Source organism: Mesorhizobium sp. 1M-11 (genome assembly GCF_001303895.1).
In the GTDB taxonomy this organism is placed as follows: Bacteria; Pseudomonadota; Alphaproteobacteria; order Rhizobiales; family Rhizobiaceae; genus Mesorhizobium.
The window spans coordinates 1-56,683 of record NZ_LJSD01000065.1 but is presented as its reverse complement, the minus strand read 5'-3'; the positions used below and the strand labels follow the sequence as shown (position 1 = coordinate 56,683).

The 56,683-nt window shown below is 62.9% G+C and carries 52 protein-coding genes, 1 tRNA gene and 1 pseudogene (1 of these 54 cut by a window edge); 27 read left to right on the top strand and 27 right to left on the bottom strand.

Annotated features, from left to right (window positions below):
• Window positions 1–638 carry the 3' portion of an IS21-like element helper ATPase IstB gene (istB, locus tag AO692_RS27310; protein WP_054308547.1) on the top strand. 91 nt of this gene lie to the left of the window's left edge, so the window shows 638 of its 729 coding nt (coding positions 92–729); its start codon lies off the left edge, out of view; its stop codon occupies window positions 636–638.
• Window positions 639–1,038: 400 nt separating this feature from the next.
• On the opposite strand, the gene AO692_RS27305 is transcribed toward istB, so the two are convergent.
• Window positions 1,039–1,530: a hypothetical protein gene (locus tag AO692_RS27305; protein WP_054313208.1), complete on the bottom strand. Its 492-nt coding sequence runs from the start codon at window positions 1,528–1,530 to the stop codon at window positions 1,039–1,041.
• Window positions 1,531–1,533: 3 nt separating this feature from the next.
• Window positions 1,534–1,986 (bottom strand): carbon monoxide dehydrogenase subunit G, encoded by a 453-nt coding sequence (locus AO692_RS27300; protein WP_054313207.1) that lies wholly within the window; start codon window positions 1,984–1,986, stop codon window positions 1,534–1,536.
• Window positions 1,987–2,140: 154 nt separating this feature from the next.
• Between AO692_RS27300 and AO692_RS27295 the strand changes: the two genes are divergently transcribed.
• A complete protein-coding gene (locus AO692_RS27295; RefSeq protein ID WP_054313206.1) occupies window positions 2,141–3,946 on the top strand; it encodes an IlvD/Edd family dehydratase in 1,806 nt (601 codons plus the stop codon).
• 49 nt (window positions 3,947–3,995) lie between these two features.
• On the opposite strand, the gene AO692_RS33445 is transcribed toward AO692_RS27295, so the two are convergent.
• The 5 genes from AO692_RS33445 to AO692_RS27275 all read right to left on the bottom strand — a co-directional run bounded on the left by AO692_RS33445 (window position 3,996) and on the right by AO692_RS27275 (window position 6,437).
• Window positions 3,996–4,145 carry a hypothetical protein gene (locus AO692_RS33445; protein WP_097575905.1) on the bottom strand — a complete coding sequence of 50 codons (150 nt, stop codon included), beginning with the start codon at window positions 4,143–4,145 and terminating at the stop codon, window positions 3,996–3,998.
• A gap of 100 nt (window positions 4,146–4,245) precedes the next feature.
• Window positions 4,246–4,662 carry a GFA family protein gene (locus AO692_RS27290; protein WP_054313205.1) on the bottom strand — a complete coding sequence of 139 codons (417 nt, stop codon included), beginning with the start codon at window positions 4,660–4,662 and terminating at the stop codon, window positions 4,246–4,248.
• A 23-nt stretch (window positions 4,663–4,685) separates the two neighbouring features.
• Window positions 4,686–5,150 (bottom strand): SRPBCC family protein, encoded by a 465-nt coding sequence (locus AO692_RS27285; protein WP_054313204.1) that lies wholly within the window; start codon window positions 5,148–5,150, stop codon window positions 4,686–4,688.
• Window positions 5,151–5,152: 2 nt separating this feature from the next.
• Window positions 5,153–5,467: a helix-turn-helix domain-containing protein gene (locus AO692_RS27280; RefSeq protein ID WP_054313203.1), complete on the bottom strand. Its 315-nt coding sequence runs from the start codon at window positions 5,465–5,467 to the stop codon at window positions 5,153–5,155.
• Between the two features lie 133 nt (window positions 5,468–5,600).
• Window positions 5,601–6,437, bottom strand: coding sequence for a DUF2066 domain-containing protein (locus tag AO692_RS27275; protein ID WP_054313202.1), 837 nt, complete (start codon window positions 6,435–6,437; stop codon window positions 5,601–5,603).
• 292 nt (window positions 6,438–6,729) lie between these two features.
• On the opposite strand from AO692_RS27275, the gene AO692_RS27270 reads away from it, so the two are divergent.
• On the top strand, window positions 6,730–7,533 hold the full coding sequence (locus AO692_RS27270; RefSeq protein ID WP_054313201.1) for an alpha/beta hydrolase: 804 nt from the start codon (window positions 6,730–6,732) through the stop codon (window positions 7,531–7,533).
• A gap of 11 nt (window positions 7,534–7,544) precedes the next feature.
• Here the strand turns inward: AO692_RS27270 and AO692_RS27265 are convergent, their stop codons facing one another.
• Both AO692_RS27265 and AO692_RS27260 read right to left on the bottom strand, forming a co-directional pair.
• The gene (locus AO692_RS27265; RefSeq protein ID WP_054313200.1) at window positions 7,545–9,401 is read right to left on the bottom strand and encodes a diguanylate cyclase; all 1,857 of its coding nucleotides are present in this window, start codon (window positions 9,399–9,401) and stop codon (window positions 7,545–7,547) included.
• 323 nt (window positions 9,402–9,724) lie between these two features.
• Window positions 9,725–10,144 (bottom strand): GFA family protein, encoded by a 420-nt coding sequence (locus AO692_RS27260; RefSeq protein ID WP_054313212.1) that lies wholly within the window; start codon window positions 10,142–10,144, stop codon window positions 9,725–9,727.
• Window positions 10,145–10,713: 569 nt separating this feature from the next.
• On the opposite strand from AO692_RS27260, the gene AO692_RS27255 reads away from it, so the two are divergent.
• Window positions 10,714–12,180 (top strand): MATE family efflux transporter, encoded by a 1,467-nt coding sequence (locus AO692_RS27255; protein ID WP_054313199.1) that lies wholly within the window; start codon window positions 10,714–10,716, stop codon window positions 12,178–12,180.
• A gap of 69 nt (window positions 12,181–12,249) precedes the next feature.
• Here the strand turns inward: AO692_RS27255 and AO692_RS27250 are convergent, their stop codons facing one another.
• The 4 genes from AO692_RS27250 to psrA all read right to left on the bottom strand — a co-directional run bounded on the left by AO692_RS27250 (window position 12,250) and on the right by psrA (window position 17,505).
• Window positions 12,250–13,551, bottom strand: coding sequence for an MFS transporter (locus AO692_RS27250; RefSeq protein ID WP_054313198.1), 1,302 nt, complete (start codon window positions 13,549–13,551; stop codon window positions 12,250–12,252).
• Between the two features lie 127 nt (window positions 13,552–13,678).
• Window positions 13,679–15,127, bottom strand: coding sequence for a phosphonoacetaldehyde dehydrogenase (phnY, locus tag AO692_RS27245; RefSeq protein ID WP_054313197.1), 1,449 nt, complete (start codon window positions 15,125–15,127; stop codon window positions 13,679–13,681).
• Between the two features lie 3 nt (window positions 15,128–15,130).
• Window positions 15,131–16,381, bottom strand: a complete 1,251-nt coding sequence (phnA, locus tag AO692_RS27240) for a phosphonoacetate hydrolase (RefSeq protein WP_054313196.1) — start codon at window positions 16,379–16,381, stop codon at window positions 15,131–15,133.
• A gap of 14 nt (window positions 16,382–16,395) precedes the next feature.
• A complete protein-coding gene (gene psrA, locus AO692_RS27235; RefSeq protein WP_054313195.1) occupies window positions 16,396–17,505 on the bottom strand; it encodes an iron-containing alcohol dehydrogenase PsrA in 1,110 nt (369 codons plus the stop codon).
• 157 nt (window positions 17,506–17,662) lie between these two features.
• Between psrA and AO692_RS27230 the strand changes: the two genes are divergently transcribed.
• The 3 genes from AO692_RS27230 (at window position 17,663) to chrA (ending at window position 20,162) form a co-directional block, all read left to right on the top strand.
• Window positions 17,663–18,523, top strand: a complete 861-nt coding sequence (locus AO692_RS27230; protein ID WP_054313194.1) for a LysR substrate-binding domain-containing protein — start codon at window positions 17,663–17,665, stop codon at window positions 18,521–18,523.
• Window positions 18,524–18,577: 54 nt separating this feature from the next.
• Window positions 18,578–18,862, top strand: coding sequence for a hypothetical protein (locus AO692_RS27225; RefSeq protein ID WP_054313193.1), 285 nt, complete (start codon window positions 18,578–18,580; stop codon window positions 18,860–18,862).
• A 91-nt stretch (window positions 18,863–18,953) separates the two neighbouring features.
• Window positions 18,954–20,162: a chromate efflux transporter gene (chrA, locus tag AO692_RS27220; protein WP_244483507.1), complete on the top strand. Its 1,209-nt coding sequence runs from the start codon at window positions 18,954–18,956 to the stop codon at window positions 20,160–20,162.
• Window positions 20,163–20,471: 309 nt separating this feature from the next.
• Here chrA and AO692_RS27215 read toward each other — a convergent pair whose 3' ends face one another.
• The 3 genes from AO692_RS27215 to AO692_RS27205 form a co-directional block, all read right to left on the bottom strand.
• The gene (locus AO692_RS27215) at window positions 20,472–21,071 is read right to left on the bottom strand and encodes a dimethylsulfonioproprionate lyase family protein (RefSeq protein WP_054313191.1); all 600 of its coding nucleotides are present in this window, start codon (window positions 21,069–21,071) and stop codon (window positions 20,472–20,474) included.
• A gap of 105 nt (window positions 21,072–21,176) precedes the next feature.
• A complete protein-coding gene (locus AO692_RS27210) occupies window positions 21,177–22,766 on the bottom strand; it encodes a trimethylamine methyltransferase family protein (protein WP_054313190.1) in 1,590 nt (529 codons plus the stop codon).
• A 424-nt stretch (window positions 22,767–23,190) separates the two neighbouring features.
• Window positions 23,191–24,681 carry a PLP-dependent aminotransferase family protein gene (locus AO692_RS27205; protein WP_054313189.1) on the bottom strand — a complete coding sequence of 497 codons (1,491 nt, stop codon included), beginning with the start codon at window positions 24,679–24,681 and terminating at the stop codon, window positions 23,191–23,193.
• Between the two features lie 335 nt (window positions 24,682–25,016).
• Here AO692_RS27205 and pgi point away from each other — a divergent pair, with 335 nt between their 5' ends.
• The 4 genes from pgi to zwf all read left to right on the top strand — a co-directional run bounded on the left by pgi (window position 25,017) and on the right by zwf (window position 30,278).
• Window positions 25,017–26,660: a glucose-6-phosphate isomerase gene (pgi, locus tag AO692_RS27200; protein WP_054313188.1), complete on the top strand. Its 1,644-nt coding sequence runs from the start codon at window positions 25,017–25,019 to the stop codon at window positions 26,658–26,660.
• Between the two features lie 7 nt (window positions 26,661–26,667).
• Window positions 26,668–27,378 carry an HAD family hydrolase gene (locus AO692_RS27195; protein ID WP_054313187.1) on the top strand — a complete coding sequence of 237 codons (711 nt, stop codon included), beginning with the start codon at window positions 26,668–26,670 and terminating at the stop codon, window positions 27,376–27,378.
• Between the two features lie 393 nt (window positions 27,379–27,771).
• Window positions 27,772–28,779: a phosphogluconate dehydrogenase (NAD(+)-dependent, decarboxylating) gene (gnd, locus tag AO692_RS27190; RefSeq protein ID WP_054313211.1), complete on the top strand. Its 1,008-nt coding sequence runs from the start codon at window positions 27,772–27,774 to the stop codon at window positions 28,777–28,779.
• 113 nt (window positions 28,780–28,892) lie between these two features.
• Window positions 28,893–30,278, top strand: coding sequence for a glucose-6-phosphate dehydrogenase (gene zwf / locus AO692_RS27185; RefSeq protein WP_054313186.1), 1,386 nt, complete (start codon window positions 28,893–28,895; stop codon window positions 30,276–30,278).
• Window positions 30,279–30,541: 263 nt separating this feature from the next.
• Here zwf and AO692_RS27180 read toward each other — a convergent pair whose 3' ends face one another.
• Together AO692_RS27180 and AO692_RS27175 are read right to left on the bottom strand one after the other, a co-directional pair.
• Complete coding sequence (locus AO692_RS27180; protein ID WP_054313185.1) at window positions 30,542–31,234, bottom strand: 50S ribosomal protein L11 methyltransferase; 693 nt, start codon at window positions 31,232–31,234, stop codon at window positions 30,542–30,544.
• A gap of 28 nt (window positions 31,235–31,262) precedes the next feature.
• Window positions 31,263–32,156: a DMT family transporter gene (locus AO692_RS27175; protein ID WP_054313184.1), complete on the bottom strand. Its 894-nt coding sequence runs from the start codon at window positions 32,154–32,156 to the stop codon at window positions 31,263–31,265.
• A gap of 521 nt (window positions 32,157–32,677) precedes the next feature.
• Here AO692_RS27175 and AO692_RS27170 point away from each other — a divergent pair.
• From AO692_RS27170 to AO692_RS27095, 16 genes are all read left to right on the top strand, one after another.
• A complete protein-coding gene (locus AO692_RS27170) occupies window positions 32,678–33,844 on the top strand; it encodes an MFS transporter (RefSeq protein WP_054313183.1) in 1,167 nt (388 codons plus the stop codon).
• Between the two features lie 135 nt (window positions 33,845–33,979).
• A complete protein-coding gene (locus AO692_RS27165; protein ID WP_054313182.1) occupies window positions 33,980–35,173 on the top strand; it encodes a GGDEF domain-containing protein in 1,194 nt (397 codons plus the stop codon).
• Between the two features lie 496 nt (window positions 35,174–35,669).
• On the top strand, window positions 35,670–36,983 hold the full coding sequence (locus AO692_RS27160) for a cytosine permease (RefSeq protein ID WP_054313181.1): 1,314 nt from the start codon (window positions 35,670–35,672) through the stop codon (window positions 36,981–36,983).
• A gap of 64 nt (window positions 36,984–37,047) precedes the next feature.
• On the top strand, window positions 37,048–38,064 hold the full coding sequence (locus tag AO692_RS27155; protein WP_054313180.1) for an alpha/beta fold hydrolase: 1,017 nt from the start codon (window positions 37,048–37,050) through the stop codon (window positions 38,062–38,064).
• Between the two features lie 98 nt (window positions 38,065–38,162).
• Window positions 38,163–39,320, top strand: a complete 1,158-nt coding sequence (locus AO692_RS27150; RefSeq protein ID WP_152979987.1) for a transporter substrate-binding domain-containing protein — start codon at window positions 38,163–38,165, stop codon at window positions 39,318–39,320.
• A gap of 18 nt (window positions 39,321–39,338) precedes the next feature.
• A complete protein-coding gene (locus AO692_RS27145) occupies window positions 39,339–40,007 on the top strand; it encodes an ANTAR domain-containing protein (RefSeq protein WP_054313179.1) in 669 nt (222 codons plus the stop codon).
• Between the two features lie 231 nt (window positions 40,008–40,238).
• A complete protein-coding gene (locus AO692_RS27140) occupies window positions 40,239–41,486 on the top strand; it encodes a transporter substrate-binding domain-containing protein (protein ID WP_054313178.1) in 1,248 nt (415 codons plus the stop codon).
• A 119-nt stretch (window positions 41,487–41,605) separates the two neighbouring features.
• Entirely contained in the window at window positions 41,606–42,475 is an 870-nt protein-coding gene (gene urtB / locus AO692_RS27135) for an urea ABC transporter permease subunit UrtB (protein WP_054313177.1), read from the top strand.
• Window positions 42,476–42,503: 28 nt separating this feature from the next.
• Window positions 42,504–43,736: an urea ABC transporter permease subunit UrtC gene (gene urtC / locus AO692_RS27130; RefSeq protein ID WP_244483506.1), complete on the top strand. Its 1,233-nt coding sequence runs from the start codon at window positions 42,504–42,506 to the stop codon at window positions 43,734–43,736.
• Between the two features lie 266 nt (window positions 43,737–44,002).
• Window positions 44,003–44,758 (top strand): urea ABC transporter ATP-binding protein UrtD, encoded by a 756-nt coding sequence (urtD, locus tag AO692_RS27125; RefSeq protein ID WP_054313176.1) that lies wholly within the window; start codon window positions 44,003–44,005, stop codon window positions 44,756–44,758.
• Window positions 44,751–45,446, top strand: coding sequence for an urea ABC transporter ATP-binding subunit UrtE (urtE, locus tag AO692_RS27120; RefSeq protein ID WP_054313175.1), 696 nt, complete (start codon window positions 44,751–44,753; stop codon window positions 45,444–45,446). Before urtD ends, urtE begins: the two co-directional genes overlap by 8 nt.
• 58 nt (window positions 45,447–45,504) lie before the next feature.
• A complete protein-coding gene (locus AO692_RS27115) occupies window positions 45,505–46,542 on the top strand; it encodes an aliphatic amidase (protein WP_054313174.1) in 1,038 nt (345 codons plus the stop codon).
• 277 nt (window positions 46,543–46,819) lie between these two features.
• A complete protein-coding gene (locus AO692_RS27110; protein ID WP_054313173.1) occupies window positions 46,820–47,653 on the top strand; it encodes a CbbQ/NirQ/NorQ/GpvN family protein in 834 nt (277 codons plus the stop codon).
• A gap of 29 nt (window positions 47,654–47,682) precedes the next feature.
• Window positions 47,683–49,890, top strand: coding sequence for a VWA domain-containing protein (locus tag AO692_RS27105; protein ID WP_161808135.1), 2,208 nt, complete (start codon window positions 47,683–47,685; stop codon window positions 49,888–49,890).
• 94 nt (window positions 49,891–49,984) lie between these two features.
• The gene (locus AO692_RS27100; RefSeq protein WP_054313171.1) at window positions 49,985–50,443 is read left to right on the top strand and encodes a helix-turn-helix transcriptional regulator; all 459 of its coding nucleotides are present in this window, start codon (window positions 49,985–49,987) and stop codon (window positions 50,441–50,443) included.
• Window positions 50,444–50,583: 140 nt separating this feature from the next.
• Window positions 50,584–50,660: transfer RNA gene (locus AO692_RS27095), tRNA-Arg, on the top strand.
• Here the strand turns inward: AO692_RS27095 and AO692_RS32490 are convergent.
• The 9 genes and pseudogenes from AO692_RS32490 to AO692_RS27055 all read right to left on the bottom strand — a co-directional run.
• On the bottom strand, window positions 50,631–52,292 hold the full coding sequence (locus AO692_RS32490; protein ID WP_082407584.1) for a recombinase family protein: 1,662 nt from the start codon (window positions 52,290–52,292) through the stop codon (window positions 50,631–50,633). The two genes, AO692_RS27095 and AO692_RS32490, sit on opposite strands and share 30 nt — an antisense overlap.
• On the bottom strand, window positions 52,289–52,687 hold the full coding sequence (locus AO692_RS27090) for a helix-turn-helix domain-containing protein (protein WP_054313170.1): 399 nt from the start codon (window positions 52,685–52,687) through the stop codon (window positions 52,289–52,291). Before AO692_RS27090 ends, AO692_RS32490 begins: the two co-directional genes overlap by 4 nt.
• Window positions 52,688–52,698: 11 nt before the next feature.
• Entirely contained in the window at window positions 52,699–53,010 is a 312-nt protein-coding gene (locus AO692_RS33565; protein ID WP_082407583.1) for a hypothetical protein, read from the bottom strand.
• A gap of 138 nt (window positions 53,011–53,148) precedes the next feature.
• Window positions 53,149–53,367, bottom strand: coding sequence for a hypothetical protein (locus AO692_RS27080; RefSeq protein ID WP_054313168.1), 219 nt, complete (start codon window positions 53,365–53,367; stop codon window positions 53,149–53,151).
• Window positions 53,368–53,416: 49 nt separating this feature from the next.
• Entirely contained in the window at window positions 53,417–53,668 is a 252-nt protein-coding gene (locus AO692_RS27075) for a DUF2274 domain-containing protein (protein WP_054313167.1), read from the bottom strand.
• 3 nt (window positions 53,669–53,671) lie between these two features.
• Window positions 53,672–54,826 carry a TrbI/VirB10 family protein gene (locus AO692_RS27070; protein WP_054313166.1) on the bottom strand — a complete coding sequence of 385 codons (1,155 nt, stop codon included), beginning with the start codon at window positions 54,824–54,826 and terminating at the stop codon, window positions 53,672–53,674.
• Window positions 54,826–55,806, bottom strand: a complete 981-nt coding sequence (trbG, locus tag AO692_RS27065) for a P-type conjugative transfer protein TrbG (RefSeq protein WP_054313165.1) — start codon at window positions 55,804–55,806, stop codon at window positions 54,826–54,828. Before trbG ends, AO692_RS27070 begins: the two co-directional genes overlap by 1 nt.
• The gene (trbF, locus tag AO692_RS27060) at window positions 55,803–56,492 is read right to left on the bottom strand and encodes a conjugal transfer protein TrbF (RefSeq protein ID WP_054313164.1); all 690 of its coding nucleotides are present in this window, start codon (window positions 56,490–56,492) and stop codon (window positions 55,803–55,805) included. The genes trbG and trbF overlap by 4 nt, the downstream gene beginning before the upstream one ends.
• Window positions 56,489–56,683 (bottom strand): annotated as a pseudogene (locus AO692_RS27055) (P-type conjugative transfer protein TrbL); the annotation flags it as partial. The pseudogene AO692_RS27055 and the gene trbF, both read right to left, overlap by 4 nt.

Genomic DNA, 56,683 nt, shown 5'->3' with positions numbered 1-56,683 from the left:
AGCGCCAGCACGAGCCGCCGAGGATCGTCGGCGATCTGCTGTCGGCCGAGATCGCCGAGAAGCAGGCGCGCTCCATCAAATACCAGCTCACCGTCGCAAAGCTGCCGATCGCCAAGGACATCGAGGAGTTCGACTTCGACGGCACGCCGGTCAACGAGGTGCTGGTCAGGGACCTTGCCAACGGCACCTTCGTCGCCGACCAGCGTAACGCCGTTCTCATCGGCGGCACCGGAACCGGCAAGTCACATCTGGCGATTGCCCTTGCCCGATCCCTCATCCGCAACGGGACGCGCGGTCGCTTCTTCAATGTCGTTGATCTCGTCAACCGGCTCGAGACCGAGCACCGCGGTGGCAAGCAGGGCCGTATCGCTGACTACCTGACCCGATTGGACTTCGTCGTCCTCGACGAACTCGGCTATCTGCCCTTCGCGCAAGCCGGCGGGCAGTTGCTCTTCCACCTGATCAGCAGGCTCTACGAGCGCACCTCGATCATCGTCACCACCAATCTGGCGTTCGGCGAATGGCCCGCTGTCTTCGGCGACGCCAAGATGACGACGGCGCTGCTCGACCGGCTCACCCATCACTGCGAGATCATCGAGACCGGAAACGAATCCTGGCGATTCAAGAACCGCGCCTGATCACCCCATAACGCCGATCCGCGCTCGCCGGCCTGCGCAACCCAGACCAGCTTCGCCCGGCGAGCGCTAACCGTGGTGCCCTACAGGGGTCCCTTTTGCGCGCCGATCCAGGGTCCCCATTCCAGGCCGATTGACACAATGACGAACGCGTGGCCGTCAAGTCGTTGGAGGAAGGGACAGCCTTCATCCATGACATGCTGGTCGACGTTGCGGCAAAGTGAGCATCAACCGGCTCCGGCTTGCGGAGATCGGTTGATTTAAGTCGTGAAACAAAGGGATGGAGCGGAATTGCGATTCTTCTTGATCGCATTCCGCTCTTCTCGTGCAATCCACCGGCGGTATGGACGCCGTGAAGGTGTCGCCGGCTGCAATCCTCAGCCGGCGGCGCCGCCTTTTGGCGTCACATCCGCGAAAGACTGCTGCAGGAAATCTCGCGCTCGTTCTCCTGGAACGACGCATTGCCTACTTTGTAAGGGTTGCCGTTGCCGAGTTCCTTTGCCGCCCAGGTCTTCAACTGCTCGGTGCTGGCTTTGGTGATGAAACCAAGTCGCGTTCCGGGCGACGTACCCGGGCCGCGATAATAGAGCTTGGGAAACAGGTCGATCAGCATCGGATCCTCGGCGGATGCGCAGACATGCGTGAATGACAGGCCGCGAATGTCGTGCGCCGGCATCAGCGGCCAGCAGGTCTGGCTGTCGATGCGATCTCCGGCATCCAGCCGGATGTGTTTGTATTTGTTGAGATAGAGCAGCGTCGCGGTTGGGTCGGGATCGCTCTTGCAGGACAGTTGCCGCACGACATGTTCGGCAAATACCGCGTCGCTTTGTGCAGCCGGTGCCGGCAACACCGGCAGTGCCATCGTCAGCAGCGCGACAAGCCAGCGGCGTTTCATGGCTCAGCCGGCGCCGACTTTCTTGCCGAAGTTGGAGAAGAACTCGCCTGCGAGTTTCTTCGAGGTCGATGTGATCAGGCGGCTGCCCAGCTGGGCGATCTTGCCGCCGACATCGGCCTTGGCCGCGTATTTCAAGAGTGTCGCGCCATCGCCGTCGGGGGCTAGCGTCACGTCGGCGCCGCCCTTGGCGAAGCCGGCGATACCGCCCTTGCCTTCGCCCTGGATGGTGTAGGAATGCGGCGGCTTGAGGTTCTTCAGTGTCACCTCGCCGTTGAAGGTGGCCTTGATCGGCCCGATCTTCAGCACCACAGTGGCCGCCATATCTGTGGGCGACTTCATCTCCAGGCTCTGGCAGCCGGGAATGCTTTCCTTCAGCACAGACGGGTCGTTGAGCGCCGCCCACACCTTCTCCACCGGGGCTGCGATGCGTTCCTCGCCTTCGATAACCAGAGCCATGCAATCCTCCCGTTGAGGCAGCTCGAAAACTGCCCTCTGGTCAAAGCCGTACCGTAGTGCATCAATGCTGTCCATCGCACCAAAGTCCGGGGCATGCCCTTGCCCGAACGCGTGCGATGACATATCCAATTGTCGGACAAATGCGGAGATAGCCATGGCAGGCGCGCCTAGCGATAAGAAGAGGTTCCGGTCGCAGGAATGGTTCGACAATCCTGACAATCCGGGCATGACCGCGCTCTACCTCGAGCGCTACCTGAACTATGGTCTCACCCGCGCCGAGCTGCAGTCGGGCAAGCCGTTGATCGGCATCGCCCAGACGGGTTCCGACCTGTCGCCCTGCAACCGCCATCACCTCGAACTGGCCAAGCGGGTGCGCGAAGGCATCGTTGCGGCCGGCGGCATTCCGTTCGAGTTCCCCTGCCATCCGATCCAGGAAACGGGCAAGCGCCCGACCGCCTCGCTTGACCGCAATCTGGCCTATCTCTCGCTGGTGGAGGTGCTCTACGGCTACCCGCTCGACGGCGTCGTGCTCACCATCGGCTGCGACAAGACCACGCCGGCCATGCTGATGGCGGCGGCCACCGTCAACATCCCGGCGATCGCGCTGTCCGTCGGGCCGATGCTGAACGGCTGGCACAAGGGCAAGCGCACCGGCTCCGGCACCATCGTGTGGGAATCGCGCCAGCGCCTGTCGGCCGGCGAGATCGACTATGACGAGTTCATGGAGATCGTTGCGTCTTCCGCGCCTTCGGTCGGCTATTGCAACACCATGGGCACGGCCACGACCATGAACAGCCTGGCCGAGGCGCTCGGCATGCAGCTGCCGGGCTCGGCCGCCATTCCGGCGCCCTATCGCGAGCGCGGCCAGATCGCCTACGAGACCGGCAAGCGCATCGTCGACATGGTGCATGAGGACCTGAAGCCTTCGGACATCATGACGCGCGAGGCTTTCGAGAACGCCATCGTCGTCAACTCGGCGATCGGCGGTTCCACCAATGCGCCGATCCATCTCAACGCGATCGCCCGCCATCTCGGCGTCAAGCTGGACAATGACGACTGGCAGGCGATCGGCCACAAGATCCCACTGCTGGTCAACCTGCAGCCGGCCGGCGAATATCTGGGCGAGGACTACCACCATGCCGGAGGCGTGCCGGCCGTGGTCGCCGAATTGATGAAGGCAGGCCTGCTGCCGCATCCGGGCGCCGTCACCGCCAACGGCAAGACCATGGGTGAGAATTGCGGCAAGGCCGAAAACCTCGACCCCAAGGTGATCCTGGCCGTAGCCGATCCGCTGAAGAAGGAAGCCGGCTTCATCAATCTCAAGGGCAATCTGTTCGACAGCGCCATCATGAAGACCAGCGTGATCTCCAAGGAGTTCCGCGACCGCTACCTGTCGAACCCGGCTGATCCCGAAGCCTTCGAAGGCAAGGTCGCGGTGTTCGACGGGCCGGAGGATTATCACGCCCGCATCGACGATCCCGCCGAGGGCATCGACGAACACACCATCCTGTTCATGCGCGGCGCCGGTCCGGTCGGTTATCCGGGCGGTGCGGAAGTGGTGAACATGCAGCCGCCTGCCTATCTCATCAAGAAGGGCATCCACTCGCTGCCTTGTATCGGCGATGGCCGCCAGTCCGGCACATCCGGCACGCCTTCGATCCTCAACGCTTCGCCGGAGGCGGCCGCCGGCGGCGGCCTGGCGCTGCTGCAGAAGGGCGACCGCGTGCGCATCGATCTGCGCAAGGGCACCGCCGACATGCTGGTGCCGGAGGACGAGCTTGCCCGCCGCCGTGCCGCGCTCGGCAGCAATGGCGGCTACCATTACCCGAAGCACCAGACGCCATGGCAGGAAATCCAGCGCTCGATGGTCGACCAGTTCTCGGAAGGCATGGTGCTGAAGCCGGCCGTCAAATACCAGGACGTCGCCCACACCGCAGGCATGCCGCGCGACAACCACTAGCTTGCGGTGGCGTCACTCGGCTGGACCGCCAAAGGGTCCCGCCGAGCGGCTAGTGGCGCTTGAAGTATTGCACCTCACGCTCGTGCTTCTCGGCCGCTTCCCGTGATTTGAACGTGCCGAGATTCCTGCGCTTGTGGGTCCTGGGGTCCACTTTGCGCGAATAGAGACGGTATTCGCCTGATTTCAGCTTGCGGATCATGGCAACCTCCTGTGCAGTCACAACCTCGTACGGTTTCGCACGGTTCCGATAATCTGCTCCGGTCAGGCAAGCGTCGGCAGGAGTACACGCTGATGCGAGCCTATCCGTTCGGCATGCCGTCGAATGTTGGCAGCGAAGGATCGAGCGTATCCCAGGCATGGCCACGAGCGGCATAGGTGACCACCTGCGGCTTGAACTGGCCGGGGTCGTCCAGGCTGGCCGCCGAGACCGCGACGAAGTCCGGCATGGCGACGGTCGACAGATAGACCGGCGCGCCGCAGGTCGGGCAGAAGGCGTAGATCTTTTCGTTGCCGCTGTCGCTCGCCACACGCCAACTGTTCGTTTCGCCCGTCATCGTCATGTCGGCCCGGCTGGCAAAGGTCAGATAGGAGGCGTGTCCGGTGCCGCTCTGTTTCTGGCAGTCGCGGCACTGGCAGTGGTTCTCGAAGATGGGTTCGCTTTTCGTCTCATAGCGGACCGCGCCGCAGGCGCATCCGCCGCGATAGATCTTGGTCATCGGAATCTCTCGTTGGATGAAGGTCAGGCCGCTTTCGGCTTGCCGAAAATGTCGAGGCCGCGGCCGGTTTCCAGGAAGGATTTCAGGCTGGAGAGAACCACAGGCCAGCCGTTCTTCATGGTCTTCGCCATGTCGCTGCCGGCTTCGAGTTCATCATGCGTGACGGTCAGCCGAACCATGTTCTCATAGTCCTCGATCGCGAAGGTCACCCGGCTGTGGTTTGCAGGATCGGCAGCCTGACCGGGAGTTGCCCAGGTGACGACGAGGCGGGTCGGCGGCGTGGCCTCGACGACCTTGCCGACAACCTTGACGGTGCGCTCGTCACTGGCGCGCACATGTTCCCACGCCGATCCCGGCTTCCAGTCGGAGACGTTCTCGTGGCCCCAGTAGCGTCGCGTGACGTCCGGTTTGGCGATGGCCTCGAACACCTTTTCCGGGGTCGAGAGGATGTAAGTCACATAGACAAAACTGGTCGTTTCCTTGGCCATCCTCACTCTCCTTCGAGTTCATTTTTCAGATCGTGCAGCAGCTCGAGCCGCTGTCGTTCGAATTTGCGCACCCACCGCTCGTAGACTTCATGGAGCGGCACGGGGTTGATGAAATGCAGCTTTTCCCGGCCACGCCTCACCGTGCTGACCAGATTGGCCTCTTCCAGAATGCCGAGGTGCTGCGTGGCCGATTGCCGGGCCATGTCGAGGTCTTCGCAAAGTTCGCCAAGCGTCTGCCCGTTCTTCTCGTAAAGAAGGTCGAGCAGCCTTCTGCGTGTCGGATCGCCCAGCGCCTTGAAAACCTTGTCCGCGTCCATCGTTCTTGCTCGAATGTGGGATGATAATATGCAGGTAAAAGACTGCATGTCAACATCGTGCAGGTAAATACCTGCGTTTTGGCTCGCGCCCTGCCTTCCGCGCAAGACCATTTCCTGAAAGCTGTCGGCAGGCCTATTTCGCCGTGACAACGGCTTCGGGCTGTCCATTTCCCGACAGGATCTGCGCCGCCCCGCGCAGGGCGTTGCGGAACGTATCGTCGAAGCCGAAGCCGCGCAGCTGCCAATGACGGTCCTGGCTCTTTGAAACGAGATGCCAGTCGGCGACCCAGCCAAGGGCTTCCTCGCGCCAGACCATGGTGCCGACAAGGAGGAGGTCGCCACCTAGGGTTTTGGCTCTTTTGGCGAGCACTTCCGGCTTGGACTTCTCGGTTCGAATTGCATCGGCTTTGTACCGCGCAGGCAACTGCAACGGCATGCCGGTCTGTTCAGCGGCCGCCAACAACGCCGCACGCATGTCTGCGGCGAGATGGTTGTCGCTCTTGTTTGCCAGCATGAAGCTGTCGCCTTTCATCGGCGCGGCTTCGATCAGTGCGACGATCTTGGGTCGCGGCAACGGCCAGGGTTTGCGTCCGAGCGATGCCAAAAGAGCATTGATCTTGTCCGGATCGAAGTCGGCGGTGAGATATTGCGGCCGGTCGTAGGTGCCCTGTTCGTCATGCGGCGGGCGGTTGTTGAGGAGGTCCCGATAGCTGAACGCCTTGAGATAATCGGGAGCGTGTCGCGCCATTTCGGCGACACGCGGATCGCCGATCAGGCGAGGATCGCCGGAAACCTTGACCAGCACGTCTTCCAGGCTAGGGGCCAGCGCACGCGCCCGGTTCACTTCGCCGAAGCCATTGGTCACCGATTGGCCACGATAAAGATTGGTACGGTTGACTTCCGCTGCGCTCGCGGAAACCGCCATCGCCAGCGCTGCTGCAACGATCCCCGACTTCAAACCACCAAACATGCCAATTCTCCTGGTTTGACGACGGCAGCTTAGAGCAATTCCAGGAAAAGTGTGTAACGGTTTTCCGTCCGGAATTGCGTAAAAACAAAGAGTTAGAGCGTTTCCGCGTTTCCGTGGAAAATGGAAACGCTCTAGAGGCGACGGCAGACAATGCAAATTTGGATGGTGATGCTGAGGTCGGCTCGAACTTTTTCATCTGGACTTGTCGAAAACGGTCGCGCCCGATCGTCTATAAAAGATGGAGCATCCTTTGCGTGTCCAAAAGGGCGTGTCGCGCTCCAAGGAGAGGCCTATGAATTTCACGGACGACGAACTCCTGAGTTTCGATGCGTATGGCGCCGCGCCGCTTCCCACTGCAGCGATGGAAGGGTTCGTGGAGAACGACGGCGCTCGGATCTGGCATGCCGTCTATGGCTCGGGCCCCGCCGTCGTCCTGCTGCATGGCGGGCTGGGGCATGCCGGCAATTGGGGCCATCAGGTTCCGGCACTCGTCCAGGCAGGCAGGACGGTGGTCGTCATCGACAGCCGAGGCCATGGCCGCAGCACGCGCGACGCCGGGGCATTCAGCTACGAGCGGATGGCGGGCGACGTATTGGCCGTCATGGGTCACCTCAGCCTCGAGAAGGCGGCGCTCGTCGGCTGGAGCGACGGCGCCTGCACGGCGCTGATCCTGGCCGACAAGCATCCGGAGCGTGTTTTGGGCGTCTTCTTCTTCGCCTGCAACATGGATCCCAGCGGCACGCTGGACTTCAAGCCGACGCCGCTGACCGATCGCTGCTTCAGCCGCCACGGCAAGGATTATGCGGCCCTGTCGGCGACCCCCGATGATTTCTCGACCTTCGTGTCCGATGTCGGGCGCATGATGTCGACCGAGCCGAACTACAGCGCCAGGCAACTGAGAGGCATCCGGGTGCCGGTTGCGGTCGTCATCGGCGAACAGGACGAGTTCATCCGGCAGGACCATGCCGATTATCTTGCGCTCAGCATTCCCGGCGCCGAACTCGTCGTGCTTGCAGGCGTCGGCCATTTTGCGCCGCTGCAGCGTCCGGTTCAGTTCAATCGGGAAGTGCGCCGCTTTCTCGATCGCGTCGGATAAGCCTCGGTGGGTCAGACGTGGCGCTTGGGCATCGCTACGAGCGCCGCTTCGATCATGAGGTTGCGCAGGTTGCTGGCCACGACCCGGTTCCGGCCCTGCCGTTTCGCCTGGTAGAGAGCCGCATCGGCGGCTTCGAACAGTGAGCCGTCGTCGTCGGCGAAGGCGGGGCGGATGGTCGCGCAACCCACGCTCACCGATACGATCCCATATTCGCTGGCGTCGTGCTGTATATTGAGGTTACGCACCGCGGCGCAGATATCCTCGCCGACCTTCAGCGCTCCAGCCGCGTCGGTTCCGGGCAACAGCGCCACGAATTCCTCGCCGCCGTAACGCGCACAGAAATCGTCTGGCCGCTTCAGCACCTTGCGGATGGCGGAAGCCACCTCGCCCAGGCACTTGTCGCCCTTTGCATGACCATAGACGTCATTATACGCCTTGAAGAAATCGATATCGATGACGTGGAGAGACAGAAAGTCGCTGTGCCGCGCGGCCATGCGCCACTTCACGCGGCTTTGCTCGTTGAGCTGGCGCCGGTTCGGCAGTCCGGTGAGAACATCGACGGCTGCCATTTTTTCCAGTTGCTGTTCGCGCAACACGCGGGCCGTCACCTCGCGTGTAGAGCCGACGATGAAGCGCGGCCCCTCCTTGGACGTGGTGGTCGACAGGCGCATGCGGTTCTCGAACCACAGTTCGTTTCCGTCCGCATCGAAGGCCCGGAAGAGACAGTCGACATCCTCTTCGCCGCGGCGCGCGCGTTGCAAGGCGGCGTCTATGATGCCGAGATCGTCCGGATGTATGTGGTTGCGCCAGTCGAAATCACCAAGCGCGCCTTCACCGAGGCCGAGCACCTGTGCGGTCACCGGTGAAATGAAGACGATGCGCCCGTCGAGATCGCAGACGAAGGCCATGTCGCCGGATTGGCGGGCGACCATTTCGTAGATGTCGCGGTCGGCTTGCGCCAGGCGCTGCAACTGTTCGCGCTCGTGCAGGAGTGCCGCGATCATGACGACGATGATGAAGGTGATGACCAGGAACACCCGGCAAAACAGCAGTGCGTGATGGACATTGGCGTCGCTCTGGCCGCCGCCCACCACGTGCAGATTGTCCATGGCATGGAACGGGCCTTGTCCCGTGCCGGTCAAAAGCACCGCGATCGGCACGAGAAGGGCCATGGCGACGGAGAGGCCGATGAAGCCGACGCGGAAAAGGATGATGATCAGCGGCGGCAGGATCAGGAACAGCGGCAGCACCGACGGTTGCTTGAAGATCAGTGCGGCGAACACACCGAAACCGGCGATCAAGGCGATTGCTTCCACCATCTTGCCGCTGCGGTGGAGTTCACGCCATTGCCGTGGCCGGGCGCGCAGCACCGGCGGCGTCAGCACCAGATAGGCCAGCGCCACGTTGGAATAGACGTTGAACCAGTATTCCGCCGAACTGTATCCGGGCGGCGGAATGCGTACGGCGGCAAATATGCTGGCGCAGACGAGCGGGAGCACCACCACCGTGACGAAACCGGCCGTTGCCCAGGCGCCGAGCTGGTCGGAACGGCCCTCGACCCAGTCGCGGTCGCGCGACAGGATGGCGGCGCCGGCCGTGGCGGCGAGGATCGATGTTACGGTGCTGACCAGCGCAAAGAAGCTGGTCAGCTCGGAGAGCGAGCCGATTGCCAATGCCCGCACCATGATCAGCATCGGAAATGCGGTGATCAGATAGGCCGGCCATTGCCGGCGCGGCGTCAGGAGAAGGATCGCCAGCAGCAGGGCATAGGTCAGCTGCAGGGCAACCATGCCCTGAATGCGGAACACTGAATTCGAAAGGTAGTTGGCGAGGCCGAGCAGTGCGATCCAAAACAGGAACCGCGCCATGGTTCCTGTTCTCTGACCGGAGCCAAGTATCTGTATTTGCTGCATTAGCTACGTGTAATCGAGTGTGCCCCTTGCCCTCCTTCCTTCTAGCTTGCCGTCTTTAAGAATGGGATGCCAGAGGCAATCGCATTTAAATCGAATTCGATGAGTGTCCGGCCGGCTTCTTGAGCGTAGGCAGCCCCCGAGCCTTGGCCCCAAGACAGGCTCCATGGTGCCGGAAATCTGTTTGCTTCGGAACAAAAGTGTCGTGCGTTCAGGCAAAAGCGCTGCGCCTGGGCAATTCCAGCAAAGTGCGCGGTGTTTTCGACAAAAGCGGAAACGCTCTAGAGATAGGCCGTGATTTCAGGTGCCTGCAGTTGCTGATCGCGCTTGCCGTCTTCGTAGATGACGGGAGCAGCCGCCAGTTCTTCTTCCGTGGCGTCGTCGAGGCAGGCAACATTCACCGCCCAGAAATTGCCACCCATGAACTCGAGATAGCCGCGCGAGAACGGATGCACGCCGCATTTCGGGCACATGTAATGATTGATGTCGCCTTCGGGCCAATTTGAGGGACTGGCCTTGTATTCCGCCATCTCGGCCTTGCCGCTGGTGATGTCGACCGCCTCATAGGCGGCAAAGGACTTCTTGTAACCGACCTTGAGGCAGAAGCTGCAGTTGCAACGGCGGATGCCTTCGTCGAGGTCGAGTTCGGCAGAAAAGCGGATAAAGCCGCAGTGACAGCTGCCGTGATAGGTCTTCTTCATCCTTTTCCCCGTCTTCCATTCGACCGGCTTCGCAAGCATGCACATTGTCCGCTGCGACGATACCCGCCTCGACGCGCGGGCGGCATCGTTATGGCCAGTTCTTGCCACTAAGGGCAGGGCAATTGCATGTGCATGCAGCGCGACTTGAAGTACGGTCTGGATCGTCGCACCTTCGTCCACGTTCCGGAATGGATCCCGACACTCTCCAGTCGCTTCGCTCCTTTCGAGGTCGAGGATGACGGAGCTCGGAAGGGCGCTTCAGCCAATCTCCAACGTCAGCACCATCATCACCGCTGGAAATGAGCCGCGACATCGCAAGCTGCGTCATCCTCGACCTCGTGAGCGACCGCAGGGAGCGGAGAGTGTCGGGGATCCATTCCAGAATGTGGATGAAATCGCCCGGAGGAAACATGGCCATATGCGGCTGCCGCTCAGTAGGAGCTGTTATGTCGATAATTTTACCCGGATAATATTGACGTGATTGATAAAGCCGGGCATAGGGCGGACGTTTCAACAGTAACGGCATTTTCGCTACAGTCGCCGCTATGGCGGAATCAGGAACGACCGGCATGAACGACAAGGCTTCCCGTCGCCCGCGCGACCTGACCAGCGGGCCGATCGCGTCGACGCTTCTGGTGTTCGCGCTGCCGGTGCTCGGTTCCAACGTGCTGCAATCGCTCAACGGCTCGATCAACTCGATCTGGGTCGGCCGGTTCCTCGGCGAAACCGCGCTTGCCGCGACCTCCAACGCCAATCTGGTGCTGTTCCTTCTGCTCGGCACGATGTTCGGCATCGGCATGGCGGCAACCATTCTGGTTGCGCAGTCGGTCGGTGCCCGCGACATGGCCGAGGCCCGGCGCATCGTCGGCACCAGCGCGACGTTCTTCTTCCTGGTCTCGCTGGTCTTCGCGCTTGGCGGCTGGCTGTTCGTGGATCAGATTCTTGGGTTGCTCGGCACGCCGGCCGATGTGATGCCGCTGGCACGCGCCTATCTGGTCATCATCTTCGCGGCGGTGCCGGCGGCCAATCTCCTCTCCTTCGTCATGACCATCCTGCGTGGCGCCGGCGATTCCCGCACGCCGTTCTTCTTCATGGCGCTCGCCGTCGTGCTCGACATCATACTCAATCCGCTGCTCATCATTGGTTTCGGCCCGATACCGGGCTTCGGCATCGCCGGGTCCGCGCTCGCCACGCTGATCGGCCAGACCGTGAGTGTGGCCGCGATCCTGATCCTGCTCTACCAGCGCAAGCACCCCCTGCGGCTGGCCGGCCCCGATCTCGCCTTGCTGAAACCTGATCCGCGCCTGCTGCGCATCGTCGTAACCAAAGGCATCCCGATGGGCCTGCAGATGATCGTCATCTCGATGGCGGCGCTCGTGCTGATGGGCATGGTCAATGGCTACGGCTCGCAGGTGGCGGCTGCCTACGGCATCGCCGCTCAGTTGTGGATCTATGTCCAGATGCCGGCGCTGGCGATCGGTGCCGCCGTGTCTTCGATGGCGGCGCAGAATGTCGGCGCCCGGCGCTGGGACCGCATCGGCCGTATCTGCGCCGCCGGCGTCGGCTTCAATCTCCTGCTCACCGGCACGCTGGTGCTGCTGCTTTATCTGTTCGACCGGCCGGTGCTTGGCCTGTTCCTGGCAGCCGATGGTCCCGCGGTGGATATCGCCCAGCGCATCAACAATGTCGCCTCGTGGTCGTTCATCCTCTTCGGCGTCACCATCGTGCTGTTCGCCACCGTTCGCGCCACCGGGGCGGTGATGCCGCCGCTGATCATCCTGGTCATCTCGGTGCTCTTCGTCCGCACGGGCTTTGCCTATTCGCTGCGCGACGTGCTCGGCCAGGACGCTCTATGGTGGAGTTTCCCAGCCGGCTCGATCGCCTCGCTGGTGCTGGCCGTCGCCTACTACCGCTTCGGCAAATGGCGCACCATGCACATGATCGAGGAGGAACGGCCGGCCGCGGGCGAACCACCGGATACCGGCCTCGGCGTGCCGCGCGGGCGCGCCGGCCTGGCGCCGCAGGCGGAAGGGTGAGAACAACTCTCTGGCGCAATTCTGGATCGGCTGCATCCGGCAGTGTTGCCGCTGCCGGATGCAGATAGGTCAGCGGCGAATAAAGAGCGCGACCGTGGCGCTGATGGCGCTGGCAATGGCGACGATCAGGAACACCACGGAGGTATCGCCGTGGCTGTCCAGGAAGCCACCGATGAGCGGTTCGCCAAGTCCCGCGAACAGATAGGCAAAGAAGTTCATGACGCCGATCGCTGTGCCGGCACGTTTATGGCCGACGAGATCCGGACATAGCGCCCAGAACGAAGACTGCGGACCGTAAACGAAGAAGCCGCAGAGGAAGAGAACGAGCATTCCCTTGTAAATCTCGGTGGTAGGGATCGTGTACATATAGAGCGAGGTGACCGCCGCGAGCGCCATATAGAGAACGATTGCGGTATAGCGCTTGGAACTGAACAGACGGTCCGACACCCAGCCGTTGGTTGCTGCGCCGATAGCCATGCCGACGGGAAGCGCCACGCTGATCCACTTGGGGTCGATGAGCGCAGTTTCGGCACTCGCCTTCGACCAATTGGCTCCAAGGAAGTGTACCGGTACCCAGACCAGCAGGCCGTAGCGCGCCGCATTCTGGAATCCGATGGCGATGCCGCCGACAAGCAGCCGCCAATTCTTGAGAACGCCTTTGTAACGTTCGAATGAACTCTCGTCGTCGGCAACCTTGGCAGCCTGCTCCTCGTCGATCGCATCGTCATGCGGCGAACGATAGCCGAGGTCTTCCGGTCGCTCGCGCGCCAGCAGGAAGAAGGTGATCCCGCCGAGCAGCAGCAGAAGAACGGGCAGCCGGAAAATCCAGCGCCAATCCAGATGCAGATAATTCACGACGATCAGTGACGTGACATAGGACAAGACAGAAGCGAGGCCGGCCGCAAATACATAACAACCGAAGACCTTGCCACGTTCGTGACGCCCCCACCAATTGGACAGTAGCCGGCTGCCGGGCGCCCAGCCGAGTGCCTGAAAATAACCGTTCGCACCCCACATGATACCGAGACTGACCACGCCGCCCGCGAAGCTCGTTGCCCAGTTCATTGCGCAGGAAAGAATAGCCCCGGCGGTCATGACCCGGCGGCCGCCGAATTTGTCACCGAGATTTCCATTGATCGCCTGACCAATGGCATAGCACCAGAGCATGCCCGCGCTGACCCATCCGAGCGTCTCCTTGGAGACGCCGAATTCGGCCTGGATGCCCGGGATCGCAAATCCGAAGGTTTGCCGGCCGGTGTAGAAGAAGAGATAACAGAACATCGCCGCAAACAGCATTCGCCACTGCGCCCGGTGGAAACCACTATCGGCGGCATTGGCGACCGAGTAGCGGGATGTATCAATTGAACTCATCAAAACCTCCCCAGGTTGTGGGTCGCGGCGAAGGCTCCATTCCCCCTTCGCTGCGATCCGTGTCGTTTGGGCTCAAACCCATCGAACATGTGCAGCCGATACAGCGGAGCCTCTTCTCCGCTGTCGCTTAACCCCACGGCATCGACCAGGTGCGAACATTGGTGAAGCTTTTCATCGCTTCGACCACGCCCTCCTTGTAGCCGAGGCCGGAGTCCTTGATGCCGCCGAAGGGGGACATCTCGATGCGGTATCCGGGCACTTCCCAGATGTTGACGGTGCCGACTTCGAGTTCCGCCACGAAGCGGGAGATGTAGTCGAATCGGTTGGTGCAGACCCCCGAAGACAGGCCGTAGGCGGTCGAATTCGAGATGCGGATCACCTCTGCGATGTCATTCGGGCAGCGGATGATCGGAATGACCGGGCCGAAGGTCTCTTCGCGTACGAGTTCGCAGGCATAGGGGACGTGGTCGACCACCGTCGGGGGGAAGATCGCTCCCTTTCGCGAGGCGTCATGAAGGACCTCGGCCCCGAGGCTCCTGGCATTTTCGACACGGGCTTCGAACAGAACTGCCGAACGCTCGTTGATAACCGTCCCGATGTCTGTTTCCGGATCCATCGGGTCGCCGCAGCTGAGCCGCTTGGCCTTCTCAACGACGAGCTTCGAGAAGGCATCGGCAACACTTTCGACAACGAGGATGCGCTTGACAGCGGTGCAGCGCTGTCCGGAATTCTTCGTGGCTCCGGTTACGGCGAGCTCCGCGGCTTTTTCGAGGTCGGCATCCTCCATGACGATCAGCGGATCGTTGCCGCCGAGTTCCAGTACGATCCGCTTGTAGCCAGCCGTGGCTGCGATGTGCTTGCCCACGCGAACCGAACCGGTGAAGGTCACGAGATCCGCATCGGGATCGGTGATCATCGCGTCTCCCATGGTCGATGGGTTACCGGTGATGACCGACAGCATTTCCGGCGGTAGACCCGCTTCGTAGAGCAGATCGGCGAGCGCCAACGCGGTCAACGGCGTAAGTTCGGTCGGCTTCAAGACCACCCGATTGTTCGTGGCGATCGCCGGCGCGATCTTGTGGCTCACCATATTGAGCGGATGATTGAAGGGTGTGATGGCGGAGATGACGCCAAGCAGCGGCAATCTGGTCGTATAGATCTTTCGCGTCTTGCCGTTCGGCGAGATGTCGCAGGAATAGATTTCACCGTCGTCCTTGATGGAAAGTTGTGCGGCGAAGGACCAGACGTCGTAGGCGCGGCTCGCTTCGTAGAGCGAGTCCTTCCAGCACAGGCCCGACTCTGCCGTGATCAGCCGTGCAAAATCTTCTTTCCGGTCACGCAGCAATTCGGCTGCTCGCTGCAGGATCGCCTGACGTTCGTATCGCGTGAGCTTCGGTTTGAAGGCACGTGCCTTGGTGAAGGCCTCTCGCACATGTTCGGGGCGAGCGGCCGGTACCGTGCCGACCACAGAGTTGTCGTAGGGATTGAGGACCTCGATGATGTCGTCGGTCCTGACGAGCTTCCCTGCGATCCGCATGGATTCGGGGCGATACGGTGCTTTGACGGCCGTGTTCATGGCTCAAGACACCAGATTCAATGCGACTTCGAAGACGTCGAAGTTGCGTAATGTTCTTCCGGCCGGCACGTCTATCCCGCGGTTCGCGATTATTGGCACCCGTTGCTCGGTAAGGCCGCCGTGAGAGCGGAGCGGCTCGGTCAGGCCCGAGAGATCATGGCGGGCCCTTGCGGTACCCAGCACCTTGTGACGCGACGACAGCACGACCACATCGCCGATGCGGTCGGCCGGCAGTTCGAAACGTTCACAGGCCTCGGCGGAAGGGATCGCAACGTCGATGCCCTCTGTGCCTTTCAGCAGGCCGATGATGTCTCCACACTTGCCCTCGTCTGCGTAAATCGTGGCAAAGGAGCCAAGTGCACCGTGATGGGCAACATAGGGATCGGTAATCGGCAGGATGACGCGGGTCGAACCAGCGCCATAATGCTCGTCGAGTATCTCCTGAAGATAGATGACGTCGGGCTCGCCGTTCGCGAGATGCTTGTCGTTCATGCCGTGGTCGGCGGTCATGACAAGAATGCAGCCCGCTGCATCGAGCTCCCCCACATAACGGTCGAACATCGCGTAGAAGTCGTCTGCGACTTTTGAGCCCGGCGCCGCCTTGTGCTGCACATAGTCGGTCGTGGAGAGGTACATGAGGTCTGGTTTGAACGTCTTCAACAGCTTGACGCCGGCAGCGAAGACGAACTCGGAAAGGTCCGCCGAATAGACCTCCGGCAGCGGCAAGCCGACGAAATCGAGAACATGCTCGATGCCATTGTCAGCCAGCTTGGCCTTGTCGGCTTTCTCGGAAGAAAAAGCGATTGCCGTACCGGTGCTGAAATCAAGCCCCTTGCCGAGCAGTGTCCTCAGCTTGTCCTTTGCCGTGACCATCGCGACCTTGAGGCCGGCTTTCTGGAACTCGGCCAGGATGGTCGGCGCGCGCAGGAAGCGTGCGTCGTTCATCATGACTTCTTCGTTCTTCTCCCGATCGTAGAAATAGTTGCCGGCGATGCCATGGACGGCAGGCGGTCGGCCGGTGATGATCGAGAGGTTGTTCGGGTTGGTGAAGCTGGGAATAACCGAAAGCGCAGTCGTATTCGCGCCGGTTTTCATCAGGCGGTCGAGATTCGGCGCCAGGCCCTTTTCGATCGCGGCTTCGATATAACCCGGTTCGGAACCGTCGATACAAATCACCACCACCGGCGTGTCGGGACGCCGATAGCTGCGGCCGTTCGCGACCACGTCCGCGCCGATTTTGACGTAGGTGTTCATCTGTTTCCCTCCCTTTAGGCGGCGGTCTTGAGAATTGCTTCGCGGTTGCCGATGAAGTTGCGGCCCCGTTCACCGAGCAGTGCGTCGTTGATCGCGCCCACCCAGTTTTCCGGCGTGACGCCGTAATCGGTCGCTCGGGTGGAAACGCCGAGGCCGGTCAGGAACGCGTCGAGTTCGGACGCTCCCCGGTTCAGGTCATCGCCGAAGATCTGCTTCAGCGCTGCATCGCAAGCGGCGCTGTTGCCGATGACGCTGCGCAGGATCGCCGGCAGGCTGAAAGAGCAGGCGATGCCATGGACCGTCCCATGGTGAAGTGTCAGGTAATACGACAGCGAATGAGCAAGTGCGGTTTTGGTGTTCGAGAAAGCGAGGCCGGCGAACAGGCTCGCCTGCGCCAATCGTTCCCTCAGGTCGAGATCGTCGGGATGTTCGAGCAACAGCGGCAACGAAGAGAGAATTTCGCGCGCCGCGAAAACAGCATGGTTCGTAGAGATTGGGTTGGCGTTGACGTTCCAAATGCTCTCGAGCGCATGTGAAAGGGCGTCCAGCCCGGTGCTCAAGGTCAGAGACCGTGGAATACCAAGGGTCAGTTCGGGATCGAGGATCGCGTGTTCGGGATAGTAGTGTTCGTGGGCGAGCGAGTATTTTCTCTTCGCCTCTGTATCCCAGACGGTTGCCCAGCAGGTCACCTCGCTCCCGGTCCCGGATGTGGTCGGCAGCGCGATAATCGGCAGTCTTGAAAGCGTCCGAGCGTCGGACTTCCCTTGCAGGAAAGCTTCGACGCGTGCAAAATCGTCACCAGCCGCGGCAAGAACCTTGGCCGTGTCGATGACCGAGCCGCCGCCTATCGCAACGATGACTTCCGGCTTGTTTTCGCTGGCGCCAAAGGCACGGCAGGCCGTTCGCAGGCCCCGGAAGCTCGGATTGGGTTCGACGTCGCGGACAATGACTGCGGGGCGCCCGGCTTCCTCCGACACGCGTTCCACCAGCGTGTCGAAGGCGGGGTGGTCATTATACGTGAGCAGGCAATAGCTGCGCCCCGCGAGCTTCTCGCGGATCTTCGAGATTGAACCTCTCCCGAAAGTTACGTTGACGGGGTTCGTGTATTTCCACGACTGCGACATCGAGGGTCTCCGGATTGAATTCGTCGCAGTTATAAAAACCTCCGCAGGAACCATTTGTCGAATTGATAGTTAATTGATTTCGCATTGATAAAATCTATGGACAACGACACCCGTTCGCTCCATAGTCACGGCACGGTCTCAGCTGGTCCGAAAGCCTATGGCCATCGTTTTCACCCACTTGCGCTCATTTCATGCCGTAGCCGAGCATCGGGGCTTCACGGCTGCGGCCAGCGCACTGCACGTCAGCCAGCCGACCGTGACGACACAGGTCAGGGAGCTTGAAGAGCGCTATGGAGTAGAGCTCTTCCTGCGGCAGGGTCGCCGTGTTGAACTGTCGGAAACGGGCCGCGCGCTTCATGAGATCAGCGCGCGTATCATGAAACTTCAAGAAGAGGCGGACGAACTGCTGGCAAGCAGCGGCCGGCTCACAAGCGGCCAGTTGCAGATCGCTGCCGTTGGTCCGTTTCACGCGACGGAGATGATTGCGCGTTTCGTTGCGCGCTACCCCCTTTTCAAGATCAGCATGCTGCTCGGAAATTCCGATCTGACATTGTCGAGGGTTCTCCAGCTCGAGGCCGATGTCGCCATCCTCGCCCATACGGTGGACGATTCACGGGTGTATTCGATACCCTTCAGCACCCACGAGGTTGTCGCCTTCGTGAACGCAGACCACCCATGGTACAACCGCGGTGAAATCAGCATAAGAGAGCTGGAAGGGCAGTCACTCATTCTTCGCGAAACCGGCTCCACCACTCGCCGCGCATTGGAGGCGGCCGCTGAAGCTCTCGGCATCGTCATTAGACCGTTTCTTGAGATCGGCAGCCGTGAAGGCGTGTGGAAGGCGGTTGAACGCGGCCTTGGAATTGGTGTGGTCGCAGATTTCGAATTTGTCGCGCACCCGCGCCTGAGAGCCATCCGCATCGGTGACGCGAAAATCAGAACCGAATATCGACTTGCCTGCCTCAAGGAGCGGCAATCATCCCGCAAGATCAAAGCCTTTTTTGATGCGGTCCTTTGACTGCCTGACGCTGCCAGGAGGAGAGCTGAGCATGTCTGCCGGAGGCTGCGCCTGATGCCACAGTTCTGGTCATTGTGCCTTGTCGTCGTTGCTGCCGTGATTTTGAACCTGAAGACGGCGGCGACGATGGCGTCGGCCGGCAATTGGGGCGAGGCGATCGGCTCGATGTTTTTCAGCCCGATCGTCGTTTTCCTGGCCTTGCAGGCCCTCCTTTTCTACGCGACGCGGCTTGTGCGCGGAGGTCAGGCGGTCGCGACGTTCACCACTTCGCGGCTGAACTATGTTGCCGGGCTGATTACGCTGCTGGGCGTGCTCGGTGCCGCCGTAAATCAAGTGTAGCGACTTTCGCTCTCTTCTTCTTGCACCTTGCCCTTCGATCATGACCCGATAGGATCGCCGCCGAAACGGGGTGACAGCGGCGAGGCGGATGGTGACGGGGGAAAGTGATGAGGCCGCATCGCAGGCATCCCGCGTCGCTGAGGTTTTCCGCGCCTTTCTCCAGCTTGGTCTGACCTCCTTCGGCGGACCGATCGCGCATCTCGGCTATTTTCGCGATGCCTTCGTGGTGCGCCGGAAATGGATCGACGAGGCCGGTTATGCCGATCTCGTCGCGCTGTGCCAGTTCCTTCCCGGTCCCGCCTCCAGCCAGGTCGGCTTTTCGCTCGGCGTACTGCGCGGCGGCGGCCTCGCTGGAGGGCTTGCAGCCTGGGCTGGCTTCACGCTGCCGTCGGCACTGCTGCTGCTCGCCTTTGCGCTGGGTGCCGGCGCCCTCGACAATCCCGTCGGCCAGGGCATCCTGCATGGGCTGAAACTGGTGGCGGTGGCCGTGGTCGCGCAGGCGCTGTGGGGCATGGCGCGCACGCTGACGCCCGACCGTCAGCGCATCGCCATTGCGCTCGGCGCACTTATGCTAAGCACCCTCGTTGGCGGCTGGCTCGGCCAGGTCGGCGCCATCGTCGCCGGTGCGGTTGCCGGGCTGTTCTTCTGCCGGAGCGAGGCCGGTGCAGTATCGACACATCCGGCCTTCCCGGTCAGCCGCAGGGCTGGCATCGCCGCCCTCATCCTGTTCGCGGTCCTGCTCGTGATGCCTCCGCTGCTCGCCGGCTGGACTGGCAGCCATGCGCTTGCCTTCTTCGACGCTTTCTACCGCTCCGGCGCGCTGGTGTTCGGCGGCGGCCATGTCGTGCTGCCACTGCTGGAGAACGCGGTTGCCGCACCCGGCTGGGTACCTGTGCAGGATTTTCTCGCCGGCTACGGCGCGGCGCAGGCCGTGCCCGGTCCGCTTTTCACCTTTGCCGCTTATCTCGGCGCCGTTTCCGGCATCGTGCCCAATGGCCTTCTGGGAGCCTCCATTGCGCTCGTCGCGATCTTTCTGCCCGGCCTTCTGCTTGTCTATGGAGCGCTGCCGTTCTGGGACGGACTGCGCGCCCTGCCGAAGGCGCAGGCGGCGATGCGCGGCACCAACGCCGCGGTGGTCGGCATCCTCGCCGCCGCCTTCTACGATCCGGTGCTCACCAGCGCCATCGTCGACCCGCTCGATGTCTTGCTCGGCCTGGGCGGCTTCCTGCTTCTGGTCTTCGCCAAGGCGCCACCCTGGGTGGTCGTGGTCCTGCTGGCGATGGCCGGGGCCGTGGTGTGAGTACGCCCTTATCTCCCCCCATGTGGGGGAGAAAGCGATTTCAGCATTTTAGCGAGCACGCCCGCAGGGCGGCGCAGCTAAGTGCTAGAAATCGCAAGAGAGGGGATTTGCAGCCGCCACGTTGGTGATCTGCTTCTTACCCTCTCGAACAATGAGAAGGGATTTGTCAAATGCGAGATGTATCAGCTGAAGATCCCCTCTCTTGGATTTTCTGCGACTTAGACTGCGCCGCCCTGCGGGCGTGCTCGCTAAGATCGTGAAAATCCTTTCTCCCCCGCAAGGGGGGAGATAAAAGCGCCTCGCCATCGCCTAAGGCAAAGGCAGGCACCAGATGGCGAACAGGGGCTGGTCGCCCGAGCGCATGGCGTGGACGATGTTGGCAGGATTGTGGATCAACCCGCCGATACCCGGCGCAACCCATGGCTCATCATTCTGGCGCCAGTCTCCGGCGGACAGAGCGATATAGACCTCTTCCGGCGGATGGCGGTGGTCGGGATAGACCATGTTCGGACTGAGAATGGAGACGCCGATCTCGACATGCTCGCTCGCGATCACGCCGTCGCGACCGACGATCGTCGCGCCGGCGTAGTTTTCGGCGAGCGCTTTGGAATCACGCCTCTCCTCGCGGCTGGTCCAGTCGAGCAACGGCTCGATTGCCTGGAAGGAGACGGCAAGCTTGCGCAAATGCGGTCCGGCATTTTCCAGATTGCGGTAGCCGGCAGCGAGATGGGTGCAGGCCGGCCGTCGTGCCGGCTGCGCCGGGCCGGTCTCGATCTCGCCACGCGGAATGCTGTCGGCCACCCGCCGCCAGCCACGTGCCAAGGGCGTGTCCCCGACCGCTTTCGGCTCGATCGCGGCCGCGAGGTCATCGAGGAAGGTGATCAGCTTTTCCTGGTTGGATGCTGCCATGCTGCTGCTCCGGCGTTGTGGTCACACTGTCCCACGCGGGACAGGATGGAAGCAATGGCGAGCCTGGCACCGTATTTCCGGCAAGCGGAGGCGCCGGCGTTGCCTTCACCCTCCCATGCCGGAACGGGGCAGGTGGATGATGCCGTCGAAGCGCAGGCGCAGGCGGTCGTCGATGGCGCGCGGCACGTGGTGCGGAAAACGCTCGGCCAGGATCCGTTTCTTCTCGGCGATGGCGCGCTGCAGGATGTCGGGCTTGCCGCGCTCGTTCCATTCCTTCGGCGAGAAACGGTCGCCGATGGCCGGGTAGAAATACTCCGTCTGCATCAGCTTCAGCGTCTGGTCGTTGCCGAGATAGTGGCCGGGACCGTTGAGGCAGACTTCGGTGATCGTGTCGATCGACAGCGCCTCGTCGCTGACCTCGATGCCGCGCACGCAGCGCAGGCACTGGCCGATCATGTCATTGTCGATGATCAGGCTTTCCAGGCAGAAGCCGAGCAGCGAAGCGTGCATGCCGGCCGATTCATAGACGAGATTCAGCCCCGACAGGCCGGCCATCACGTCGGTGATGCCCTTTTCGAAGCCGGACTGGATGTCGGGCAGTTTGGAATCCGCCATGCCCGCGGCTGATCCGCCGGGCAGGTCGTAGAATTGCGCCATCTGCGCGCAGGCCGAAGTCAACAGCGCCTGCTCGGCCGACCCACCGGACATCGCGCCGGTGCGCAGGTCCGAGACGAAAGGCCAGGTACCGAAGATGGCGGGGTGCCCGGGCTTGATGGCGTTGACATAGACCAGTCCTGCCAGCACTTCGGCCACCGCCTGCACCACTGCACCGGCGATTGCCGCGGGTGCCGTCGCGCCGGCCTGGCCGGCGGAAAGCAGCAGGATCGGGATGCCGCCTTCCACGCAGGCTTCCAGCACGCCGCAGGCATCCTCCGCGAATTTCATCGGCGGCACGACGAAGCAGTTGGAGTTGGAAACGAAAGGCCGGGCGCGGAAATTCTCCTCGCCGCCGGCAATCGCATAGAGCATCTCCAGCGCCGGCTTCACATTCTCGCGCACCGTGAACGAGGTGCCGACATGCTTGGAGGTTCCCATCACGCAGGCATAGAGCGTGTTGAAATCCATCTCGAGCGGATCGGGAATGTCGCGCGGCACCATCGGCCGTTGGAAGAAGTGGATGTTGTCCAGCCCGTCGACGATGCGCGCGGCGTCGTAGATGTCCTGCAGCAGGCTCTCGCGGTATTCGCGCTTCTCGACATCGACCAGATGCACGGCGGCACCCGCCGTGCCGTAATGCACGCGCTTGCCCTGGATCAACATGTCGTGTTTGGGATCCTGGCCATGCAGCGTGAAGTTGCGCGCGGCGTTGCGGATCGTGTCGAGCACCAGCGCTCGCGGGAAGCGGATGCGGCCATCCTCGCTGTAGCTGGCGCCGACCCTGGTCAGCGCCTCGATGCAGGATGGAATGGCGTTGGCGAAGCCGACGGTTTCCAGAAGCGTCAGCACCGCCTCATGGATGCGTTCCAGGTCGTTTTGGGCCAATGGACCGTAGCGTCCGCCCTCCAGGCCGGCTCTCACTGGCCTAATGTCGTCAGCCAGGGGTGCAGCGCGCATGGCACGTCGTGCTTCACGCCCGCCGGATCGTCGGGACCGGCTGTCGCCTTGCAAATCCTGCTTTTCCGCCGTCATGGACATGGAAAACCTCCACTTTTTGTCCTGAAGCTTTGCATGTGGCGGTTGGTCCACCATCAGCGGGCTTCTTCCCCTTGCTTCGCGGAACTATGCCAATCGTATTGGTGCAGCATATGTGCCAGCGATTTCGGGAAGATGGACCAGCGAAGAGGCAGAAATGCGGTTGTTCGCCTTGGGCCGCATCACTTCTGAAAAAGCGATTTGCCCGGGCCGCCGGCGCAGTCGCAAAACCTGCAAACCAAGTGTCGGAAATTCCTGAAGGTTCAGGACGACAGGTGGGGGAATGGATCGCTCAGCAGATGGAGCGCCGACGCAGGAGCATCCAGGTTTCGACACCGAATTGTGGCGGAGCCGAACCGGAGGGCTGAGAATTTAAAAACCCTCCCCCCGTTCAAGGGGGAGGGCTGTTGTCGCTTGGGAGGTGGACCTATGCCGCCGCCGGTCTACGGCCTGCTGCGGTCGCGAGCTCGCGAATGCCGGGTTCGATATGTTGAAGCGCAATGGACGAAATGCCCAGCCGCATGAATCGTGACGGCTTGTCGGTGCGGTCGAAGAAGCGGTCGCCCGGTTCGATGATCACGCTGCGGCTGGCCGCCGCCGCCGCGAGATCGCGGGAGTCGGTGCCGCGCGGTCCTTCCAGCCACAGCGAGGTGCCGCCGGCGGAATCGGTGGCGCGCCATTCCGGCAGGAAGGCCGAGATTGCGTGCACCAGCCGCTTGCGGCGCTCGTCGAAGGCCGTCGAAAGACGCCGCACAAGCGCCTCGTGATGGCCAAGCGAGAGGAACAGCGCCACCGCGCGCTGGTTGTTGGCCGGCGGATGGCGCAGCATGAAGCGGCGCAGCGCCCGCAGTTCCGCGATCAGTCCGGCGGACGCCACGATGTAGCCGAGGCGCAGGCCGGGTGCCAGCGTCTTCGACATCGAGCCTACATAGACGACGCGGCCGGAGCGATCGATGCTCTTCAGCGCCTGCTGCGGGGCCTCGTCCAGCAACTGGCTGTCGTAGCCGTCCTCGATGATGATGTGGTTGTTGCGGTTGGCGCGGGCCAGAAGGTCCTGCCGGCGCTCCTGCGACAGTGGCACCATCGTCGGGCACTGGTGGCTCGGCGTCACGAAAACAAAGCCGGTGTCTGCCGGGATCGCCGAGGTGACGATGCCTGACTGGTCGACCGGGACCGGCTGGATGTCGGCGCCGGCCAGCCGGAAGATCGAGCGGGCGTCGGGATAGCCGGGGTCTTCCATTGCCACCTTCGAGCCCTTGGTCATCAAGAGTGTGGCCAGCATATAAAGTGCGTTCTGCGCGCCCAGCGTCACGATGATCTCGTCGGGATTGGCGAAGATGCCGCGCCGCGGCAGCAGCCGCGCCTGGATCTGTTCGATCAGCAGCGGGTCGTCGCGGTCGACCATGTCTGAGGCCCAGTTGCGGATCTCCAGCACGGCTAGCGCCATGCGGTTGCACTCGCGCCACTCGGCGGTCGGGAACAGCGCCGGGTCGAACTGGCCGTATACGAACGGATATGACGACTTGATCCAGTTATCGTGCTTCGCCGGCGGCGGCATGTCGCTGGCGGCGATCTGGCGCAGCTTCTTCCAGTCGATCTCGTTGGCCTGTTCCGGTGTCTTCTGCGGCCGTGCCGGCGTCGCCAGAACCTCCGGGTTCACGAAGTGACCGCGCCGTTCGCGTGCCACCAAAAAGCCTTGATCGACCAGCTGCTGGAAGGCGAGCACCACGGTGCCGCGCGCCACGCCGAGCTTCTCGGCGAGGATCCGGCATGAGGGGAGCGGCATGGACGCGGCGATCTGACGGTCGAGGATCGCGGCCACGATGGCCTGGCGGATCTGCGCCTGCAGGGTCTGGCCGGACTCGGCCGAAATCCTGAACAGGCCCGACCATATCGCGGTGTCGTTACGCTGTGGCATATTCGGGCGCTCCTCGTTGGTCAGTCTTTTTTGTTTTGTGGACCATTGGACTGTATGATTGGTACAAGGGGTTGCGCCAATCAATTTTTCTGATCGCTGGGATTTATGCCAGTGATCCTTCATTCCCGCTGGTGAACAGCAAAAAGTAGAAATTTCCCGCTCTGGTTTGCGTGGCAGCATGCATGCCCTGCTCCATTTCGCGCGGACGCAAAATGTGCGCGCCGGCTGGCTTGAACCGATTGAAACTCCGCTAGATAAGTTCGCTGCAAGCCTGTCGCTTGCCGCACTCGCTCTGCTAAAGTCTGAACCGACCCTGCCATAGTCTGGAGATCGCCGTGGACCGCACCGCCTTCGACAAACAGCTCGCCGCCCTGCGCGCCCATCGCGCGGCAACTCCGATGGACATGCGCGAGGCCTTCGCCGCCGATCCGGACCGCTTCAAGCGCTTCTCGGCGCTGGACGGCGACCTGTTGCTCGACTGGTCCAAATGCGCGGTCGACGGCAAGACGATGGAACTGCTCGAAAGCCTGGCCAAGGCGGCCGACCTCGAGGGCCGACGCGCCGCGATGTTTTCCGGCAAGCACATCAACATCACCGAGGATCGCGCCGTGCTGCACACGGCGCTGCGCAACCTCGACGGCAAGGGCTTGCATGTAGACGGACAGGATGTGCAGAAGGATGTCCGTTCGGTGCTGGATGCGATGAGCGTCTTTGCCGACGCCATCCGCTCCGGCAAGGCGGCCGGCCACACCGGCAAGAAGATCACCGACATCGTCAACATCGGTATCGGCGGTTCGGATCTCGGCCCGGTGATGGCGACGCTGGCGCTCGCCCCCTATCATGACGGGCCGCGCGCGCATTACGTCTCCAACATCGACGGCGCCCACATGCACGACACGCTGAAGGGCCTTTCGGCGGAAACGACGCTGTTCATTGTCGCGTCCAAGACCTTCACCACCGTCGAGACCATGACCAATGCCGAGACGGCGCGCAAATGGGTGGAGACCAGGCTCGGCAAGGAAGCCGTCGGCAAGCACTTTGCCGCCGTCTCCACCGCGCTCGACCTGGTTGCCAAATTCGGCATCGAGAAAGACCGCGTCTTCGGTTTCTGGGACTGGGTCGGCGGGCGCTATTCGGTCTGGGGTGCCATCGGGCTGCCGGTGATGATTGCGGTCGGACCTGAGAATTTCCGCGCCTTCCTGGCCGGCGCGCATGAGATGGACGAGCATTTCCAGTCAGCGCCGCTGAACAGGAACCTGCCGGCGTTGCTCGGCCTTGTCGGTTTTTGGCACCGTGTCGTCTGCGGTTATCCGGCTCGCGCCGTCATTCCTTATGACCAGCGCCTGTCGCGCCTGCCGGCCTATCTGCAGCAGCTCGATATGGAATCGAACGGCAAGAGCGTCATGCTCGACAATGGCAAGGCGGTGACGCCGACCGGTCCGCTGGTATGGGGCGAGCCGGGCACCAATGGCCAGCACGCCTTCTTCCAGCTGCTGCACCAGGGCACCGACATCATCCCGGTCGAGTTCATCGCCGCCGCGATCGGCCACGAACCGGACCTCAAACACCATCATGATCTGCTGTTGGCCAATGTCGTGGCGCAGTCGGAAGCGCTGATGAAGGGCCGCACGCTGGAGGAAGCGCGCGCGCAGATGCTGGCCAAGGGCATGAAGCCGGAACAGGTCGACAAAATCGCGCCGCACCGCGTCTTTTCCGGCAACCGGCCCTCGCTCACCATCCTTTACCGCAAGCTCGACCCGCGCACCTTCGGCCGGCTGATCGCGCTCTACGAGCATCGCGTCTTCGTCGAAGGCACGCTTTACGACATCAATTCCTTCGATCAATGGGGTGTCGAACTCGGCAAGGAGCTCGCCACCAGCCTGCTGCCTGTCGTTGAAGGCAAGGAGAATGCCGCCACGAGAGACGCCTCGACAGCGGGGCTGGTGGGACATATCCACCGGCTAAACGAACAGGAGTAAGCGGATTTTGGCGGGCATCAAGGGCATCCTTTTCGACAAGGACGGAACACTGATCGATTTCCATGCCACCTGGGGCGGCGTGGCCGATCGCATGGCGCTGGAGGCGGCGAATGGCGATCGCGCCAGGGCCGACGCGCTGCTGGCCAAGGCCGGCTATGATTTTGAGACGAAGGGCTTCAAGCCGGACACCGTCTTTGCCGCTGGCACCAATGCCGACATCATCGCGCTGTGGTTTCCCGAATTGTCGGCGGCTGAGCAGCGCGACGCGCTGGATCATTTCAACGCAATCAGCACCGAACAGGGTTCGGCGCTCGCCGTACCGCTGCCCGGCATTGCCGAGTCGCTCGCAGCGCTGCATGCGAAATCCTATCGGCTGGGCGTCGCCACCAACGATTCCACCGCCGGCTGCGAGCGCACGCTGTCGGCCATCGGCATGGCGCAGCTGTTCGACGCCGCCTATGGCTACGACGCGGTCGCCAACCCGAAGCCGGCGCCGGACGCGGTGATCGCCTTCTGCGACCTCACCGGCCTGAAGCCCTCCGAGATCGCCATGGTCGGCGACAACCGGCACGATCTCGACATGGCGCGTGCCGGCGGCTGCGGCCTGGCGATCGGCGTGCTGTCCGGCACCGGCACACGCGAGTCGCTGGCGCCGCTGGCCGACGTGGTGCTGGCTTCGGTTGCGGATCTACCGGCGTTTTTGGCCGGGAGAGGGTGAGAGCCTGGTTCGCCGCAGGCGAATTGAAAGGTCCGGTGGACCTTTCAAAAGGCTCGAACGCCCGAGGCCCGAGGGCCGGGAAGCGCAATCATCCTGCCTGCTCTCCGTTCGAGAAATGCGCAACCCCTCAGCTACAAATCCCCTCTCTTGGATTTTCTACGACTTAGACTGCGCCGCCCTGACGGGCGTGCTCGCTAAGATCGTGAAAATCCTTTCTCCCCCACAAGGGGGGAGATAGTGGCATTTGCCCAGCAGCCACCTCGTTTGATATCCCCTTCACATTCTTCTGGCTTGATCGCGACGGATCGGAGATTGTCTGCACCTCGGTTGCGTCGGCTGGTGCCGGCGAGCAGGGCGATCGGGCAGACCAAAGTCAGCAAGCAGGATGGAAACATGCAGATCGGAATGATGGGATTGGGCAGGATGGGCGCCAATATGGTCAGGCGCCTGCAGCGCGACGGCCATGAATGTGTCGTCTACGACATCAACCCGGCCAGCGTCGAAGCCCTGGTCAAGGAAGGGGCAACTGGCTCCGGTTCACTGGAGGAGTTCATCGGCAAGCTGGCCAAGCCGCGTGCCGTCTGGCTGATGCTGCCTGCTGCCATCACCGGCAAGGTTGCCGATCAGGTCGCAGCTCTCCTCGACAAGGGCGACATCATCATCGACGGCGGCAATTCCAACTATCGCGATGCGGTCGATCTTGGCGCGAGATATGCCGAAAAGGGCATCGCCTTCGTCGATGTCGGCACCAGCGGCGGCGTCTGGGGCCTGGAGCGCGGCTACTGCCTGATGATCGGTGGCCCCGACGCAGCGGTGAAACATCTTGATCCGATCTTCGCCTCACTGGCGCCAGGCGCCGATCATGGCGCTACGCCCGACAAGGCCGCCGGTACTGCTCCGTTTGGTTATCTGCATTGCGGCCCGAGTGGCGCCGGCCATTTCGTCAAGATGGTGCACAACGGTATCGAATACGGCGTCATGGCCGCCTATGCCGAAGGCGTGAACATCCTTAAGGCCGCGAGCTCAGGCAAGGCCAAGCGCAGCGCCGATGCCGAGACCACGCCGCTGTCCGAGCCGCAATATTACCAGTTCGACATCGATCTGCCGGCGGTCACCGAAGTGTGGCGGCATGGTTCGGTCATCGGCTCATGGCTGCTCGATCTCACCGCAGGTGCGCTGAAGGCAGATCCGGCGCTGGAGCAGTTCGGCGGCCGGGTTTCGGATTCCGGCGAAGGCCGCTGGACGCTGAAGGCGGCAATCGACACAGGTGTGCCTGCGCCGGTGCTGTCGGCGGCACTTTTCGACCGTTTCTCCTCGCAGGGAGAGTCGGCCTTCGCCGACAAGCTTCTGTCCGCCATGCGCTATGCCTTCGGCGGCCATCTCGAAAAGCCTCGCGCATGACCCCGAAAATCAGAATGATTTTCGGAAAGGATCATGCGCCAAATCAAGTGTTAGAGCGTCCTTTGCGCGTCCGCACGGACGCGCGGCGCTCTAAAGCGTAAAGGAGTACCATCATGGCAGCAGCGGCTGAAACCCGATCGGATGTGCTTGTGCTCTTCGGCGCCACCGGCGACCTGGCGCACAAGAAGATCTTTCCGGCACTCTACGCGATGGTGGAACGCGACCACCTGAAGGAGCCGATCATCGGCATCGCCTATGACGACTGGACGGTGGAGAAGCTGGCCGAACGCGCGCATGACGGCATCAAGGCGGCACTCGGCAAGGTCGACGAGAAAGTGTTTGCCAGGCTTGTCGGCCTGCTGCGTTATGTCAGCGGCGATTATCGCAGCCAGGAAACCTTCGACAAGCTGAAGGAAGCGCTGACCGGCTTCCGCCACCCACTCTATTATCTTGCCGTGCCGCCCTCGATGTTCGAGCCGGTGGTGCAGGGGCTGGAGCAGTCGGGCGGTGCCGCCGGCGCCAGGCTGATGGTGGAAAAGCCGTTCGGACGCGACCTGCAGTCGGCGCGCTGGCTGAACCGGGTCCTGCACATCGTCTTCGATGAGAATTCGATCTTCCGCATCGACCATTATCTCGGCAAGGAAGCGATCCAGAACCTGCTTTATTTCCGCTTCGCCAACTCCTTCCTGGAGCCGATCTGGAACCGCAACTATGTCGAGAGCGTGCAGATCACCATGGCCGAGGATTTCGGCGTGCAGGGGCGCGGCAAGTTCTATGACGAGGTCGGCTGCATTCGCGACGTCATCGAGAACCATCTGCTCAACATCATGCTGCTTCTGGCCATGGAGCCGCCGTCCGGCCGCTCGGCCGAGGACTTGATCGATGAGAAGGTGCAGGTGCTGAAGGCCGTGCGCACGCTGACCAAGGACGATGTGGTACGCGGACAGTTTGCCGGCTATCTGAAGGAGCCGGGTGTGGCGCCGGGCTCCACCGTCGAAACCTTCGCCGCGGCGCGTTTCTTCATCGACACCTGGCGTTGGCAGGATGTGCCCTTCTTCATCCGCGCCGGCAAGAACCTGCCGGTTCGCGCCACGGAAGTGGTGGTCCGGCTGAAGCGGCCGCCGCTCGACGTGTTCGACACGATTGCGCCCGACGAGACCAACTATCTGCGCTTTCGCATCAACCCGGAAATCTCGATCAGCATCGGCGCCCGCCGCAAGCAGGCCGGCGATGAAATGGTCGGTGAACAGGTGGAGCTTTCGGCGGTCGACGATTCCGCCGGCGACATGGAGCCGTATGAGCGCCTGATCGGTGACGCTATGAATGGCGATGTGCGCCTGTTCACGCGGCAGGATGCGTCGGAAGCGGCCTGGCGCATCGTCGGCCCGATACTCGACGACAAGAGCCAGCCCGCGATCTACGAGCCTGGCACCTGGGGACCGGCCGAGGCAATCGCGAAGTTCGGGCCGCCGAACGGCTGGATCAATCCCGCAAAATAGAGCCTGCGAAACAGGGCTGCGCACAGAAAAAGACCGGGACGCTGGGCGTCCCGGTCGAAGCAGAGGCTGAAGAGCCTCTCGGGAGGGAAGAACACATCCGGTGCTACGGGAGGAATCACCGGATGATTTTTTCAGCTTGCAGCAAGAATCTTGTGCACGCGAAGCATGAGATTCTGTTTTTTAGGCAATCCACGCAAAAATAGGCGGCATTCTTCCAGGCAATCGCAGGTGGCGTAGAAGCATGTTCTTCCGCCAGGGTTGAATTAGCTCCCTTGCATGAAAGAGAAGACCGTCGCCCGGGTTATCTCGCCGGCCGCTGTGCCAAAGTCGGTCACGGGGTATTCGGCGATCATCGCCAGCCGCTCGCGAGGCAGATAGGCGCGGCCCGGATCGCCGACCAGGATCGTGATGCCAGCAGCAAGGCAGCGGTCCAGGAATGCCGTGACGCGTCTGGCGAGCCGGCGTTCGTAGAACAGGTCGCCGACCGTTATCAGGTCGACGCGCGGCGGCTCTCCGGCGGTCAAATCAGCCAACTGGGTTTCGATCGTCACACCGTTCAAGGCGGCGTTGAGGCGCAGCGCCGCAATCGCGTGCGCGTCGATATCCACGGCGGTAATTTTGCCAGCGCCTGCCTTTGCGGCCGCGATGGCGACAAGGCCGGAGCCGGTGCCCAGGTCGAGCACGGTCCGTCCGCGCACCGTTTCGGGATGGTCGAGCAGATGGCGTGCCAGCACGGCCCCGCCCGCCCATTGATAGGCCCAATAGGGCGAGAGCCTGCTTCGCCGTTCGGTCAGGCGGCGCAGGCCGCTGCCGGGATGTGCGCCATGCAGCCGGATTTCGGGAGTGCCGGGAACCGCGGCGACCGGCAGATTGGCGACGATGAAGGCCGCGATCTCGCCTGTCGCGTCGACGACGGCAGCTTCGATCTCGCGGGGCTCGGGTGTCACGGCACGCATGCCAGCAAGCCTAAACCGACGCTCGGCGTCACGCCATGAAGATCAGCGCCATGCCGGCCACCACCAGCACCGCACCTGCCCAGGCGCCGGCGGCAGGGCGTTCGCCGGTGCGCAGCCACAGCAGCGGCAGGATGAGGACGGGCGAGGTTGCCGACAAGGTCGAGACGATGCCGACCTTGCCGCCGGAAAGGGCAAACAGCAGCAGCGTCATGCCGATCGCCAGCGCGAGGATGCCGGTCAGCGCGGTCATCGCCGCCACCTGCCAGGTCAGCGGGCCTTTGGGCTTCAACGCGGGAATGGGCAACTGGATCATGACGCTGAGGAAGGCCGCGGCGACGCCGACCCTGAGCATTGAGGCCACGAACGGGTCGATGCCGGTTTCCATCACCGGCCGCGCGATGATGGAGCCGATCGCCTGGCCGGTCGCGGCGCCGAGCCCAAGCGCCACGCCGATCCACAGCGGCCCTTTCACCGTCTCCCATTGATGAAGCTGCGATCGGCGTTTGCCGAACAGGATGGCCAGCAGGACGCCGGCGACGACAAGCGCCATGCCGAAGAGCGCCTTGGCGGTCAGCGTCTCGCCGAGCAGCAGCCAGCCGAGGACCGCCGCGATCGGCGCGTTGAGCGCAAACAGGATGCCGGAACGGCGCGGACCGACCCGGTTAAGCGTGGCGAACAGCAGCGTGTCGCCGATGAAGATGCCGATGAAACCCGAGGCGAGAAGCGGCAGCACATTGGCCGCCTCTAGCTCTCGCCATGAGCCGGTCGCCAGCACATAAAGCGCCAGCATGGCGGTGACGAAGATCTGGCGCAGACGGTTGAAGGCCGGCGCGCCGAGATGACCGGCCGGACCCGCCGAGATGATGCCGGTCAGCGCCCAGCAGGTTGCGGCGCCGAGCGCTGCGAGTTCGTGGATGGGCATCGGTCCTCGGTCGGGTCAGATTGGGTGGTCGACCGCTTGTACTGTTCGCGCGACGCCCCAGCCGGCGCAGGCCAGGTACGCATCCGCGCAGACATATTCGGCTTTCCAGCAATGCGGGTTGTCGATCTCGCGGAATTCCGTGCCCTTCGCAAGCGGTAGATCGTGTGGAACGTTGCGCCAGCACGATCGGCAGGCGGCAATGCGGTGGCCGCATACGCCGCCGCCACCCTTAACCTCTCCCGTGGAAACGGGGAGGGGGGTCGCGGCCAGTCTCTCTTCTCCCCGTCCTTCGCGGGGAGAAGATGCCGGCAGGCAGATGAGGGGCGGTGCAAACGTTATTGGTCAGGTGCCCGGCATGAACTGGCAAAGCAAGGCCCCACTGTCTTTCCCCTCATGCCTGCGCATGGTAACAATCCGGTTCCTGGGATAACCGAAGCACAGCCTCGAAACCCGATACGCAACACCACGCCGTATCGGAGGCCCTTCCTCCGTCGCGGTGAAACGCGCGACGGGACGGACACGTGAACCTTCGGATATTCTTCCTGGCTTTCGCCACCTTTGCCACCGGCACGGCGGAAAACATTGTCATCGGCATCTTGCCGGGCATCGCTTCCGGCCTTGATATCTCGGTCGGCCTTGCCGGCCAACTGACGGCCGTCTTCTCGATCACCTTCGCGCTGACCGCTCCGTTGGCGCTTTTGCTGGCGGCGCGGCTGGAACGCAAGACCATGCTGGGTCTGGCGCTGCTGCTTTTCATCGCCAGCAACCTGCTTGCGGCGGCAAGCTCCAGCTATGCCGCCCTGTTCATGGCCCGTATCGGCATGGCGGCAGCCAGCGCTGCTGCCTGCCTCGTCGCCACGATGCTGGCGACGGAGCTTGTCGGCCCAGCCATGCGCGGCAGGGCGATCGGCATCATCTTCATGGGCGTCAGCGGCTCCATGGTGCTCGGCGTGCCGGTCGGGATGCTGATCGGCGGCCATTTTGGCTGGCGCGCCGTCTTTGTCGCGCTTGCCCTGCTGGCCGTGGCCGTGTTCCTGATCTGCCTGCGCACGCTGCCGACGGCGGGGCGCAGCAGCCCGGCGGCATCGGGATATCTGCAGCATCTGCGGTCGCGGCCGCTGGTTGCCGCCCAGCTTGTCTCGATCCTGATGATCGGCGGTCATTTCACGCTGTTCGCCTATCTGGCGCCCTATCTCACCGAGGCGGTCGGCGTTCCGCAGGACAACGTTGCGCTATTCTTTTTCGCTTTCGGCATCGCCGGCGTATGTGGCGGCTATTGCGGCGGCTGGCTGGCCGATGCCGTCGGGCCGCGTTTCGCCATCGTGGCGACGCCACTCGCCTATCTGGTCGCGCTTCTCGCCATACCGCTCGCGGCGAAAGTGCCCGGGCTTTTCATCGTCGCGATGATGGCCTGGGCGATGATCAGCTGGATGATCTCGCCTGTGGTGCAGAGCTTCCTCATGGCAACGGGGCCACAGACGGCAGAAGCCGGCGTCAGCCTCAACCTGTCGGCCATGCATGTCGGCGTCGGCCTCGGCACCGGGCTGGGTGGCCTGGTGCTGGTCTGGCTGCCTTTGCAGAATCTGCCCTGGCTTGGCGGGCTGTTGGCGGCAGGCGCCGTGGCTGCTGCCCTTGTCGCCGTGCGCCACAGCGCGCAAACGACGTGGACCACGCAGTCGGCCATATGAGTAATTCCTGCAGCAGATCGTCATCCTGTCATCGGCGCTGGCTTTTTCTAACAGTTGACGCAAAACCCACCTTTTATTTTAACGTCCGGCAAAGCGGCGAACCCTTAGGAGGAAGGCTTCGTCCGGGGCATTGCGATGAAACTCGACTTCTTGACGCTTTACATCGTCATCCTGCTCAACTCGCTGACGGTGGCGGTCATCTGGGGTGCCATCGCCTATCGCTACCGCAATTTCGCGGCGGCGCGCGTGTGGCTGGCCGGATGCGTGCTGTCCACCATCGGCGGCTGCGTGCTGGCCCTGCAGGGCAATGAGGGGAGCTATGTGCCCGCCGTTGTCGGCAACGGGTTCGTCATTTTCGGCTTCTGCATGTTCTGGGTCGGCGTGCGCGTCTTCTACGGCCAGTCCGGTGGCCTGAAGGCGAGCGTGGCGATCACCGCCGGCAGCCTGTTCCTGCTGCTTCTCCTGTTCGGCAGTCTGCAAGGCCGCAATCTCGTTTACGCCGGGGGCCAGTCGGTGCCGCTGGTGCTTGCCGCCTGGTATCTGCTGCGCTGGCATCGCAAGGATCTCGGCGCGATGATCGCGGCCACCGCCATGATCGTCGGCATCGTCGGCCATCTCATCGAAAGCCTCTTGAATGTCGGGCTGATGCTGGGCCGCGTCGACCAGGAGTTCTACACGACGGTGGAATCCTACGCGCTGCTGTGCGTGATCTTCTCGGGCGTGGTGTGGAACTTCGGCTTCACCATCATGTCGATCGGGCGGCTGCGCGAGGAACTTGCCGAACTTGCCCAGACCGACGACCTCACCGGTATTCCCAATCGGCGCCATTTCCTGGCCTTGCTGGAAGCCGAGGACAAGCGCACACGCCGCACCGGCCGCCATTTCTCGCTGATGTTGATCGATATCGATCACTTCAAGCGTTACAACGACACCAACGGCCATGCCTTCGGCGACCGTATTCTGCGCCAGTTCGCCGAGATCGCCACCACCATGGTGCGCGGCAGCGACATGGTGTTCAGGCTCGGCGGCGACGAGTTCGCCATCATCCTGCCGGAGACGACCGCGCGCCAGGCGGAAAAGGTCGCGTCCGTCCTCGTCGCTACCGTGCGAGAGGGCAGCGGCAAGACGGAGGACGAGGAACGCTTCACCATCAGCTTGGGCATCGCGGAATGGACGCCCGACATCTACGTCGCCGCTGTCGATCTCATGGCCAAGGCGGACGAGGCGCTTTATCGCGCCAAGGCGGCCGGCCGCGACGGCTACGCCATTTCCGGCATGAAGAACCGCCGGCCGGCCGGGCAGAGCCATCTCAAGCTGGTGGTTTCGTAAGGGCGGGTAGCCGTGCCCTTCTCCCCTTTGGCTAGGCGATTGGACGGGAGTTTCCACCTCAAGATTTGTCGCTAGGCTCCCCCCTTATCGAAGCTAATAAGCCACGACCGATTCAGCCCTTGGGCACCATTTCGACCTCCGAAACGCCGTATTGACAGGGTTTCGATGCCCGTCTAAATTTTTCTTCGCCTGTTAAGCAGGCAGGTGGCAACGGGGCCACCCAATCAGATCAAGGCAAGAAGGCCTCCCTTTGACTTCGGAAACGAAGCCATCGGGAGGCCTTTGTCGTTTTGGCGATACCGACCGAGATGCCGATGGGGAACCGGCGCCGGACGGCTATGACAAGGGACTTGCGTCGGCGAACCGAAAGATCGCGCCGCGCGCCTTCCGGGCCATGGCCTGAATGCGCTTCCACCGGGGAAAGCGGGTGAGGACAAGGACGTCCGATCGCGACGACAGCCGCACACGCAACGCGTTTGACCCCTGGGAGGGTGCCATGAACAACAAGACGGAGATCGAGACGCTCGACAGCGTCGATCATATCCTCGGAGAAGAATACGAACATCAACCCGTGCCGATGGCGGCGCGGCGCTCGACCTTTTCGGTGACGACGGTCTGGATCGGCTTTCCGATGATCATCACCGGCGCCATGACCGGTTCCATCCTCGTGCTCGGCATGGGCTTCACCAGCGCGCTGTGGGCGATGGTGATCGGCAACCTCATCATGTTCGCCTATGTCGGCGCGCTGGGGCTGCTCGGCACCAACCGCGGCATGAACTTTGCGCTGCTGGCCTCGATCGTGTTCGGCCGCAAGGGCTATGTCTTCGCCTCGGGCCTGCTATCGACGCTTCTGCTCGGCTGGTACGCCGTGCAGACCGGCATCACCGGCGCGCTGATCAGCTCTGCCTATGACCTCAATTATGTCGCGATGACCATCGTCGCCGGCCTGCTCTACATCGGCATCACCTTCGTCGGCGTGCACGGCCTGCACCTGATCGGGCTGGTCTCGGTGCCGCTCTTCGTCATCCTCGGCGGCTGGGTGGTGTTCGATGCCGCTTCAGCCTCCGGCTGGCAGGCGATCCTCGCCTATCCCGGCAACAATGGCGCGGCTACGATGTCCATGGGCGTGGGGTTGACCGTCGTCATCGCGCTCTTCATCGACGCCGGCACGGTGAGTGCCGACTTCAACCGCTGGGCCAGGGACGGCAGGAGCTCGCTGATCGCGACCTTCAGCGCCTTCCCCTTCGCCAACCTGATCGCCATGCTGGTCGGCGGCATCATGACGGCAGCGCTTGCCGTTCCGAATGCCAACCCGTTCGGTGCCGACAACATGTTCGGCTACATCAACGGCAAGCAGATGGTGTTCCTCAGCGCACTCGCCTTCGTGTTCCTCTACCTCAACCTGGGCTCTGTCTGCGCGCACTGCCTCTACAACGCCGCCACCGGCTGGTCGCGCATCTTCGGCACCCGCATGCGCGTGATGGCGGTGCTTCTCGGCGCCATCGGCATCGCGGTCGCGGCAGGCAATGTCTGGGCCTTCTTCATCCAGTGGCTGTCGCTGCTCGGCATCCTGGTTCCGCCGATCGGCGCCATCATCCTGGTCGACCAGTATCTGGCCCGCAAGAACGCCGAGATCGACCGTGACTGGCGCCCGACTGCCTTCATCGCCTGGATCATCGGCTCGGCGGTCGCCGTCATCGTCGAATTCTACCTGCCGCATTTCTCGACCGCGATCAGCGCGGCGCTCGCCGGCGGCATCGCCTATGCGGCGCTGGCGCTGCGGCCGTCGCCGGAGCGGGCAACCGCATGATGTTCCGGACGAGGCCCGGTCGCCGGGCCTCGTCTCAACGTTTGAAAGTAAAGGAAACTGCCTGATGCCTGATTATGAGATCTACTCGCTGGGCGATTTTGTCCTGCAACGCGGGGCGACGCTGCGTGATGCCAAGCTTGCCTACAAGACCTTCGGCAAGCTGAATGCCAAGAAGGACAATGTCGTCGTCTTCCCGACCTGGTATTCCGGCCAGCACGTCGACAATGAATGGCTGATCGGCAAGGGCATGACGCTCGACCCGGCGAAATACTTCATCATCATCCCGAACATGTTCGGCAACGGGCTGTCGTCGTCGCCCAGCAACACGCCGGAACCCTACAACAAGTCGCGTTTCCCGCAGGTGACGGCCTACGACAATGTCCGCGCCCAGCACCAACTGGTGACCGAGAAGTTCGGTATCAAGAAGCTGAAGCTGGTCGTCGGCTGGTCGATGGGCGCGCTGCAGACCTTCCATTGGGGTGCCATGTACCCGGATATGGTCGAACGCATCGCGCCGTTCTGCGGTTCGGCTAAATGCTCGCGCCACAATTTCGTGTTCCTGGAAGGGGTCAAGGCGGCGCTCACCGCCGATGCCGCCTGGAACAATGGCTGGTATGACGACAAGCCGGAAAAGGGCCTGCGCGCCATGGCCCGCGTCTATGCCGGCTGGGGCTTCTCGCAGGCCTTCTATCGCCAGGAGCTCGACCTCAAGGCGCTCGGCCATTCCTCGCTGGAGGATTTCCTGGTCTCCTTCTGGGAAGGTTTCTTCCTGCCCAAGGACGCCAACAACCTCCTGACCATGCTGTGGACCTGGCAGAATGGCGACATCAGCGACAACGAACTCTACAAGGGCGATTTCAAGAAGGCGCTCAAGGCCATCAAGGCCAAGGCTTTCGTCATGCCAAGCCGCACCGATCTCTACTTCCCGCCGGAAGACAGCGAGTTCGAGGTGGCTAACATGCCGAATGCCAAATTCGTTCCGTACGAGTCGGTCTGGGGTCATTTCGCGGGCGGGCCGGGAACCAGCCCGAACGACGTCAAATTCCTCGACGGCAAGCTGAAGGAACTTCTGGCCAGTTGACCCGCAAAGCGGCCGGCCTCAAGCTGCGCGGCCGGCCGCCGCATTCAGCAAGAATAACAACGAAATCCAGCGGCACTGGGGAACTTTGGGAGCGTATATTGACGAGATCAAGCAATACCTCCGAACCGTGGCGCGTCGGCGTCCTCTTCTCGCGCACCGGCTTCATGGCCGTGATCGAGGAGACGCAATTGCGCGGCACGCTGACGGCGATCGAAGAAATCAATGCTGCCGGCGGCATCAATGGCCGGCCGCTCGAGCCGGTGGTCTATGATCCCGGTTCCGAGGCCAGCGCTTTCGGCCGCTATGCCAAGAAGCTGATGGTCGAAGATGGCGTTTCCACCATCTTCGGCTGTTACACCTCATCCAGCCGCAAGGCCGTGCTGCCGGTGGTCGAAAGATTGAACGGGCTGCTGTGGTATCCGACGCTCTATGAGGGCTTCGAATTCTCGCCCAACGTCATCTACACCGGGGCGACGCCGAACCAGAACAGCGTCGAACTCTGCCGCATCCTGATGGAGCGCTACGGCACCCGCTTCTATTTCATAGGCGCCGACTACATCTATCCGCGCGAATCCAACCGCATCATGCGTGAATTGATCCGCAACAGCGGCGGCACGGTCGTGGGCGAGTCCTATGTGCGCATGGGCGCGTCGCGGGGCGAGTTCCTGCCTGTGATGCGCGACGTCAAGCGCGCGCAGCCCGACGTCATCTTCTCGACGGTCGTCGGCGACGGCACGGTCTATCTCTACCAGGCCTATGCCGATCTCGGGCTCGATCCCAAAGTCATGCCGATCGCTTCCCTCACCACGACGGAGGCCGAAATCCGCGCCATGGGCTTCGATGTCGGCGAAGGCCACATCACCGCGGCGCCCTATTTCCAGGGCGTCGGCAGCGAGCGCAACTCATCCTTCGTGCGCGATTACAAGAAGCGCTACGGCGATGACGAGCCGACAAACATGTGCCTTGAGGCGTCCTATTTCCAGGTCAATGCCTTCGCCAAGACGCTCGAACAGACGAACTCGATGGACACCGAGATCCTGCGCGCTTCCGTGATGGGATCGGAGTTCGAGGCGCCGCAAGGCGATGTCGCCATCAACCCCTTATGGGGCCATGCCGATCTGTGGACGCGCATCGGTCGCGCCAACCGGCAGGGCCAGTTCGATCTCGTTTATGAATCGCCATCCTGCGTCCTGTCGGACCCTTATCTGCTGGGTTACGGGCGCAGCCTTGGCCAGAAAAATCTCGAGCTCGCATAGCGCGGCGGGGAGGAGAGAATGCAGGAAACCATCGACATCGCAAGATTTGCCCGCGAACCGCAGGGCGCGGGCGCCAGGAAGGACGCAAGCGGTCGCGACGCCCCTTCCGGTCCATCCTCTTCGCGTTCGTTCTGGAACCTCAAGGTGGCCGTCATCGTCGATCGCGATGACGACGGCGAACGACTGATCCGCGAACTGCAGCGCCTGCGCTGCGACGTGCATCACGAATGGCCGATGCCCTCGCAGATACCGGCGCAATACGACGTCGTCTTCTGCGTGCTTTCACCCGACCTGCCGCAGCGCCTGCCCTGGATCCCCGGTGAGCCGGCCTCGGCACTGGTCGTCATCGATCCCGGCACCGGCATGCTTGACCTCAACCTGCTCCACAATTGCGCGGCGCACGGCGTGCTGCATTATCCCGTGACGTCGCGCTCTGTACAGTCGACGCTGGCGCTGGCGCGCGGTCATTTCCTCTATGAGCGCAGGCTGAGAGGCCGCATCGAAAAGCTGGACGAGAGCCTGCGCACCATGCGCAGCGTCGAGCGGGCGAAGTCGTTGCTTATGCGGCTAAAGAATGTCAGCGAGGAAGAGGCTTACAACTATCTCCGGCGCCAGGCGATGGAACGGCGCGTCACGATCGGCGCTGTCGCCAGCGCCATCATTGACTCCTACGAACTTCTTGGCTAGCGTTCGACCATCGGCAGCAACGACGCTGCCGGCGAAATACAGGTAACGGAACCTCACGACTTTCGCGGAAGCGGGACGTGGGGTTTTTTGTTGCATACGATCTTACTCTAGCGAGCCGGCATGGTTCGCAGCGGCGTCGCTGCCGCTAAAAACAACAGGGCAATACGGCCTCGAAACGGTCTGCTTCGGCAGCTCGCTTCGGGGCCTTTTTTGTTTTCAGGGGAGAAGAAGGTGAAAAGCAATCGTCGCAGTTTTCTGAAGGCCACTGCCGCTTTCGGCACCGTGTCCCTCGTCGGGTTCCCGCATATCTGGAGCAAGAATTCCTCGCTCGCCTACGCCGCCGACGGGGAGATCAAGGTGGGTGTGCTGTTCTCGCTCACCGGCACCACAGCCATCATCGAGGAGTCGCTCAACAAGGCGACGATCATGGCGATCGAAGAGATCAACGCCGCTGGCGGCATCAACGGCAGGAAGCTCGTGCCGGTGGTCGAGGATCCGGCATCCGATCCGGCGACCTTCGCCGAAAAGGCGCGCAAGCTGGTGCTGTCCGACAAATGCGTTTCGGTGTTCGGCTCCTACACCTCGGCCAGCCGCAAGGCGGTGCTGCCGGTGTTCGAGAAGCAGAACAATCTCTACTGGTACCCGACCCTCTATGAGGGCCGCGAATGCTCGAAGAACGTCATCTACACCGGCGCCGTGCCCAACCAGCAGCAGGACGATTTCATCCCCTGGCTGGTCGAGAAGTTCGGCAAGCGCTGGTACCTGATCGGCTCGAACTACATCTATCCCAAGGAAGAGAACAACTACTGCAAGAAGCTCCTGGCTGAGCTCGGCGCCGAAGTGGTGGCCGAAGAATACGTGCCGCTCGGCCATTCGGAATTCTCGTCCGTCATCAACAAGCTGAAGGCTGAGAAGCCGAACGTCATCTTCTCCACCGTGGTCGGCGATTCCGTCGTGGCGCTGCATCGCCAGTACCACGCCGCCGGCCTCGATCCCGAGAAGATGCCGATGGCGAGTCTCACCACCTCGGAGAACGAAGTGGCGGCGATGGGCGGCGAGGCGGCCGCGGGCCACTTCACCTCGGCGCCTTACTTCATGGTGTGGGACTCGCCCGAGAACCACAAATTCGTCGACGCCTACAAGAAGCGCTGGGGCGGCGACAAGGTCACCCACTTCGTGTCCGAACCGTCCTATTTCCAGATCTACCTGTTCAAGCAGGCGGTCGAGAAACTGGCCGGTTCCGACATCTCGCCCAATGCCATCCGCGAGGCGGTGAAAGGGCAGGAACTGGTGGCCCCGCAGGGCAAGGTCCGCGTCGAGCCGGAGAACCTGCACACCTGGCTGTGGCCGAAGATCGGCCAGTGCCAGGCCGACGGCCAGTTCAAGATCCTGAAGCAGTCGGCCAACTGGCTCGAGCCCTCACCCTACAAGGCCTACCCCAACCAGCACTGCACGGCCGAAGGCCTCAAGCAGAGCTGAGTGCCCGCGCGTCGGCCGAAAATCGGAACCGATTTTCGGAAAGCACGATGCGCAGTCCAAAAGCCCGGTGGCGGGCTTCGCACCGCCACCGCCTCCTCTTTTCCGGAAGAAGCGGCGACATGGAAATCTTCGTCTCCCAGATCATGACGGGCCTGAGCATCGGCTCCATCCTGCTTTTGGTCGCGCTCGGCCTCGCCATCATCTACGGCGTCACCGGCGTCATCAATCTTGCCCATGGCGAGTTCGTCATGCTCGGCGCCTACGCGGCCTGGTTCCTGCAGACGCAGTTCGGCCTCGGCCTGCTGGCGAGCCTTGTGCCGATCTTCCTGCTGCTGGCGCTGTTCGGCTGGCTGATCGAAGCGCTGGTCATCCGCCATCTCTACGACCGGCCGCTCGACACGATCCTGGCGACCTGGGGCATCGGCGTCATGGCGCAGCAGGCGATCCGCCTGACCGCCGGCGGCGAGCTGCGCTACGTGCAGATGCCGAAATCGCTGTCGCAGAGCGTCAACATCCTCGGCGCGACCGATTCCGCCTACCGCCTGTTCATCCTGTTCCTGTCGCTCGGTCTGTTTGCGCTGACCTGGGGTATCTACCGCTATACCAGTTTCGGCTTGAAGCTGCGCGCCATCACCCAGAACCGCGCGGTCGCCTCCTCCTTCGGCATCAATGCCGGCCGTCTCTATCGCACCACCTTCGCTTATGGCGCCGGCATGGCCGGCCTTGCGGGCGCGCTGGTGTCGCCGCTGAAGAGCGTGTCGCCCGAAATGGGCACCACCTATGTCGTCGACGCCTTCATGGTGGTGGTGCTTGGCGGCACCCAGAGCCTGATGGGCACGCTGGCAAGCTCGGGCATCCTCGGCGAGCTGTCGGGTTACCTCGCCTTCTATTCCAACGACACGATCGCCAAGGCGCTGGTGCTGCTCGCCATCGTCGTCCTCATCCGCTTCCGGCCGCAGGGCCTGTTCACCGCCCGCGTTCGGGCCTGAAGTCATGTCGAACCAGGGAAACAACAGAGTGCCAGAGCAAATCCAGGAAAAGGGCATAGCGGTTTTCCGTCCGGAATTGCGTGAAAACAAAGAACTAGAGCGTTTCCGCGTTTCCGTGAAAAACGGAAACGCTCTAGCCAGAACGAAGACCGAAATCGCGCTCTACGCGGCGGTGTGCTTGGCCATCCTGCTGGTGCCGGTGTTCCTGCAGGACGCCTTTCTGCTCAACAAATACGCCCGCTATCTCGTCTTCGGCATGCTGGCCGTCTCGCTCAGCCTGTCCTGGGGCTACGCCGGCATCCTGAACCTCGGCCAGGCGATGACCTTCGGCATCGGCTCCTACTGCATGGCGATGATGCTGAAGCTGAAGACCGTTCCGGTACACACCGGCGCCGACGGGCTGCCCGACTTCATGGTCTGGAACAACGTCACCGAATTGCCGTGGTTCTGGACACCGTTCTACTCGCCGCTGTTCGGTGTGCTGGCCGGCATCCTGCTGCCCGCTTGTGTGGCGGCACTGCTCGGCTGGTTCGTGTTCAAGGGCAGGGTCACCGGCGTCTACGCGGCCATCATCACGCTTGCCGCCATGGTGGTGGTGCAGCTTGTCATCATCGACCAGCAGGCCTTCACCGGCGGCTTCAACGGCATCACCGATCTCGGCCAGTTCGACATCGCCGGCATCACCTTCGATGCCTATGGTTCGTCGAGCTATTATCTCGTTGCGATCTGCCTGACGGTCACGCTGTTCCTGGCGCTCGCCATCACCAAGAGCAAGACCGGGTTGATCGTGCAGGCGATCCGCGACGAGGAGGATCGCGTCCGTTTCTTCGGCTACGATGTCGCGCTCTACAAGATCTTCATCTTCTCGGTTTCGGCTGCGATCGCCGGCCTTGCCGGCATGCTCTACACCATCGTCATGGAGTTCGCCTCGCCGACCTTCCTCGGCGTGCCACTCTCGCTTTCTGTCGTCATCTGGGTCGCGGTCGGCGGCCGCCAGAGCCTGCTCGGCGCCATGCTCGGCGCCCTCATCGTCACTGGCGTGCAGGGCGCGCTGTCGGAATCCGAAACCTTCCTCGACACCTGGACCCTGATCATGGGCCTGCTGTTCGTGCTCGTCGTGCTGTTCCTGCCGCAAGGCATCGCCGGCGCCTTCGCCAGCCTCGCCAGACGCTTCGAGCGGCAGCGGCCCGCGCCTGCGCGGAAGCCGGTACAGCACACCGAACCCGTGCCCAACGGCCGCGAGATCGAGAGCACGCGATGACCAGCAGCCTGCATTTCTCACACTCCATGTGGCCTGCGCCGGTTCAAGAAGCCGACAGGGTAGGAGCCATGCGCAGACGCGATGCTGGGACATCGCGCAAGCATCGCGACGCACACTGTCGGTTTCTTCAACCGGCCCTCCGGGTTGCCTTTCGGCGGACGTCTACGGCGCCGAGAGGCTCAACCGTATGCCCAATACGCTCTTTGCCCCTCGGCGCCGTATCCGCCTCGCCCAAAGTGCAACGCAGGCTACATGGAGTGTGAGAAATGCAGGCTGACCAGCTTATTGTCGAGAACGTCAGCGTGTCCTTCAGCGGCTTCCGCGCCGTGTCGGACCTCTGCCTCAAGGTCCGCGCCGGAGAGCTGCGTTGCCTGATCGGCCCGAACGGTGCCGGCAAGACCACCGCACTCGACCTGATCTGCGGCAAGACCAGGCTGTCGGGCGGCGAGATTCTGTTCAAGGGCAAGCCGATCCACCGGCTCAGCGAACACGCCATCGCGCGCGCCGGCATCGGCCGCAAGTTCCAGGTGCCCAGCGTGTTCCGGGCGCTCAGCGTGCGCGACAACCTCCACATCGGCCATTCGAAACAACCCGGTGTGCTCGCCAATCTGGCGACCTTCGGCCAGGGCAGCGACACCGAAGACATCGAACGGCTGGCCGAACTGGTCGGGCTCGAGGACGAACTCGACACGCCGGCCGCGCACCTGTCGCACGGCCAGACGCAATGGCTGGAGATCGCGCTGATCCTGGCGCAGGACCCCTCGCTGATCCTGATGGACGAACCCACCGCCGGCATGACCGCGCAGGAGACCAAGAAGACGGCGCAGCTCTTCAACCGGCTCGGCGGTCGCCACACGCTGATCGTCGTCGAGCACGACATGGGCTTCGTGCGCGACATCGCCCAGACCATTTCTGTCATGCACCAGGGCAAGCTGCTCGCCGAAGGCAGCATTACCGACATCGAAAGCAACCAGGCGGTGCGTGACGCCTATCTCGGTTCCGGAGGGATCGGCCATGCTTGAGCTTGCCAATGTCGACGGCTTCTATGGCCGCAGCCGCGCCCTGCAGTCGGTGTCGATGACGGTGGAGAACGGTGACTTCTTCTCCGTGCTCGGCCGCAACGGTGTCGGCAAGACCACGCTGCTGCGCACCGTGCTCGGCCTGATGAGCCGCACCTCGGGTTCGATCCGCCTCGACGGTGAGGAACTGGTGGCCAGGCCCACCCATGCGCGCGCGCTGGCCGGCCTCGGCTATGTGCCGCAGGGGCGTGGCATCCTGCCTGGCTTCACCGTGCGCGAGAACCTGATGGTCGGCACTTTTGCCGCAAAGGGTGGCGGCGGCCGCATCACCGAGTGGGTGCTCGACCTCTTCCCGATCCTCAAGGAATTCCTCAACCGCCGTGGCGGTAACCTGTCCGGTGGCCAGCAGCAGCAACTGGCGATCGCCCGGGCGCTGCTGTCGGAACCCAAGGTGATGCTGCTCGACGAACCCACCGAAGGCATTCAGCCCAACATCGTCGAACAGATTGAGGACGTGCTGATCGACCTCAACCGCAAGCAGGGGCTGACCATCGTGCTGGTCGAGCAGAACATCGCCTTTGCCCGCCGCGCCTCGAAACATTTCGCGATCCTCAATCGCGGCAGCGTCGCCGTCGGTGGCGCCATTACTGAGCTAAGCGACGACCTCATCCACAGACACCTCGTCGTCTAGATGCCCGGAGCATCGTGCTCCGACAAAACGTTCAGCAACCACAGGAGGAGACTGAAAAATGTACCATGGCGATATTTCGAGCAGCAACGACACCGTCGGTGTTGCCGTCGTCAACTACAAGATGCCGCGGCTGCATACGCGCGAAGAAGTGCTCGCCAATGCCCGCAAGATCGCCGACATGGTGGAAGGCATGAAGCGTGGCCTGCCCGGCATGGATCTGGTGATCTTCCCGGAATATTCCACGCACGGCATCATGTACGACCAGAAGGAGATGTACGAAACGGCCTCCGCCGTACCCGGCGAGGAGACGAAGATCTTCGCCGAGGCCTGCAGGAAGGCGCGCGTCTGGGGCGTGTTCTCGCTGACCGGCGAGCGCCATGAAGAGCATCCCAACAAGGCGCCCTACAACACGCTGATCCTGATGAACGACAAGGGCGAGATCGTGCAGAAATATCGCAAGATCATGCCCTGGGTGCCGATTGAGGGTTGGTACCCCGGCGACTGCACCTATGTCTCCGACGGCCCGAAGGGGCTGAAGATCTCGCTCATCATCTGCGACGATGGCAACTATCCGGAGATCTGGCGCGACTGCGCCATGCGCGGGGCGGAGCTGATCATCCGCTGCCAGGGTTATATGTATCCGGCCAAGGAGCAGCAGATCCTGATCTCGAAATCGATGGCCTGGGCCAACAATGTCTATGTCGCGGTCGCCAATGCCGCCGGCTTCGACGGCGTCTATTCCTATTTCGGCCATTCGGCGATCATCGGCTTCGACGGTCGCACGCTCGGCGAATGCGGCACCGAGGAGAACGGCATCCAGTATGCCCAGCTCTCGACCTCGCTGCTGCGCGACGCGCGCCGCAACATGCAGTCGCAGAACCACCTCTTCAAGCTGCTGCACCGCGGCTACACCGGCCTGATCAATTCCGGCGACGACACGCGTGGCCATGCCGTGTGCCCGTACAACTTCTACCATCAGTGGATCACCGATCCGGAAGGCACGCGCGAGAAGGTCGAGGCGATGACCCGTCAGACGGTCGGCACGCCGGAAAGCCCGATCGAAGGCATCCCCAACAAGGTGGCGGCGCATCGCTGAACGGCGCGGCCACCGGCGTGTCGCGGTCACCTGGAGCGCCGCGCGTCCTCTTGGACGTGCAAAGGACGCTCCAGCACGTTGGGTGGGCGCATGATCCTTTCCGAAAATCGGTTCCGATTTTCGGGGTCATGCGCCGGGGACCGCGGCACGTTTGGCCCGGGTTTTCCATTCACGCCTTTTTTGCTCGCGGTGTCTCTGCCGCGCGGGCTCGCTCTGCCAGGGCTCGGGGAAGCGAGCGGGCAGGCGGAACTGAACGGCAATTGCATCGAGGTTGGAAATGCACAGCACCAGCGGCGCCAAATCGGCTCACGATCCTGCGCTCGACGATTTCAGGATTACCCAGGAACCCTATTACCGCTCCGTCGGGCACGAGGTCGCGCTGTTCGAGGCCGCCTATGGCGCGCGCATGCCGGTCATGCTGAAGGGGCCGACCGGTTGCGGCAAGACCCGTTTCGTCGAACACATGGCCTGGCGGCTCAAGCGCCCGCTGGTCACGGTTTCCTGCCATGAGGACATGACCGCGTCCGATCTCGTTGGGCGCTATCTGCTCGATGCCGATGGCACCGTCTGGCATGACGGGCCGCTGACATTAGCCGTGCGCTCCGGCGCCATCTGCTACCTCGACGAGATCGTCGAGGCACGGCAGGACACCACGGTCGTAATCCACTCGTTGACCGATGACCGCCGCATCCTGCCGCTGGAGAAGAAGAACGAGGTCTTGAAGGCGCATCCCGACTTCCAGCTCGTCATCTCCTACAATCCCGGCTACCAGAGCGTGCTCAAGGACCTGAAGGAATCGACCAAGCAGCGTTTCGCGGCGATCGCCTTCACCTATCCGGATGCCGCGATCGAAGCCGAGATCGTGGCATCCGAGTCCGGCGTGAAAAAGCCCGTCGCCGAAACGCTCGTGCGCATCGCCCAGCGTTCGCGCAATCTCAAGGGCCACGGCCTGGAGGAGGGCGCCTCGACGCGCATGCTGATCAATGCCGGCCAGCTCGTCGCCGGCGGCATCGCGCTCGACCAGGCCTGCGAGGTGGCGCTGGTGTTGCCGATCACCGACGATGCCGACATGCGCGACGCGCTCACCGCCGCGATCGCGGCCTGTCTCTGACGGCGATGATCGCTGAGCAGAAGACGATCATGCAGTCGGACGAGGCCATCCGGGCAGCCTTCCCGGGCGATCTCTACCAATCCTGGGGCGATGTCTGCCGCCGCCTTGTCGGCGCCGGTTATGGCGATGTCGTCACCGACAGCTATATGAGGCATTCGCCCGAACTCGCCCGCCTGGCTTCGCCGCAGGCGGCGATCGCGCTGGCGGCGATCGTCTCGGGTCTGGCCATCCGCGCCGGTCGTCGCGCGGCGTCGCTGGCGCCGGTCGCAGCGATCGTCGCGGCAAAACGCTACAACGATGCCGCCTCGCTGCAGGAATGGCTGCGGCTCGTCGAGCAGGTCGGCGATCAGGCACCGGAATCGGCAGGCGCCCTGCTCGACCAGACCGCCAGCCTCACCGCGCGCCTCGACGTGCGCGCGCTGGCCTCCTGGGTCCGGATCGGCCTGCGCTCGAACAATGGCGAGCCGGAGCGGCGCCTGCGCTTCTTCACGCTGGAAGACCCCAATGCGCGGCGCTGGCTGTTGCGCGAGAGCGGCGAAGTCGGCTTCCTCGACCTCGAAGCGCGACTGAAGCCCTATCTGGCAGCCCTCTGGGGCGAGACGCCGCCGATGCGCGAGACGCCGGCCAATGCGCCGGAACAGGCCAGGCGCCGGCCGGGCTTCGACGGCAGCGTCGTCAGGCTGCCCGCCGCCTGGCCCGGCTTTTCCGGCAGCGACAGCGAAAAGCTCTACCGGGCCGCCGTCGCCCATATCGGCGCCCATCTCAAATTCTCGCACGAACGCTTTCCGGTCGGCGCCCTGAAACCGGCCCAGATCGCGCTGGTGTCGCTGATCGAGGATGCCAGGGTTGAACAGCTGGCGATGCGCGAACTGCCCGGCCTTGCCCGCCTGTTCAAGCCCTTCCATGTGGCGGAGGCGTTCGGCACCGCCACCGCGCCTGGCCTGTTCGCGCGGTTGGCACGGGCGCTCGCCGATTCGGACTATGACGATCCCGATCCCTGGGTGCAGAAGGGCCGTCGCGCCTTCTTCGAAGCCGAGGCAGACTGGGGCAGCCAGCAGATCAGTCGCCGTATCGGCGATCTGCTCGGCAACGATCTTGGCCAGATGCGCGTGCAGTTCGATCCGAAGAACTATGTCGTGCAGCCACCTTACCGCGACGACAATCTCGGCCTCTGGGATTTCGGCGACGATGACCAGCAGCAAGCGTCGGAGGCTGAGCAGGTGCTATCCTCGGCGCGTATCCGGCAAGAGCAGGATGACAGCCGTCCGCCCGACCGCACCGAAACCGAAATGGGTGACACCGGCGGGCGCGTCGAAGTGATCGAGCAGGCGCATGATGGGGTGCTGGTCGCCCGTTACCCCGAATACGACTATGTCGCCGCGCGCGAGCAGCCCGAATGGACCTCGGTCAAGGAATATGCGCCGAAAGCCGCCGCGAATGGTCCGGTCGCCCGGCTTGCCGAAGAGCATGCCGATCTCGTCGCGCGGGTGGCGGCGCTGATCCGCTCCGCCCGGGTCAGCCGCGCCGAACGCCTGCGCCGCCAGCCGGAAGGCGAATTCCTGGACCTGGACGCTTGCATCGAGGCGACTGTCGCCCGCCGCATTGGCGAGGCAGCCGATCATCGCATCCACGGCCGCTACGAGCGGCGCAGCCGCGACCTGTCGGTGCTTCTGCTGCTCGACATCTCGCAGTCGACCGCCGAGAAGGTACGCGGCTCGACGCGTTCGGTTCTGGATGTCGAGCGCCAGTCGGCGGCCCTGCTGGCACGGGCAATGGCCGGGCTCGGCGACCCTTTTGCCATTGCCGCTTTCTGTTCCGACAAGCGCGATGACGTGCGTTATGTCCGCATCAAGGATTTCAACCGCACCTATGACGCTCTCATCGATGCGCGCCTCGACGGTCTGGAAAGCGGGCTTTCCACCCGCATCGGCGCCGCCATGCGCCATGCCGGCGCCGACCTTGCTCGTGAGCGCAGCTACCGTCGCCTGCTGCTGGTCGTCACCGATGGCGAGCCCTCCGACATCGATGTCGAGGATCGCCAGTATCTGGTCGAGGACGCCCGCAACGCTGTGCATCACCTCAATCGTTTCGGCATCGACACATTCTGTGTCGGCCTGGATTCGAGTGCGGATTCCTATCTCGGCCGCATCTTCGGTCAGCGCAACGCCATCACCATCGCGGCGGTCGAGCGGCTGACCGACCTGCTGCCGAAGCTCTATCTGACGCTGAGCCGATGACGGAATGCAGCAGCTGAATTTGGGGCTCAAGTCGCCAGTCGGGGGGCATCGCTTGGGTTGCAGGGGATCGAAAAAGATGGGGGAAACAAGAGCGATGCATCATACGGAAACGGCCGCCATAGCCGCGCGATTGCTGGGCTTGCGCCAGCTCCGCAACGTCACCCAGATGGAGCTGGCCAGCCATATCGGCGTCTCCTACCAGCAGCTGCAGAAATACGAGCGCGGGCGCAACCGCATCTCGCCGGCGATGCTGCAGCGCTGCGCCGCATATCTCAGCGTGTCGATCGATTATTTCTTCCCGGAACACGCCCCCATCTCGGCCGTCGCCACCCGTGTGCGCAAGGGCGGCAATCCCGCCGGCCACGACGGGGAAGTTGGTGGTCTCCCCGACCCGTCGGATTGGAAGATGTGGAAGGAATTCCTGGCGCTGCCTTCGAACATGAAGGATTCGATCCGCTCCCTCGTGGCCGATATCCATGATGTGCATCTCGGGCGGAAGGTCGCGCCTGCACGCCCTTCTTCGCGGATCAGATCAAATTCGGCTGTCCAATAGGCAAACACTCCGACGGGAATGCCTGGTTTGAAAGGACGGCTGCTCCCATTTCTGCATTGAAGCAGGGCACGGCTTCGTCTATGAAGCCGTTGACCGGCTCCAACGGGCTGGTTCGTTTTCTGGATCTCGTGATCCTGGAAGCACCCGTAGCTCAGCTGGATAGAGTACTGCCCTCCGAAGGCAGGGGTCACAGGTTCGAATCCTGTCGGGTGCGCCATTTCAGTACAGAACTATGAACGCCGAACGCCGCCGATTGCCCGCTTGAAGCGGCGACGAGCGTTCGTAGCAGTTCCGACTTCGATCCCATGATGCGGACCTCCGTGTCGGCAACCTCGACACGCTGCGCCAGGGCGCGCAGGTGGTCGCGGCGGTAGCCGCCATTATCGAGTCGCATCCGTTCACGAGCCCTGCGGGCGAATGCCTTGAGCATGTCCGGGCTAACAGCTTGGTTGCCGGTGCTATCGAGCGCGAGCTGCGTGCGCTCGGCGTCGGCTTTGGCCTGATCGCGCAATGCCTGGAGGCCGGCGATGCGCTCCTTCAACAGCGGGTCGTCCTTATCGACCGTGCCGGATTCGATAGCGTCATATAGACGACCGAGCCGCTGATCGGTGTCGGTGATTCGCCTGTGGAGTTCGGCAAGGTGTTCTCGCCGGCGCTCAGTGCGCTCCTGTCGCCGGTCGATGACGCTGGATAGGATCGTCTCCAGTCGCTTGGGCTGGAGCAAGCGTTCCTCGATATGGCCGGCGACCAAATGGTCGAGCCGGTCCATGGGGATCGTGCGGCCCTTGCAGCCGGTCTTGCCCTGCCGCGCCTTGGTCGAGCAGGTGTAATAGCGATATGTGCCGCCCGCGCTGCCCCTGCCGGTGCGGAGCGTCATCGCGCCCCCGCACTTGGCGCAGAAGCAAATGCCGGTCAGAAGCGTGGGGCCGCTTGAGATGCGCGCCGGAGTCACCATGGGATTGCGGGACTTCAGGCGAGCCTGCACGGCATCGAACGTCTCACGGTCGATCAGTCGCGGCACGGCCATGATCGCCACCTCGCTCGCGGGCTTTCTTACCCGATCCTTGTGGGAGCGCGTGTTGAATCGGTGCTCGCCGATATAGGTCGTGCGGGTCAGGATGGCGTGGATTTGCGCGAGACCCCAGCGCCCGCCGTCGCGGGTGAAGATGCGGCGCTCATTGAGGTAGCAGGTAATGGCCTTGACGCCCAACGTGCCCGAGGTGCCGTCACCTTCAAGGAATAGCCGATAGATCAGACGCACCGTATCCGCGTGCAGCGGATCGATCTCCAGCTTCTTCTTGGTTTTCGATCCGCGCTGCTCGGCCGCAACGATGCGATAGCCGATCGGCGGCAAGGCGCCGTTCCAGAAGCCTTGCCGCGCATTCTCGTTCATGGCGCGCAGGACGTGCTTGGCGTTCTCCTTCGACTGATACTCGTCGAACAGTGCCATGACCTGCCGCATCATGACGTGCATGGGATCGTCGCCCATCTCCTGCGTGATGGAGACGAGCTTGACGCCGTTCTTCGCCAGCTTGCGGACGTAGAACTCCAACTCGAAGTGATCGCGGAAGAAGCGCGAGAAGCTGTGGACCACGACGATATCGAACGACGCGGGCTTGGACGTGCCGGCTTCGATCATGCGCTGGAACTCAGGGCGGCGGTCGTTCGTAGCCGAGGCCCCGGTCTCCACGAAGGTCTCGACAAGCCGATAGCCGCGCGACGCGCACCAGGCTTCGCCCTGCTTGCGCTGGTCGGGGATCGAGACGTCGTGCTCGGCCTGGCGTGTCGTAGAAACACGCAAATAGAGCGCGGCGCGCAGGGTGGCACTGTTAGGATTGTGGATGTTCATCGCCGCCCTCCTGCAGTCTTCCGAAGCGCTGCGCGCTCGGTCAGCGGCAACACCAACTCGACGCGATCATAAATGACTTTAGGCGCGAGCTTGCGTCCCTGACCCTTCTCCATGCGGACGAGGCCATAGTTCTCCATCGTTTTCAGGGTGCGCGAGAGATTGGAGGGTGCCCGTCCGGTAATCTCTGCCAGTTCCTCAAACGACGCTGGCGCTTTCTCAGCGATGATGCGGAGCAATTCGCGGTTTCCAGCCGACAGCAATTTGGCGAAGGATTCGGTTGAGGTGAACCACACCTTGGGATCGCCGGCCGCCGGCTTTTCTTCGCCGCGCGCGATCCGCATGGTGCGGGCCTTCATCTCGTTGTAATCGGCAATGCCGACCTTCAATGTCGTCATAGCGGCCTCGTTCACTCTCCTTTCATATCATTTTGTGATAGGTTTTGCAAATCATCTTTTGGTTTCTTCGGGCTCAACAGTTCATCGAAGACATCGCCGAACCAGCGCTCGAACACCTGGATTTCAGCTTCGGTGACAGGCACGTATTCTGGCCAGTCGTCGACGACACGCAATGGCCCACCATCGGCCCGACGAATATGATCGCGCGGACGGCTGAGAGTCAGCGTGAAATCGTCGGCGTAGTCATAAAGATTGTCGGGAAGCGTTTTGGGGACCGGCAGTCGTGGACGCCCTTTCCGGGCGCGACGGCGTTGCGCGCACATTAAATCCTCCTTGGTTGTCGCGGGATTCCGGGTGGCGAGAAGCCCCGGAGTTAGGCGAACCATGGAGGGAGATTGGCGGCCTGTAGCGTGCCGCATTCGCGCCTATGCGCAGGCGGCACCCCGATGCCTGTCCGGCTTTCAACCACGGCTGGTCTTGCCGTTGGCGAGATCGACGATGAAGCCATTGGCCAGACGCACGCCGATAATCACGTCGTCCAATCGGTAGTTATTGTTGTTGCCTCTGAGGCGATAGCCTGCGTCCTCTACGACACGTACATCGAACCATTGATGAGGTTCTGTCTGGCCCCAGTATTTGCTACGTCGCTTGATGCGCGCTACGAGCTGCTGGTCCATCATGTCAGTCTCCGTTTCGGTGAAAACCGGAGAGGCACGGTCTTTACCTTCGTCATGATGAGGGCGGGGCTTTGGGAGCGGTCTGACCGGCAGTACCGCGCTTCGCCTTTGCAAATTCTCGATCCGTAGCGATGAAGCGCTCCAGCATCGGCACGATCAGCTTCACCGGCTCTATCGGCTTCTGTCCCGCATCTGCGAGCAAGCGTCCGTAAATCTCCAGATTCCTGAATAGCGGCGCTGGCAATTCGAGCGTCATTTTCACGGGCTTGTCGTTTTCGATGGGCCCGAGCTTCAATTTCGTCATGAATTATCCCCTGTAAGGTTCGAGGACCAAATCGCGCGTAACGACAATCCTGACCGGGAAGCCCGGCCGGATGGTCAGCGTCGGTGGGACATTGAGCTGGCGGCGGATGATTTGCTGGCCGGCATCATTGATAGTGTCCTGGCCGCCGTTGCGGATCGCGCGCAACAGCCGATCCTCATCATTGATCGCAAGCTCGGCGCCGACGGAGAGCAGCGTCGAGAGGCCGGCCGCCTTCGCGAGATCCCACCAATGATAATCGACGCCGTCCTCGAGGCCGGCATAGCCAGCCGCATCTGCGCCGGGCTGGCGCTCCAGCACGATGGAACGACCGTTGGGCAGGATCAGGCGATTCCAGACGAGCAGCACGCGGCGCTGCCCGAATTGCACATTGTTATCGTACTGGCCGATAATCCGCGTGCCCTGCGGGACGAGCAGGATGCGGCCCGTGGGGCTGTCATAGATGTTCTCCGTCACCTGCGCGGTGATTTGGCCGGGCAGATCGGAACGGATGCCGGTGATCAGCGCAGCCGAAATCACGGCCCCGGCCTGGAGCACGAAGGGCGATGCCGGCGGCATGACGCGATCCGACGACGTGGTGCGTCGATCGACAGCGGCATTGAGGAAGGCGAGCTGTTTGTCCTGCGCGGTCGGTTGGCTGCGCTGGCCGGTCAGGTCGAGCCCGCCGAAATTCGGCATGGTCATGCCTGCCTGAGGTGTGGTCGCGGTCGAGGTGCCGGGCGCGGTCTGGAAGAAGACGCGCGATGTGCGCGCGGCTTCTTCCTCGGCCAACCGGCGTTGTTCGGCTTCATCGACCCTGGGTGTCGTGATGGTCGGCGGCACGACAGGTTGGCCCCTGTTATGCGCATCAACGATCGGACGCCCGAGATCGCCAGGCAGCGGCGGGCCAAGGATAGGCCCGGTATAGTCGCGCGGCAGTCCGGCGAGCCCATCTGCGGGTTGCCGGTTGGTGGTGGAGTAAAGCTCTTGGCCGCTATTGCCTCCATCGCGCGTCTGGAGCGCGTAGATCAGCGCGCCGCCGACGCCAAGTGACACGACGACGCCGATACCAGCGAGCACCTTCCGCGAGAGACGGGTGACGCGCGGCGGCTCGGCGTGAAGCCGCATCGGGGGGACGGTGTTGGTTTGGTTCTCGTTCATTATGACGGCCTCCCGTCCGTGCGGACGATCCTGACAGTCTGCTGCTTGTCGCCGCCAAGCCGCAGCTCGGCTGCGCCGAACAGGCGATCGACGATCAGGATGTTTCGGTAAATGCGGCTGTTGACGATCTGCGCCTCGCCGTCCGGGCCGATGACGAAGATCGGCGGCATCTCGCCTTGCACGATGCCACGCGGAAACTCGACATAAGCGCGCCGGCCATCGTCATAGACGGAGACGGGCTTCCACGGCGGATTGTCGCCGGAGAGGCCGTAGCGATAGTTGCGCGCGGCGAGGGCCGGGATGACCGGCGTTGCCGGAATGCTCTGGCGCTGGCCGGCCGGCGGCTGCGGATACGCCCAGGCGACGGACGGCATGTAGGGCTTTTGCCTGGAGCGCAATTCGAGGAAGTAGGTGCGCCGATCGGTGGTGATGACCAGATTGGTGGTGATGTCGGCGCGCGAGGGCTTCACCAGCACATGGACGCGGCGTGTGACGCCAGAGCCGGATTCCGTGTCACCAATGATCCAGCGTGCGGTGTCGCCGGCCGCGATCGGTCCCGCGCCGGTCAGGCTTTCGCCCGGCTCCAGGGCGATATCGGTGATCTGGCCGGGCGCGGCATAGACCTGATAGAGCGCGCCTTCCGACCACGGATAAATCTGGATGGCGTTGTAGTAACCCTCGCGGCGCGGCTGGACGCGGGCGGCGGCATTGGCGTTCTCGATACGGGCGATGGGCGCGCTCGCGGTCGTGCCGCCACGCGCCGGCGTCCAGGCCGGCGGGATGTGGAGCGGTTTCGGCCGATCGTCGGTGACGGACGCGGGCACGGCGGGTAGCGGCGGTACGTCAGCGTCGTAACTGATCTGCGGCGGCTTCTGCGGCGTCGCGCAGCCGGCGAGCATCGTGCCGGACAGCAGCAAAGCCGCGATTGCGGGTTTACGGAAAGACGGCTTTCCGTCTTTGCGGATCGTCGGCCGGCTCATTGGCTCATCTCCCGCGACCAGTTGATGGCGTTGACGTAGATTCCGAGCGGATTGGCCTTGAGCCGATCGGCGTCGCGCGGCGGCTGGATGACGATGGTCAGGATCGCGGTCCAGCGCTCGGTCGTGGAGAGCTGGCCGCTCTCGTAACGGCGCTCGGTCCAGGCGACGCGAAAGCTATCGGGCGACGCGCGAATGACGCTCGACACCTCGACGGCGATCTGTTGCTTGCCGACCTTCACAAAGGGATCATTGACGCGCGCGTAATCGTTGAGCGCCGCCGAACCGCGATCGGTGGCCCACTCGTAGGCGCGCAGCCAGTTCTGGCGAACGATGACCGGGTCGGCCGGGATCGACCGGACCTGCTCGATGAAGCGCGCCAGATGCCACGCCACTTGTGGATCGGTCGGCCGATAGTCGGCCGCAGCGGGCGCGACGGCCTGCGCCTGACCGAGATTGTCGACCTGCACCACCCACGGCACGACGATTCCGCGCGCCGACTGCCACACGAGCGCGGCCGCGAAGCCGGCGGAGAGGATCAATGATCCGAAGGCCATGGTGCGCCAGTTCTTCGCCTGCACGCGGGCGGAGCCGATGCGCTCGTCCCAGACCTGCGCCGCGCGCTGGTATGGGGTCTCGGGTTGGGGTGTCTTGCCGTAATGCGCGGCGGGTCGCTTGAAGAAGCTCATGTGCGATCACTTTCGGAGAGGTTGACGGAAGAACCGGAGCCGTGGCTGTCGCCGGAGCGGACGGCGTGCGCGGTGGTATGGACGGCATGGCCCATGTGTCCGCCGCGGCGCATGCGTTGCGCCCAGGCCGGCGGCCCTTGTGCGGCCGCAGCGCCACCGCTCGTGTTGCCGCCGGCCGTGCCCATTGTCGA

Excerpts from the sequence above, each read along its gene's own strand:
- AO692_RS27265 (WP_054313200.1), bottom strand. The coding sequence starts at position 9,401 with ATGGCGCGGTTCCTGTTTTGGATCGCACTGCTCGGCCTCGCCAACTAC.
- AO692_RS27105 (WP_161808135.1), top strand. The coding sequence starts at position 47,683 with ATGCAGTCGGACGAGGCCATCCGGGCAGCCTTCCCGGGCGATCTCTAC.
- phnY (WP_054313197.1), bottom strand. The coding sequence starts at position 15,127 with ATGAACACGGCCGTCAAAGCACCGTATCGCCCCGAATCCATGCGGATC.
- AO692_RS27225 (WP_054313193.1), top strand. The coding sequence starts at position 18,578 with ATGCCACAGTTCTGGTCATTGTGCCTTGTCGTCGTTGCTGCCGTGATT.
- AO692_RS27110 (WP_054313173.1), top strand. The coding sequence starts at position 46,820 with ATGCACAGCACCAGCGGCGCCAAATCGGCTCACGATCCTGCGCTCGAC.
- AO692_RS27230 (WP_054313194.1), top strand. The coding sequence starts at position 17,663 with ATGGCCATCGTTTTCACCCACTTGCGCTCATTTCATGCCGTAGCCGAG.
- AO692_RS27295 (WP_054313206.1), top strand. The coding sequence starts at position 2,141 with ATGGCAGGCGCGCCTAGCGATAAGAAGAGGTTCCGGTCGCAGGAATGG.
- AO692_RS27175 (WP_054313184.1), bottom strand. The coding sequence starts at position 32,156 with ATGCCCATCCACGAACTCGCAGCGCTCGGCGCCGCAACCTGCTGGGCG.
- AO692_RS27215 (WP_054313191.1), bottom strand. The coding sequence starts at position 21,071 with ATGGCAGCATCCAACCAGGAAAAGCTGATCACCTTCCTCGATGACCTC.
- AO692_RS27070 (WP_054313166.1), bottom strand. The coding sequence starts at position 54,826 with ATGAACGAGAACCAAACCAACACCGTCCCCCCGATGCGGCTTCACGCC.
- AO692_RS27290 (WP_054313205.1), bottom strand. The coding sequence starts at position 4,662 with ATGACCAAGATCTATCGCGGCGGATGCGCCTGCGGCGCGGTCCGCTAT.
- AO692_RS33445 (WP_097575905.1), bottom strand. The coding sequence starts at position 4,145 with ATGATCCGCAAGCTGAAATCAGGCGAATACCGTCTCTATTCGCGCAAA.
- AO692_RS27160 (WP_054313181.1), top strand. The coding sequence starts at position 35,670 with ATGAACAACAAGACGGAGATCGAGACGCTCGACAGCGTCGATCATATC.
- AO692_RS27260 (WP_054313212.1), bottom strand. The coding sequence starts at position 10,144 with ATGAAGAAGACCTATCACGGCAGCTGTCACTGCGGCTTTATCCGCTTT.
- AO692_RS27275 (WP_054313202.1), bottom strand. The coding sequence starts at position 6,437 with ATGTTTGGTGGTTTGAAGTCGGGGATCGTTGCAGCAGCGCTGGCGATG.
- AO692_RS27145 (WP_054313179.1), top strand. The coding sequence starts at position 39,339 with ATGCAGGAAACCATCGACATCGCAAGATTTGCCCGCGAACCGCAGGGC.
- AO692_RS27075 (WP_054313167.1), bottom strand. The coding sequence starts at position 53,668 with ATGACGAAATTGAAGCTCGGGCCCATCGAAAACGACAAGCCCGTGAAA.
- AO692_RS27300 (WP_054313207.1), bottom strand. The coding sequence starts at position 1,986 with ATGGCTCTGGTTATCGAAGGCGAGGAACGCATCGCAGCCCCGGTGGAG.
- AO692_RS33565 (WP_082407583.1), bottom strand. The coding sequence starts at position 53,010 with ATGTGCGCGCAACGCCGTCGCGCCCGGAAAGGGCGTCCACGACTGCCG.
- AO692_RS27090 (WP_054313170.1), bottom strand. The coding sequence starts at position 52,687 with ATGACGACATTGAAGGTCGGCATTGCCGATTACAACGAGATGAAGGCC.
- urtB (WP_054313177.1), top strand. The coding sequence starts at position 41,606 with ATGGAAATCTTCGTCTCCCAGATCATGACGGGCCTGAGCATCGGCTCC.
- AO692_RS27250 (WP_054313198.1), bottom strand. The coding sequence starts at position 13,551 with ATGAGTTCAATTGATACATCCCGCTACTCGGTCGCCAATGCCGCCGAT.
- phnA (WP_054313196.1), bottom strand. The coding sequence starts at position 16,381 with ATGAACACCTACGTCAAAATCGGCGCGGACGTGGTCGCGAACGGCCGC.
- AO692_RS27080 (WP_054313168.1), bottom strand. The coding sequence starts at position 53,367 with ATGATGGACCAGCAGCTCGTAGCGCGCATCAAGCGACGTAGCAAATAC.
- AO692_RS27305 (WP_054313208.1), bottom strand. The coding sequence starts at position 1,530 with ATGAAACGCCGCTGGCTTGTCGCGCTGCTGACGATGGCACTGCCGGTG.
- AO692_RS27210 (WP_054313190.1), bottom strand. The coding sequence starts at position 22,766 with ATGTCCATGACGGCGGAAAAGCAGGATTTGCAAGGCGACAGCCGGTCC.
- AO692_RS27155 (WP_054313180.1), top strand. The coding sequence starts at position 37,048 with ATGCCTGATTATGAGATCTACTCGCTGGGCGATTTTGTCCTGCAACGC.
- AO692_RS32490 (WP_082407584.1), bottom strand. The coding sequence starts at position 52,292 with ATGAACATCCACAATCCTAACAGTGCCACCCTGCGCGCCGCGCTCTAT.
- zwf (WP_054313186.1), top strand. The coding sequence starts at position 28,893 with ATGGCAGCAGCGGCTGAAACCCGATCGGATGTGCTTGTGCTCTTCGGC.
- AO692_RS27115 (WP_054313174.1), top strand. The coding sequence starts at position 45,505 with ATGTACCATGGCGATATTTCGAGCAGCAACGACACCGTCGGTGTTGCC.
- trbG (WP_054313165.1), bottom strand. The coding sequence starts at position 55,806 with ATGAGCCGGCCGACGATCCGCAAAGACGGAAAGCCGTCTTTCCGTAAA.
- AO692_RS27280 (WP_054313203.1), bottom strand. The coding sequence starts at position 5,467 with ATGGACGCGGACAAGGTTTTCAAGGCGCTGGGCGATCCGACACGCAGA.
- AO692_RS27165 (WP_054313182.1), top strand. The coding sequence starts at position 33,980 with ATGAAACTCGACTTCTTGACGCTTTACATCGTCATCCTGCTCAACTCG.
- AO692_RS27255 (WP_054313199.1), top strand. The coding sequence starts at position 10,714 with ATGAACGACAAGGCTTCCCGTCGCCCGCGCGACCTGACCAGCGGGCCG.
- psrA (WP_054313195.1), bottom strand. The coding sequence starts at position 17,505 with ATGTCGCAGTCGTGGAAATACACGAACCCCGTCAACGTAACTTTCGGG.
- AO692_RS27285 (WP_054313204.1), bottom strand. The coding sequence starts at position 5,150 with ATGGCCAAGGAAACGACCAGTTTTGTCTATGTGACTTACATCCTCTCG.
- trbF (WP_054313164.1), bottom strand. The coding sequence starts at position 56,492 with ATGAGCTTCTTCAAGCGACCCGCCGCGCATTACGGCAAGACACCCCAA.
- gnd (WP_054313211.1), top strand. The coding sequence starts at position 27,772 with ATGCAGATCGGAATGATGGGATTGGGCAGGATGGGCGCCAATATGGTC.
- AO692_RS27270 (WP_054313201.1), top strand. The coding sequence starts at position 6,730 with ATGAATTTCACGGACGACGAACTCCTGAGTTTCGATGCGTATGGCGCC.
- AO692_RS27180 (WP_054313185.1), bottom strand. The coding sequence starts at position 31,234 with ATGCGTGCCGTGACACCCGAGCCCCGCGAGATCGAAGCTGCCGTCGTC.
- AO692_RS27100 (WP_054313171.1), top strand. The coding sequence starts at position 49,985 with ATGCATCATACGGAAACGGCCGCCATAGCCGCGCGATTGCTGGGCTTG.
- AO692_RS27205 (WP_054313189.1), bottom strand. The coding sequence starts at position 24,681 with ATGCCACAGCGTAACGACACCGCGATATGGTCGGGCCTGTTCAGGATT.
- urtD (WP_054313176.1), top strand. The coding sequence starts at position 44,003 with ATGCAGGCTGACCAGCTTATTGTCGAGAACGTCAGCGTGTCCTTCAGC.
- urtE (WP_054313175.1), top strand. The coding sequence starts at position 44,751 with ATGCTTGAGCTTGCCAATGTCGACGGCTTCTATGGCCGCAGCCGCGCC.